This is a genomic window from Roseibium sp. AWQ4_290 (assembly GCF_056160985.1).
The window spans coordinates 115,003-172,033 of record NZ_JBSWYG010000001.1; the positions used below are offsets into that span (position 1 = coordinate 115,003).

The following is a 57,031-nucleotide window of genomic DNA, read 5'->3' on the forward strand; positions in this document are numbered from 1 at the left end:
GCGACAGAGCATAGAGCGCGTCCAGCAGCTCCGGCACCAGACTGCCCGGGCCGCGCGCCCGCTCAGCCGCCACGTCCCCGGCAATGTTGAACACGGACAGAGCGCACGCAGCCGCGAGCGCCCGGTCCTCCTCCACGCTGGCAAAGGCGGCCAGAACCGCCCCGCCCGCGCAGCCGGTCGCCGTCACCCGCGCCAGCAGCGGATGGCCGTTCTGCAGGCGGTAATCTCCGCTCAGGCTCTCCACCTTGTCTTCAGCCCCCGTGACTGCCAGCACTGTGCCAGCGGAAATAACCGCGTCCACATCTTGCCGGTCCGGACACAAAGCTTCCAGTTCGGCCCCGTTCAGGCGCACCAGATCCGGCCCCCGGCCCAGAAGTTCACGGGCAAAGGCGCAGCGGACCGGCGAGCGGTTGACAAAAACAGGATCCATACAGACCGGGCGGCCCGCTGATCTGGCAGCGTCAAAGGCCAGCGGAATGGCCTGCCGCCGGTCCGCATCCAGCGTGCCCAGATTGAGCAACAGCGCATCGGCGCTGGCGGCAAATCCGGCCACTTCCTCCGGCGCAATTGTCATGGATGGCACCGCGCCGATGGCCAAAAGCACATTGGCGGTAAAGGTCTGCGCAACCGCATTGGTCACCGTGTGAACACGGGGACTGCGCGCGCGCACCCGCTCAAGCAAGCGGAAGACGGTATCCGCTGCAAGCGGCTGTGTGGATGCGGCAACGGACAGGCTCATGCACTTGCCTCCAGCAGGCGGATGATCCAATCAGAGAGAAGGGAAGGAAGGCATTTGGCCGGAGGCCGGAACGGTCTTCATCTCAACTCCCTCCGCCGGGATCAACCGGATCAGGTTCAAGGAGTTGGCGGCAGCCTCTCAGCCCGATCAAACCTGCCGGGCACCCCCATGAGAAGACCGCACTGCTAACAAGCCTCCAGGGGGATTGCAAGCCTTGCGGCCGGAAGACCTGCCATGCGGCAATTGACTGCGGCGGCCAGATCGGCCATGTGCTTGCAGGAACAGTTCATGCCAACATCCTGGAGCACCCCATGGTCCCGTTTTTCGTGATGATCAAATGCCAGCTGGGCAAGACCTACCAGGTTGCCAACGCCATTGCCGATGCGGAAATCGCCTCCGAGGTCTATTCAACCAGCGGAGACTATGATCTTCTGGTGAAGTTCTATGTCGAAGAAAGCGCGGATATCGGCCATTTCGTCAATGAAAAGGTTCATCCGATCGACGGAATTCAGGACACCAAGACGATTATCACGTTCAAGGCGTTCTAGGGGGCGCCACGGTCAAACGGGTTCAAACCGTTTTGCGGTCTGCGTCGACATCTCTGAATGTCTGGCAGCGAAACGCAGACAAGATGAGACGCGGTTTGCTCTGGCTGCGTCATTGCGGTGTGCCGGACCTGGAGGATGAGCATGCGCTGTTTTAAATTGCTGGCCTTTGCGGCCACCCTGCCAAACCTTGCCGCCGCCCTGTCCCAGCCCGCCCTCGCCCAGGGCATGCCGCCGGAGCAGATCAAAACTGTTCTGGATATGACCAAGGCGAACTGGGTGTCGTTCCGGGACTGGCAGGGCAAGCAGCTGATCTATTTCACCCATCTGGAATCCTGGACCTGCGGCATCGACTATGTGTTTTATGGAATAAATGGCGGAGCGCTGGATCAGATCTGGGAGCTGGCCCCGTGTGATCCGGACAATCCCAATGCGGTCCTGAAAGACAAACCCTATCTCGAGCTGCCGCCCGGCTCGGTTGAGAGCATCGATGTGCAACTGATCTATCCGGACGGCTCAAAAAGCCCGGTGCAGACTTTTCAGTACACACCGAAATAGCCTGCCGGGCAGAAGTCTTGCGATGCTGCGCACGCTTTGTTGCGGGGCATTGTCCCCGCGCTCTTTGACGGCATCTCAGACCAACCGCAATTCACAGGACCCCGGTTCCAGATCCGGGCAGGCGTTGCGTTCTGCCCCAGGACTTTCCGCAGTCACGAGCGCGACGGGGTCGAGGCCCGGCGGTCCTTGGTCCGGTCGAGGCCGAGCTTGTGTTCCCGGTAAATCACAAAACCACCTGCTGCAATCACGATCAACGCACCGGCAACAACCGCCGGCACCGGCACTTCAGAAAAGACCAGCCAGCCGACCAGGATCGCCCAGAGCATGTTGACATAGTCGAAGGGTGCGACTGTGGAGGCTTCTGCATAACGATAGCTCTGGGTCAGGAGGATTTGCCCGGCACCGCCGCCAAGCCCCATGAGCACAAGCAGCCCGGCGGTTTCAAGATCCGGCACCACCCAGGCCTGACCGGGCAGCACTAGACCGAGCGGCACGGTCAGCAGTGACAGAAGCGTAGAGGCGGCTGCAAACCAGGTCACAATGGTGGAGGTGCGCTCGGTCTCGCACAATTTGCGCACCGTGATCATGGCCAGTGCGGCAAACCCGGCCGCCGTCACACCAAGCACGGCCCCGGCGGTGGAGCCTGCGTCCAGATCGCTTTCCCCCAGATGGGGCGACAGCACCACCACAATGCCCAGAAAGCCGAAGGCAACCGCGCCCCAGCGGTAGATCCGCACCTGTTCGCCAAGAAGAAAGAAGGCCAGCACGACCACAAAAAGCGGCGTTGCAAAGCCGATGGCGGTGGCATCGGGAAGCGGCAACAGATGGAAGGCGGTGAAGGAACAGACCATGGCCGTCAGGCCGATTGCGGCCCGCGACAGGTGCCCCTTGGGATTGGTGGTGCGAAAGGCCAGGCTCAGCTCGCCGCGCAGGCCCACCATCAGCAACACAGGAAACAGGCCAAAGAAGTTCCTGGCAAACACAAGCTGGCCAATAGGCACGGTTTCCGCAGCAATCTTCAGCGCCGTGACCATGATGAAGAAAACGATGGTAGACGACAGCTTGAAGGCGATGCCCAGCAGCGGCGCCTGACGGGTCATGCCAGCCGGCGCGGGCGGGCCGGAAAAACGGGAAGCAAGGCTTTTAAAGGCCATCAAGGACATCCGGGACCGGCGCAGGACGTGCCTTTCCCGACGCGCCGGACCGAAGGATCAGGGAAAGACGCAAGACACAAGCCCCCAAACCAGGGCCCCATGACAAGGGCCCCCTGCTTTCAAACCGGTAAGGGCTGGATCACACAAAGAAACGATCAGGTGGACACTCTTCCGCGTTCTTGACCAATTTGCAATCTTTCCGGACAAATTTTGCCTTTTTTGGGTGCAGGATGAACCGGTCCACGTCCATCTTCCGCGCCACAGCGCAAGGGGCTGCCGGAGGGTCTAAAGTTTGCTCTCCTGCTTTTCGAGCAGTTCAGCCAGTTCTTCCGGCGACATGGACTCACGCTGAGCGATTGCCACTTCAAAGCCTTTCAGACGTTTGTAGATGGACAGCAACTCGATAATCGTGGACCAGGAATTCACCAGATACTGGAAAGAGTTGGAGACCTGACCAAAAGCCGTCAGGATCTGCTGTAATATTCCATAGGTGATCTTTCCCGCAATCATCGTCGGAACGAGAATAAAATATGTGAACATATTGTCTGCCTGAAGGTAAAAACCGCGTGCCAGATTGAAATACACGTAGTGAAAATACAATCTGAAATAGTTTTTGCGGACATTCGCAAAAAGCTCCGTCAACGTCGGTGGGCTGGCACGATGCTCATGATCTTCACCGTAGACAAGTTCCTTCCGGTAGGCCGCTTCCACCCGCTGATTGTGGAACTCAAGACCAGGCAGTTTCATCCCGACGACCGCGAGCAGGAAAGTGCCAAACAGCGACCAGACAATAGCAGCTGTGAACAACGGTGCCGGAATCTCGCCAACGATCGGCAAAACCGTGACATGGCTGGATAGCGTGAACAGGATAGGAAGGAAAGCGATCAACGTCATCACGGAATCAATCATGGACACACCAAGACCTTCCATGATTGAGGCAAAGCGCATCGTATCTTCCTGAATACGTTGCGAGGCCCCTTCAATGTGCCGCACATTGCGCCACTTGGCGACATAGTAATCGTTCATCGCCGTCCGCCATCGGAAAATATAGTGACTGATGAAGAACCTGTTCAAAATGAACAGCGTCATGGACAGCCCGGCAATCTGGGCGAAAATCAGCATTAGCGAATAGAAGTCCGCCGCCCCGATCCCTTTGTCGCCTTCCAGAGCATTTTGCAATGTATCGCCAAAAGGCCTGCGCCAATTGTTGATCGCAACGGAAATCTGCACCGAGAAATAAGTTGTGAAGATAATCAGGGAAGTGCCCCAGACGGACCAGAGCTGCCAACGGTGATTTCGCGAGAACACCCACCAGAACCCGCCAAAAACAGCCGTAAACGCCGCATAGTAGACATAGAACCACAGAAAATCGGGCGTTACAAAAAAGCGCAAATCAATGGGTGGAGGCCCCTCGGACGGCACCCCGAACCCAAGCGGCTCTGCGAGATCCTTCGCGAATCCATACCACAGGAGCACAGCTGTCAAAGACCAGACAACGGCGGAGGAAAAAAACAGCTTCGGATGCGGGAAGAAAGACTTAAACACAGGGGCATTCCTGTTTCTGGTTTCGTATCATCTCAGGGCCTCTTCCGGTCTTAACGCAGGTTTTCAGAATCACCAGCGAAATCAGCCCCATTTCTTGATAAAACCGGGGACATGGCCGAAAGCGCATGTGTCAATCGAACATGGCTTTTCTGCGGCTATGCAGTTTCAGAACTTGGGAACCGCCTTTGGACGTATGAAAAATGGCCATTCTATCAGAGTCTTGAGCAAACCGACGGCAGGCGGAAAGCGGGCACGGCTGACACAAAACGGCCCCGCGGATCATGTTCAACTCAGACAGGGGCTGTCAAAAGCGTGCGAAAGAAAAAACCTCCGCGCCCGATGAAGTCACCCCCGGTTTGCCCCGGGGAGCGTCTTGCCTGCCCAAAGGGCAGTGCCATTTGCAAAAGAAGACGGAGCCCATGACCGGAGAAACGGGGAAGAAGGTCCGCCCCCTTCCCCGCCCGGTTTAGCGCGCGTCTGCAATCGCCTCCCAGACCCTCAGGGGGGTCGCGGGCATGTCCAGAAGCTCGGTCACTCCGGCCCCGTCTTTCAGCGCGTTTTGAACCGCGTTCATAACCGCAGCGCAACCGCCAATGGTGCCTGCCTCCCCGGCGCCCTTGATGCCCATGGCATTGGTGGTGGACGGCACATTGCGGGTCTCGAAATGAATATCAGGCAAATCGGCCGCGCGGATCATCTGATAATCGAGCAGCGAGGCGGTCAGCAGCTGGCCATCCTCATCATAGACCGTGTGTTCGCACATGGCCTGGCTGATAGCCGAAGCCGCCCCGCCGATCACCTGGCCAGCCAGAAGCAGCGGGTTCACGGTCACGCCGAAATCGTCGACAATCACATAGTTTTCCAGCGCCACCTCACCGGTTTCCGGGTCGACGGACACTTCACAGATATGGGTGCCATTCGGATAGGTTGCCTCGTCCTGCTTGACCTCTTCACAGGCCGCCAGGGTTTCCCCCGCCCCGGCTGCGATTTCCGCCATGGTGACCTGCTGGTCGGTGCCGACCACACGCACCATGCCGCTGTCCAGTTCCAGATCCTCAATCCCGGCTTCCAGCCGGTCAGCGGCCAGTTCCTTGACCTTCTTGACCAGGCTGTCGCTGGCATTGCGCACGGAAGGAAGGCCGAGCGGGATCGAGCGGGAGCCGCCCGTGCCACCGCCATTGCGCACCCGGTCGGTATCGCCCTGGATCACCTCAATCTCGTCAATCGACACCCCGAATTTTTCCGCAACCACCTGACTGTAGGCCGTGGCATGGCCCTGGCCATTGGTCTGGGTACCAATCAGAAGGGTCAGACCGCCCTCCTGGTCCAGTTCCAGCGTGGCTTCCTCACCGCCGGGAAAGGCGCAGGCCTCGATATAAGAGCAGATGCCGATGCCGCGGTATTTGCCCGATTGCGCGCTTTCCGCCTGCCGGGCCTTGAAGCCGGCCCAATCGGCCACCTCAATCGCCTTGTCCAGATGGCCCGCAAAGTCGCCCGTGTCATACATCCGGCCGGTCTGGGTGGTGTAGGGCAATTGCTCCTTGGCAATAAAATTCCGCTTGCGGATCTCCACCGGCCCGAGCCCGGTTTCCTCCCCGGCCTTGTCGATCAGCCGCTCGATCAGATAGGCGGCCTCCGGGCGCCCGGCGCCGCGGAAGGCATCCGTCGGCACGGTGTGCATATAGATGCCCTCGACCTTCGCAAACACCGAGGGGATATCGTAGAGGCCGGAGGACATGCTGGTGCCCACCCAGGGAATGAACGGGCCGAACTGGTGCAGATATGCCCCCATAGCCGCTTTCACATGAACCTTCAGACCCGTGATGCGGTGATCCTTGTCCAGGGCCAGTTCCGCATGGGTGAGATTGTCCCGGCCGTGGGCATCCGTGACAAAATGGTCCATACGCTCCCCGGCCCAGCGCACCGGGCGGCCCAGTTTCCTTGCCGCCATCATGGCCAGCGGGTATTCCCGGTAGCAGAACATCTTGGTTCCAAATCCGCCGCCAACCTCGGGCGTAATGATCTGAACCGCGTCCTTTTCCAGCCCCAGAATGGTGCACAAAACGTCCCGCATGCCATGGCCGCCCTGGGTTCCAAGGGTCAGCTTGAAGCGGGCGCTTTCGGTGTCAAACTCCGCCACACAGCCGCGCAGCTCCATGTAATTCGCAACGATGCGGTTGTTCACCACATCAATGGACACGACCTTATCGGCGGCCTGAAACGCCGCTTGCGTTTTTGCCTCATCGCCCTGACCAAGCGTAAAGGCGACGTTGGAGCCATGCTCCGGCCAGACCTGAACCGCCCCCGGCGCCAGGGCACCATCGATCCCGGTCACCACCTCCAGAGGGTCGTAATCCACCTCCAGCGTTTCCGCTGCGCTCCTGGCCGTGTTGAGATCGTCGGCAACGACAAAGGCAATCGCATCGCCCACATAGCGCACCAGATCCTTGCACAGAACCGGCTGCTCCGGTGCCCAGTGCTCCGTGCCGTCCATCTGCTTCATCCTGGCAAGGGTCGGCATGGATTTCCCGGCCAGGTCCTCACCGGTCAGGACCAGATGCACCCCGTCCAGCGCCCTTAACTCGTCGGCATTTTCGACCGAAATCCGGGCATGGGCCATGGCGGAGCGCACGACAAAGCCATGCAGGCAGCCTTCTGGCTGGTAGTCGGCCGTATAGATACCCGTGCCGGTTATCAGCGGCGCATCTTCCTTGCGGCGCAAGGGCGCACCGACACCGAATTTCGGAGTGACCATCTGGTTCATAAAACTGGACCTGTGTTCTGGGAAGAAAATCCCTGGAAAATCAGACAATGAATGGCAATGGGAAGCCCCACTCCATCCAGACCCGAAGCCCGCATTATCCGGCGGATCTGTTCTTGGTGACACTTCGGCGCAGCCGCGCTGCTCCTCAAAATATAGCCCTTTCAGCGCGAGAGGCAAACCATACCGCACCCGCTTTTCTTTCAAGGACAAACGTCTTAGGTTGCACCTATCACGCACCCGCAGGTTCTGGTTTGGCCTTCCGCCCGGCTCCGTCCGGCCTGGCGAGAGGCGCTCACCGGGGATGTTTCAGGAAACAGCATGGATGCTCCAGGAAAAGATCCGGCAGAGGGCCCGGCTCCGGCCGGTGCGCCTGCCCCGCCCCCCAGGGGCCAGGTGGCGCGCGCCACCCGCAAGATCAGCGATCTGACGGCAACCCTGCCCTCCAACACGGTCGGCGCGCTGTGGATCCTGCTGGCGGCCTTCGGCTTTACGATTATGGTCACACTGATCAAATTTGTCGGCCAGGATCTGAGCGTCTTTCAGATCCTGTTTGTCCGGCAATTTGTCATGCTCGCCATTGTCGCCCCGGTCATCGCGCGCGGGTTCCCTGCATCGCTGGCCACCAAGCGCCCCGGCCTTCAGCTGACCCGGGTCCTGTTCGCTGCCACTGCCATGCTGTGCGGGTTTTCTGCCGTCATCAATCTGCCCCTGGCCGATGCCACCGCCATCAGCTTTTCCAAAACCTTCTTCATCACGATCTTCGCCATCTGGTTCCTGGGCGAAACCGTTGGCCTGCACCGCTGGGGCGCCACGATCATCGGGTTTTTGGGTGTTGTGCTGATGCTGCGCCCAAGCGGTGGCGGCGTTGTAGAAGTCTATTCCCTGCTTGCCCTGGCAGGGGCGGCCTGTGCCGGCATGGTCATGATCGTGGTACGTCTTCTTACCCGCACCGACACGCCGGTGACCATCCTGACCTATCAGGCCTTCGGGGTCGGCCTGATCATGACAGTCCCGGCCCTTGTGACCTGGCAAGCACCGACACTGTTCGAATGGGGGATGCTGCTGGTGATCGGCATCATCTCCTGGGCCGCGCAGATGGCCAATATCCAGGCCTTCAAGGCGGGGGAAGCCACCGCCATCGCCTCTCTGGATTATACCCGCCTTCTCTATGCGACCGTCTTCGGCGCCCTGGTCTTTCACCAGTGGCCACGGGCCGAGACGCTTGCCGGTGCGGCCATCATTATCGCCGCCTCCATCTACACCGTCCGCAGGGAAGCCAAGCGCGGGCGGCAGCTGGCCCGCACAGCGGAAGGGCGCAGCGACTCCCACTAGCGCAAATCGCGTTTGATGAGATTTGTCTTTCGCTGCCTGAAATCAGAGATTTCAACGCAAAAGACAAAGCAGTTTGCCCCCGGAAAACGCGGCATGCTTTGGCGCAAATCGCGTTTGATGAGATTTGTCTTTCGCTGCCACCAGATCAGGCGCTTTTCGCCTGAACATCGGCCTCCGCCCGTTTCCGCGCTTCTTCCTCGACCAGCTCTTTTTTGGACAATTTGCCGACCATGGTTTTCGGCAGCGTGTCCCGGAATTCAAATTCCCTCGGCATTTCAATGGTTGAGAGGTGATCCTTTAGAAAGGTCTTCATCTCCGGCCCGCTCAGGGAACAACCGTCCTTCAGCTTGATGAAAGCTTTGGGCGATTGGCCCCGGTATTCATCCGGGATGGCGATCACGATTGTTTCGTCCACCGCCTCATGCTGATAGATCGCCTCCTCGATCACCCGCGGATAGACATTATAGCCTGAACACAGGATCAGATCCTTGATCCGGTCGACAAGATAGATAAAGCCGTCCGCATCCCGATAGCCGACATCCCCGGTGTGCAGATAGCCCTCGCCCGTGATCGTCTCGGCCGTCGCTTCCTCCCGTTTCCAATAGCCTTTCATGATCTGGGGGCCTTTAAGCAGAAGCTCGCCCTTCTCGCCTTCGGGAACCTCCGTTTTCCGGTCCTCGATATCGACAAAACGCGCCGATGTTCCCGGCACCAAGCGGCCAATGGACCCGGCCCGGCGGTTCTCGTCCAGCGGATTGACGGCAGCGACTGGCGAGGATTCGGTCAACCCATAGCCTTCGACCAGGATACATCCGGTCAGCTTTTCGAAACTGTCCTTCACCTCCACCGGCAGGGGCGCACCACCGGACAGGCACAGCGAAATGCTGGAAAGATCATATTTCGCGGTCAAGGGTGAATTGTTGATGGCGGTGTAGATGGTCGGCACCCCGGGGAAGAGGGTCACCTTCTTGCGCTTGATCACCTTCAACAGCGCCGCAAGGTCAAAGCGCGGCTGCAGCACCATCTCCGCCCCGAGAATGACCGCCAGATTCTGCGCCACCGTCATGGCAAAGACGTGAAAGAACGGCAGCACACAGAGCAGCTTTTCCTGCCCCGGCCGGGCCATTTCAAACACACAGCGCATCTGCTCGATATTGGCCGACAGGTTCTTGTGGGTCAGCATGGCCCCCTTGGGCACGCCCGTGGTTCCGCCAGTATATTGCAGCACCGCGATATCCGAGGCCGGATTGACCGCGATCGGGTTGGGTGTGGCCCCTGCGCGCTGCAAATGCTCAAAGGGAATATGGGCGCTGTCCTGCGGGATCTCGGCCAGTTCCTTGCGTTTGAACAGCGAGAACAGAAGTTTCTTGACCGGAGGCAGGCAGAAGCTCATGGGGCAGACGATGATCTTGTCCAGGATCTGCTCCCGGCGCACCTCCTCCACCTTGTCATAGATGATCTTCAGATCCATGGTCACCATGATGCGCACAGCCGCATCACGCGCCTGAAACGCAATTTCCCGCTCCACATAGAGCGGATTGAAATTGGCCACGGTGCCGCCAATCTTCAAAACCGCAAAATAAAAAATCGTGTAAAAAGGCGTGTTGGGCAGGCACAGACCCACATTCACCCCAGGGCCAACGCCCATTTTCTGCAGGCCGGCCGCCGTGCTGTCGACTAGGGCCCCGATCTCCCCATAGGTCCAGACCTTGCCCATGAAATCCGCGGCAGGACGGTCCCCGAATCGCGACACGGTCTCCTCCAGATATTCATGCAGCGGGCGGGGCTCAAACGCCGCGTTCCATTCCTCCACACTCGTCATAACGGTCTCCACCATGGTCTTGCCACCAAAACCGCCGGGCGTCTTTCCAAGCCGTGTTCATCAGTGCACAGTCTGCTCATGAACACGGTCTTGCGATCCGGCGGCCTTTCCTCCTGGCGCTGCCTCTCTTGGGGAAAGCCCCCTGGGCTCTTCTGACATGACGCAACCTTCCGTTTACGTCAACTTGCGACGCTACGGCACCTGCCAACTTTTTTCGGCAGACCCCTTCTCCCCTTAAGATAAGTCCGTGCAAAGGAATGACAATATAAAAACGAAATCAGAAGCTTAACACGCTCTTTATAGAAGCCGGGTATCACCGCTTCGGCCAGACCCATTTGACATCCTCTGCCCCGTCTATAACGGTTTCGCCCAGATCCTTGCGCAGTTCGTAGCGCACACAGCCCGGCAGATCCGCAAGGGTGCTCACAAGTGCTGCGGCATGGGACACAACGATGATCTGGGTGGTGTCCGCCGCTTTGGCCACAAGGCGGGCAAGCGGATCAAGCAGCGCGGGATGAAGGCTGGTCTCCGGTTCGTTGAGGACGACCAGCGGCGCCGGACGCGGCGACAGCAGCGCCGCAGTCAGCAGCAAGTAGCGCAAGGTTCCGTCAGAGAGCTCACTGGCCCGGAGCGGCCGCAACAGTCCCTTCTGGCGCATCAGCAGTTCGAAATAGCCGTCGGCCACACTGATCTCAATGGCGGCCCCGGGAAAGGCATCGTCAATGGCCTCGGCCAGCGCCGCATTTCCCTCGATTTCAAGGATGGTCTGCAGGGCGGCTGCCAGATCACCGCCATCGGCACTCAGCACCGGTGTGCGCGTGCCGATCCTGGGGGCACGGGCCGGGGCGTCCCGGTCGGTGCGCAAATGATCATAAAAGCGCCAGGCACGCATACGCTCGCGCATCACCAGCAGTTCCAGACCGTCTTTGGGATCCGCCGCATGGGTCATCATACTATCGAACCGCGCGAGAGCCTGATAAACGGGCACGCGCTGGCCCTTTGCATTCAAAACTCTGGCGGTGGGGCCATTCCGGCCTGCAATCTCGTTGGAACGCGACAGGGCCTCGCCAGCCCAAAGGGCTTCTGCCTTGATTTCGGGATCCATTGAAAACATCGACATGCCTGCATCTGCGGGCAATCCAAGATCGATCGCGTAGCCGTAATCTTCATCGGCAAAGCCGAGTTTCAGACTGACCACCTCCTTGCGCACCGTTCCTTGAACCGGCACCTGCCCCTGTTTCATGCCCCGCGAATAGGCTTCCGGCCCGGCCCAGAGCGTGGATTGCAGCCCCCCTTCCGCTGCCAGCGAGGCAATAGCACGCCCCTGCGCCACATCCGCCAGCAAGCGGATCGACCGGTAAAGGCTTGATTTTCCACTGCCATTTGCGCCTGTCACCAGGGTGACCCGGTCAAGGGGCAGCACAAGATCGCGGAGCGAGCGATAACCGGAAACGGCAAGGGTCAGGATCATTCGGCCTCCATGTTCTTGAAATGTTCACTTGCAATTTTTATATGTATAGTCTGAACAAGCAACATTAAAGTGAGGGGCAATGTTTCATCCCAAAGAAGCAGCCGAAGACAGTCATGCCCTGTCCCTGGCGATCCTGTTTTTTGCAGCATTTGCCTGTCTTGTATCGATCTATTTCCACTATGACAGCGGCTTGAAATACTGGTTGCTCAAGGAATTTGGCGAAACAACGACAGCCACTCTTCTCGATGTCGAGCAGGCCCCGGTCACAGAGGCCGAACTCAAGCAACTGGCCCGGCAATACCCAAGAGAAGCGTTGAAAAACATAGCGCTCCTGAAGGGAGCGACCATCACCGTGCAATTCACCACTGAGGCTGGCGACACGCTTCAGACGGCATTCAAGACGGGGCAGAATTTTCAGATCGACGAGCTTCAGGACCAGATGCCCGTCACCTATCTGCCGATGAACCCGTCCATCGCCTATCCGGCCAGCTTCCTCCAGAATTTCGCCTTTGATGGGCAGGTTCTCCTCTGGTCCGTGCTGATCGGACTGATCGTGGCCCTCCTTGCCGTCAGAAGCGCGCGCAGATGGTCTAGGTTCCGCACCCGGATGCGCCAGTATTAATCCGTGTCGCGTTCCAATCGTTTCAAACCGGTTTGTGTTTTGCGTTGAAATCTCTGATGTCAGGCTGCGAAAGGCAAATCCGATCAATCGCGATACGCTGCAATGTCGGCCCCGGCACCCGGGGTCCGGCGGCTTAAACCGTTCAGGACCCCTGATCCACCAGTTCAAACCGGTCCACATCAAACAGGCCAAGATCGGTGATCTTCAGATGGGGGATCACCGGCAAAGGCAGGAATGCCACCTGAAGGAACGGTTCCTCAAGCACGCAGCCCAGCGCCCTGGCCGCAGCGCGCAAGGCGACAAGATCCGCGCGCACGGTCTCGAACGGCTCCAGGCTCATAAGCCCGGCCAGAGGCAAAGCCAGTTCGGCCTGCACCCCGTCCTTTCCGGCAACCGCAAAGCCGCCCTGCATGGCAATCACCCGGTTGACCGCTTGGGCCATGGCCGTCTCATCCGCCCCGACCACGCAGATATTGTGACTGTCATGGCCGACCGAGCTTGCAATGGCCCCCTCCTTCATACCGAAGCCATTGACAAAGCCCCGCCCGATATTCCCGGTGCCCTTGTGGCGCTCCACCACAGCGACCTTCAGCGCATCCTGATCAAGATCCGCCAAGGTCTTCCCCCCCGTGACCGGCAGCGTCATCTTCACATGTGCGGTGATGATCTTGCCCGGAATCACCTGGATCACCGGGGTTTCCGCATTGCGGGCCGGGACGTCAAAAACATCCGCAGACACACTGTCCACACGGACACTCTTGAGCCCGACCGGCGCCACGCTGCCGCGCGCTGCAAAGGCGGCCTCAGAGACCGGAACGCCGCCGCAGATCACCTGCTCCACCCGGCAGTCCTCAAAATCCTTCAAAAGCGCGATATCGGCCCGTCTTCCCGGCGCGATCACCCCCCGGTCCTTCAGGCCAAAGGCATTGGCCGCCGACCAGCTGGCAGACCGGTAGGCATCAAGCGGCCGGATGCCCTTGGCAATCAACCGCCGGATCATGCTGTCCAGATGGCCTTCCTCGGCAATATCCAGCGGATTGCGGTCATCGGTGCACAGGGCAATGAAGGCGGAGACGTCCGGCGTCAGAATGGGAGCAAGCGCCTCCAGATCCTTGGACACCGAGCCTTCACGCATCAGCACCGTCATGCCCTTGGCCAGTTTTTCCAGCGCCTCTTCCGCCGTGGTGGCCTCATGGTCGGTGCGGATGCCCGCCGCCAGATAGCCGTTCAGCGGCAGCCCCGACAGCAGCGGCGCGTGGCCGTCAATATGGCCGTCCTGAAAGGCGGCCAGCTTGGCCAGAACCTTGGGATCGCGTGCCAGAACACCGGGAAAATTCATGAACTCGGCCAGACCAATCACCTGGGGATGGTTCCGGAACGGCAGAAGGTCTTCGATTTCCAGACAGGCCCCTGCCGTCTCGAAGGACGTCGCCGGAACGCAGGAGGACAGATTCACCTTCAGATCCATCACTGTTTGCAGTGACGCGTCCAGAAAGTAGCGGATCCCTTCCGCCCCCAGCACATTGGCGATCTCATGGGGATCGCAGATTGCGGTGGTCACCCCGTGGGGCAGGACGCAGCGGTCAAATTCAAACGGTGTGACAAGGGAAGATTCCACATGAAGATGGGTGTCGATGAAACCGGGAACGGCGGTCAGCCCGCTCCCGTCGAGCGTCTCCTTGCCCGAATACCTGCCATAGGTGCCGACAATCCGGTCGCCGGTCATGGCAATATCGGTCTCCACAAGACTGCCATTCATCACATTCAAAAGATGCACATTCCGGATAACCAGATCCGCCGGCTCTTCCCCGCTTCCCGTTCTGATGGCCCGCGCTAGAAACGCCTCGTTCTTCTTGACCCGCATCACCTGACACTCCAATTCCTTCCATTGAAGGCCGACAATACGGCTCCTATGCGATCAGGCAATGGCGCAGCGGGTGGAAACCCGTCTTCAAGAATATGTGAACACTTGAACCACCATGAAGGCTTTGGCTTTCCGTCAGACCGAGCCTCTGGCAAAACAAACAACTGACGCAACGGTATTTTTTCTGTTAGCCTTTTGAATTCGATGCGTTGAAACAGACTAATCATGCTGCAGCACAACATCGAATCCATGCGGCGCAACACAGAATAGAATTGACAGACCGCCTCCTCACGCGAATAGTTTCACCATAATTAATTATTTTGTATCTGCTGAATGGGCGCGGCGGAGAGCTTTGGGAGGAGCTATCACATTGGAGGACAACCGCACATCCGGCCGGGGGTCGAATTCAGCCCAGTTGCGGCGCTATAATGAGCGCATTGTTTTACAAATCCTGCGCCGTGCCGGCGAAGCGTCCAAGGCAGAACTTGCCCGGGCGGTCCAGCTCACGAATGCTGCCATTGGCGCCATCATTCAGGATCTCATCGAAGAAGGCCTTATCTTTGAAGCCGGAAAGCGCCATGACGGCAGCCGGGGCCAGCCCGCCACGATCCTCAAACTTGCTCATGACGGCGCCTATTCTTTCGGGGTCCGGCTGGACCGGACTGCTCTGGAAACGGTGCTGATGGATTTTTCCGGCCAGATCATCGACCGGCGCGTCCACGACATGATCCTGCCTGCACCGGACAAAACCCTGAACCTTCTGGCTCAGGACCTTGAAGACCTGAAAGGCCAGCTGAGCGCGGACAGCCAGTCCCGGATCACCGGGATCGGTGTTGCCCAGCCTTTCAACCTCGGCGCCTGGCTGCATGAGCTTGGCCTGCCGCAAGCCGACTTCGTGCAATGGGAAGACTACGACATTTCCGAAGATCTGGAAGCGGCAACGGGCCTGCCGGTCTTCCGCGAAAATGACGGCACCGCAGCCGCCGTTGCGGAGCTCTTTTACGGACACGGCCGCCAGAACGACAATTTCCTCTACATGTTTCTGGGCCCCGCCATTGGCGGCGGTCTTGTCCTGAAGGGGGATGTGGTCGGCGGCACGCTCGGCAATGCAGGGGACGTGGCCATGATCCCGGTGCCGCCCAGCAGTCTGGCCACCTCCCCGGAACCGAAAAACCCATGGGACCTGTTGATCACGCGGGCGTCGCTCGTGTCGCTTGCACGGCATCTGTCCCCGGAGAATTTCGCCAAGCTAAGCCGCGCCGATCTCCAGCATGCGGCCGACACAAACGACCCGAAATACCACGAATGGCTGCGCGACTGCGTTTCGGCGCTGACCCTTGCCGTGCGCACGGCCTATGCACTGATCGATATTCCGATGATCGTGGTCGACAGCGATCTGCGGGGCACTTTTCCGGAAACCTTCCGCGAAGCCTTGCAGACAGATGTGGAACGCGCGGCGCCGGAAAAAAGGATTTCGCCACGCATTGAAACCGGGAGTTTCGGTCACGATGCGGGCGCCATCGGTGCGGCAAGCCTGCCGCAATTTTTCAACTTCTCACCCAGGGCCGCCATTTTGACCGGCGGCCGCGAAAAAGGACCTGCTGGGGCTGGCACTTCGGAGGACCGAGCCAGCTTTCCGGCAAGAGCAGCACGGTTGGGGTCACATCTGGCCGCACCCGACCGTACCGATTGACATAAGGCCAGGGAGGTAACACACATGATCCGCAAACTACTCGCGACTGGTTCAGTTCTTGCCGCCATGGCGGCATCACCTGCAGCTGCCGCCGACATTTCCGCCTGCCTCATCACGAAAACGGATACCAACCCTTTCTTCGTGAAAATGAAGGAAGGCGCTTCAGCCAAGGCCGCCGAACTCGGCATCGAGCTGAAATCCTATGCCGGCAAGGTCGACGGCGATCATGAAACCCAGGTGGCAGCCATTGAAACCTGCATCGCTGACGGTGCAAAGGGCATCCTGCTGACCGCATCCGACACATCATCGATTGTGCCAGCCGTGCAGCAGGCCCGCGACAACGGTCTTCTGGTGATTGCCCTCGATACGCCACTGAGCCCGATTGACGCGGCCGACGCGACCTTTGCGACCGACAATTTCCTGGCCGGTGAGCTGATCGGCAAATGGGCTGCCGCCACATTGGGCGATGACGCGGCCGACGCCAAGATCGCAATGCTGGATCTTGCCATCAGCCAGCCAACAGTTGGCGTGCTGCGCGACCAGGGCTTCCTGAAGGGCTTCGGCATTGATCTTGGCGACCCGAACAAATGGGGCGATGAGACCGATGCGCGCATCGTCGGCAATGACGTTACGGCCGGCAACGAAGAAGGCGGCCGTAAGGCCATGGAAAACCTTCTGGCCAAGGACCCGTTCATTAATGTGGTCTACACGATCAATGAACCGGCGGCGGCAGGTGCTTATGAAGCGCTCAAGGCGATTGGCCGGGAAAGTGACGTGCTGATCGTCTCGGTCGATGGCGGCTGCCCGGGCATCCAGAACGTCAAGGATGGCGTCATTGGCGCGACCTCCCAGCAATATCCGCTGCTGATGGCCTCCCTCGGCATCGAAGCCATCAAGGCCTGGGCCGACAGCGGCACCAAGCCGGAACCGACCCCGGGCAAGAACTTCTTCGACACGGGCGTATCCCTGGTGACCGACAAGCCGGTCGACGGGGTTGAGTCCATCGACACCGCCAAGGGCACGGATCTTTGCTGGGGCTAAGGCCCGCATCCGGTCAAACACCTGAAGGGGCATGGGCAACCTTGCCCCTTTTTGGAGCCGCTCAAGGGTCCGGAACCGCGCTTTGCCAAAGCAGCGCCTGACGCCGGACCGCTGACGCCTTTGCCAGTCTTCAACTTTGAAAAAACGCATCCAACACCGCACCAACGGGAACACGGGCATGACCTCAGACAGCAGACCCTCCGGCGGGCCGGCGGATTTCGAAGCCGCCGCTGCGTCCAGTCCGCAGGCAGTCGCCTCCTTTGAAGATGACCAACACGGGTTCGGGCACAGGATCCAGCACACGCTACACCTGCACCCGTTTCTGGTGCCGCTGATCGTTCTGGTTCTCTCCATTGCCGTTTTCGGAGCGTTGCTCGGATCGAAATTCTTCTCCCCCTTCGCCATGACGCTGATCCTGCAGCAAGTCCAGATCGTCGGGGTTCTGGCCGCCGCCCAGAGCCTTGTCATCCTGACCGCCGGGATCGACCTGTCCGTCGGGGCGATTGCGGTGCTGACCTCGGTCATCATGGGCCAGTTTACCTTCCGCTATGGCCTGCCTGCTCCGGTTGCCGTTGCCTGTGGCCTGATCGCTGGAACGCTGATCGGGGCCGGATCCGGCTGGCTGGTGGCCAAGGTCAAGCTGCCCCCGTTCATCGTTACTCTCGGCATGTGGCAGATCGTGCTTGCCGCCAACTATATCTATTCGCAAAACGAAACGATCCGCTCTCAAGACATTGAGGCCAACGCCCCCTTCCTGCATCTCTTCGGCACCAAGTTCCAAATTTGGGGCGCCACCTTCACCATGGGGGTTGTCTTCATGTGTGTGCTCGTGGTCGTGCTTGCCTATATCCTGCGCCAGACCGCATGGGGACGGCATGTCTATGCGGTCGGGGATGACCCGGAAGCTGCCAAGCTGGCGGGCGTCAACACCAACCGGACCATCATTCAGGTCTATGCGCTGGTCGGGCTTATCTGCGCCTTTGCCGGCTGGGTCATGATCGGCCGGTTCGGCTCCGTGTCCCCATCTGCGACCACCGGCGTCATTGGCAACATCCAGGCCATCACTGCCGTCGTGATCGGCGGCATCTCTCTCTTTGGCGGCCGCGGTTCCATTCTCGGAGCGTTTTTCGGCGCCCTCATTGTGGGCGTTTTCGAACTGGGCCTCAGAATGGCCGGGGCAGACCCGCAATGGACCTTCATGCTGATTGGCGTCCTTATCATCGCGGCGACAACGGTCGACCAATGGATCAGAAAGGTATCGGTCTGATGGAACCTGTCTTGCAAGCGCGCAAACTGGTCAAGCGCTACGGCCGTGTGGTGGCCATGGACCATGCCGATTTCGAGCTCTATCCCGGTGAAATCCTCGCCGTGATCGGCGACAACGGGGCCGGCAAGTCCACCCTGATCAAGGCCCTGAGCGGTGCGGTCATTCCCGATGAGGGCGAGATTCTGCTGGATGGCAAGCCGGTGCAGTTCGCCTCGCCGATCCAGGCCCGCGATGCAGGAATCGAAACGGTCTACCAGACCCTGGCCATGTCCCCTGCCCTGTCAATCGCCGACAATATGTTCATGGGCCGCGAATTGCGCAAGCCGGGCTTCATGGGCGCCTGGTTCCGCCAGCTGGACCGGCGCAAGATGGAGGAGATTGCCCGGCAGAAGCTGAGCGATCTCGGCCTGCTGACCATCCAGAACATCAACCAGGCGGTGGAAACCCTGTCGGGGGGCCAGCGCCAGGGCGTTGCCGTGGCGCGTGCGGCCGCATTCGGCTCCAAGGTGGTGATCATGGACGAGCCGACGGCCGCCCTGGGTGTCAAGGAAAGCCGCCGGGTGCTCGATCTGATCAACGACGTGAAGGCCCGCGGCCTGCCAATCGTTCTGATCAGTCACAACATGCCTCACGTGTTTGAGGTGGCCGACCGCATTCACATTCACCGGCTCGGCCGCCGCGCCTGCGTGATCAAACCATCCGACTTCACCATGTCCGATGCGGTGGCGATCATGACCGGGGCCATGGAACCGCCGGACAGCCTGGCGGCCTGATCCGCTCCAACCTCCCTCAAGACAGAAAGTCCGGCCTCTCATGTTCCTGATCTGCGGCGAAGCCCTTTATGACCTGTTCGGCGGTGACGGTGCTGAAGACGGCGTCTCCTTTGATGCCCGCATCGGCGGCTCGCCGTTCAACGTGGCTATGGGGCTGGCCCGGCTCGGGGAAGAGGCCGCCTTTTTTGGCGGCATTTCAAGGGACGCACTTGGCGAGCGGCTGGTTGCCAAATTCCGCAAGGAAGGCGTTTCAGATGCGTTCATCCTGCGCACAGACTATCTGACCACGCTCAGCCTGGTGCAAAAGGATGCCAGGGGCCAGCCCGCCTATACGTTCTACGGGGCCAATGCCGCCGACCGGATGGTGACGCCCGCCGACCTGCCGGTTTTCAGCACCCCGCCAGGCTTTCTCCATATCGGTTCCTATACGGCCCTGGTGGAGCCGGTGGCCGGCGCGCTCAAGGCCCTGATCGAACGCGAGCACGCCCAAACACTTATTTCCTTTGATCCGAACATTCGCCCGACCGTTGAACCGGACATGGAATTGTGGCACCGCAACACAGAAGCGCTGATCCCCCTGACCGACATCGTCAAAGTGAGCGATGAAGACCTTCATCTGCTTGCCCCGGACGCCTCGCCCGATACGATTGCCCGCCGCTGGCTGAGCCTCGGAGCGAGCCTTGTCATCGTCACCCGGGGCGGCGACGGCGCCACCGCCTATGCCGCCGGACTTCAGACAACCTGCCCGGGAACAAGAGTCTCGCTGGAAGATACGGTTGGCGCCGGAGACACCTTTCAGGCCGCGCTTTTGGCCGGTTTGAAAAAACTTGGTGCGACAGACAGAAATTCGCTCAGCACTCTTGACGAAACACGCCTCAATCGCCTTCTTGAGTTCGCCGTCGCAGCCGCCGGGATCACCTGTTCGCGCAGAGGAGCCGACCTGCCGCGGCTCGGTGAACTCGAAAAAGAGTGGTCAGCGCTTCAATGAAGGGCTGACAACAGAATTAAATCGATTTAAAACCCCGTCAGAACGGCCGGTCTTCGGCAGTGCGGTAGAACGGCTCATTGTTGGAAGGATGTCTTATGGCGGTACGCGTCATTGAAGTTCAGGAATTTGACCTGGTGGTGTTCGGCGCCTCCGGCGACTTGGCGCACCGCAAACTTCTGCCGGCTCTTTACCACCGCGATGCTGACGGGCAGATGCCCGAAGAGGCCCGCATTATTTGCAGCGCGCGCCGTGATTATTCCGACGATGACTACCGGGACTGGGCCCGAAAGGCGCTTGAGGAACATGTCAATGATCTGGATGACAGCCATCTGACCCGGTTCCTGAAACGCCTGCGCTACGTGAAGATCGATATTGCCACCGGCGAAGGCTTTGAAACCCTCAAGACCGTTCTGGACGAACGCGACGGCGTGATCCGGGCCTTCTATCTGGCTGTCGGCCCAGACCTCTTCGGCACGATCTGCGAGAATCTGGGCAAGATCGGTGTCGTCAATGACTGCGCCCGTGTCGTCATGGAAAAGCCCATCGGCAAGGACGGTGCGTCCGCCAAAGCCCTCAACGACACGGTCGGGGCGGTGTTCAAGGAACATCAGATCTTCCGGATCGACCACTATCTGGGCAAGGAAACCGTTCAGAACCTGATGGCCCTGCGCTTTGCCAATGCACTTTTTGAACCGCTCTGGAATGCGGCCCATATCGACCATGTCCAGATCACGGTGGCCGAGTCTCTCGGGGTCGGCGGCCGCGCCGGCTATTATGATACCGCCGGGGCTCTGCGCGATATGATCCAGAACCACCTGTTGCAGCTGCTCTGCCTGGTGGCCATGGAGCCACCCGAATCCATGAATGCGGACAGTGTGCGCGACGAAAAGCTGAAAGTGCTGAAAGCGCTCGCCCCGATCACTGCGGACAATGCGGACAAGCTGACCGTACGCGGCCAGTACCGGGCCGGAGCGTCGGCCGGGGGCGCCGTGCCCGGATATCTGGATGAGCTGGGCAATTCGGACAGCCGCACGGAAACCTTTGTTGCGCTGAAAGCAGAAATCGCCAACTGGCGCTGGTCCGGCGTGCCGTTTTACCTGCGTACCGGCAAACGTCTGGCGCAGCGAGTGTCGGAAATCGTTGTCCAGTTCCGCCCGATCCCCCATTCCATCTTTGGCACGGAAGCTGGTAAGATCACCGCCAACCGGCTGCTGATCCGCCTTCAGCCAGATGAGGGCGTGCAGATGCAGATCATGATCAAGGACCCAGGCCCCGGCGGCATGCGCCTGCGCCAGGTGCCGCTTGACATGAGCTTTGCCGAGGCCTTCAAGGTGCGCAATCCGGATGCCTATGAGCGTCTGATCATGGATGTCATCCGGGGCAACCAGACCCTGTTCATGCGCCGGGATGAAGTGGATGCGGCCTGGGCCTGGATCGATCCGATCCAGGCGGCCTGGGCCGCCTCCAAGGACACCCCTAAAGGCTATACCGCCGGAACATGGGGCCCGTCCGCCTCCATCGCCCTGGTGGAGCGGGATGGCCGCACCTGGGCGGAAGACGACGGCGATTGAGAACAAGACTCAAGAGCGGGCCACAGGACAATGTCCTGTGCGCTGCCTGTCACCTAAATCGATTAACATAACCCCGGGCCTGAACACCCGAAGAGTTTGGCCTCCCCCACCCAGCCGGAACCGGCCAGGAAAGGACCCGAAGCATGACAATTCAGGATCGCATTGGCGAGGTGACAGACCGGATCGTCAAACGCAGCCATGACAGCCGCTCGCACTATCTTGAGCGCATCGGCAAGGCGGCCGACCAAGGCCCGCAGCGCTCGCGCCTGTCCTGCGGCAATCTCGCCCACGGTTTTGCCGCCTGCGGCCTGTCCGACAAACAGGCCCTGTCCGGAGATGTGGTGGCCAATCTGGGGATCATCACCGCCTATAACGACATGCTGTCGGCCCACCAGCCTTACGAAACCTATCCGGATCTGATCCGCACGGCCGCCCATGAGATCGGTGCGGTCGCCCAGGTGGCCGGGGGCGTCCCGGCCATGTGCGATGGTGTTACCCAGGGACAGGACGGCATGGAACTATCGCTGTTTTCCCGCGACGTGATCGCCATGGCGGCCGCCGTCGGCCTCTCCCATCAGATGTTTGACGCAGCGGTTTTCTTAGGCATTTGCGACAAGATCGTGCCCGGCCTTGCCATTGCCGCCCTGTCCTTCGGCCATCTTCCGGCTGTCTTCGTGCCTGCCGGTCCGATGACCACGGGCATTTCCAATGACGACAAGGCCAAGGTGCGCCAGCTGTATGCGGAAGGCAAAGTCGGCCGGGACGCACTGCTGGAAAGCGAATCCAAGGCCTATCACTCCCCCGGCACCTGCACATTCTACGGCACGGCCAATTCCAACCAGATGCTGATGGAAATCATGGGCCTGCACATGCCCGGCGCCTCCTTCGTCAATCCGGGCACGCCTTTGCGCGATGCCTTGACCAAGGAAGCGGCCAAACGGGCCCTTGCCATTTCGGCCCTGGGCAACAACTACACCCCGGCCGGGGAAGTGATCGACGAAAAGGCCATCGTCAACGGCGTGGTTGGCCTGCATGCCACCGGCGGCTCTACCAACCACACCATGCATCTGGTGGCCATTGCCGCAGCCGCCGGCATCAAGCTGACCTGGACCGACATATCCGACCTGTCAGATGTGGTGCCTTTGCTCGCCCGGGTCTATCCCAACGGCAAGGCGGATGTGAACCACTTCCAGGCGGCCGGCGGGCTGGCCTTCCTGATCCGCGAACTCCTGTCTCACGGCTATCTGCATCAGGACGTCAAGACGGTCTATGGCACGGACTTGTCGGGATACACCGTGGAGGCCAAGCTGGATGACACAGGCAACATCCACCGGGAAGATGCACCGGAAAACTCCGGCGACGAGACCGTACTGGCGCCCTTGTCAAAACCGTTCCAGCCGACCGGCGGCCTGAAAATGCTGACCGGGAATTTCGGCAAGGCGGTCATCAAGATTTCAGCGGTTGCCCCGGAGCGGCACATTCTGGAAGCCCCGGCCCGGGTGTTCCACTCCCAGGATGATTTCCTGGCCGCCTTCAACAACAAGGAACTGAAGGGGGACGTGGCTGCTGTTGTACGCTTTCAGGGTCCCAAGGCCATGGGCATGCCGGAGCTGCACAAGCTTACCCCATGCTTGGGCATTCTTCAGGACCGGGGCTACAAGGTGGCCCTCATCACCGACGGGCGTATGTCGGGCGCCTCCGGCAAGGTGCCGGCCGCAATCCATGTGACCCCGGAAGCCGCCAATGGCGGCCCGATCGCAAAGATCCGGGATGGAGACATAATCCGCATTGATGCGGTCAGCGGAGACTTGAGCGTTCTGGTCGACGAAGCCGAGTTCAACGCCCGTCCCGCCGCCACAGCCGACCTGAGCGCCCATCAGGCCGGGGTTGGCCGGGACCTCTTCGCGGCCTTCCGGGCCAATGTCGGCGCCGCCGATACCGGCGCCCATGTGTTCGGCGCCTGAGACCTTGTGATGGCGGGCAGGCCCGGGCCTTCCTGCTGGCGTGAGAGCCCTTTCCCTTTACGCTGCTTCCAGGAAAGGCTCTGCCCTGTTGATTTCCCGCTCGCCAGGCAAAACCGGTCGTCCGGTTTCCCCGGCTTGCTCTGTTGACTGACCTTTGGAGACTTAGATGGCCCAAGACATAGCCAAGATCGAAACCGTCATGTGCGCCGCACCGGTCATTCCGGTGCTGGTGGTGGAAGACCCCAAAAAAGCGGTTCCGATGGCAAAGGCACTGGTGCGCGGCGGCCTGCCGGCCATTGAGATCACCTTGCGCACCCCGCATGCTCTGGAAGCGATTGATGCCGTCAATGAGCATGTGGAAGGGGCGATCGTCGGGGCTGGCACAGTCTTGAACGGCCAGCAATATGATGCTGCCGTCTCCGCCGGAGCCCGGTTCATTGTCTCTCCCGGGGCAACCGAAACCCTGCTGGATGCCGCCGACGATCACAGTGTGCCGCTGCTGCCGGGCGCAGCAACAGCTTCAGAGGTGATGTATCTTCTGGAACGCGGCTATGAGCGGCTGAAATTCTTTCCGGCGGAGCAGGCAGGGGGCGCGTCCTACCTGAAGTCCCTGTCGTCGCCGCTGGCCGCTGCAAAATTCTGTCCGACCGGCGGCGTCAGCCTCAACAAGGCTCCGGACTATCTGGCCTTGCCGAATGTGCTGTGTGTCGGAGGGTCCTGGATCGCAGATGCCAAAGCCATTGCCGCCGAGGACTGGGGCGGCATTGAAGAGCGCGCCAAGGCAGCGGCCGCCCTGAGCGCTTAAGCCGGACATATACGCGCCCGCCTGCGCGTCAGGCGGCGCCTTGCTTTTCGGTTTCTTCCAGGGTGCGGTCCCACAGGAGGCGCAGGCCAGCGGAAGTGTCGTTACGCCATGCGAATTCGGCAACAACCGGTTTTTCGAATTTCGACATTGCCAGCAGGATCTCATCCGGCAGGCTGGTCAGCCCTTCACCCTTGATCTTGCAACCATTATTGGCGGCATCAACGATCACGACCGACAGTTCCGTCAACCCTTCCAGATCGGTGATCTTGGCGGAAATTTTGACATCATTGCGCTTTTCCCGGCGCTTGTCGCTGAACGACGTTTCTGCCGTTGAAAACACAACGGCTGCCTCATTGCCCTTGACCGAGGTCACGAGGGCCTTGGTCAGGCTTCTGGAAGAGGCCAGCTTGATGCCGATATTCTTGTAGAGATCGCCCACATGGTCCGACGTCAGACAGCAGCCCCATCGATTTACATTCGACAAGACTCCCTCAATGGCGGCGAGTGTGTCGAAGTCCACAACAAGCACATCTTCCCGCGCGTCCGGGTTGTCCAGAAGATGAACCAGATTTTCAGGGGTTTTTGATGGGCTCATGAAAAGGTCCTGTCGAGGTCCTGATTGCGTTTATTGTGGCGTTTGTCTTCATCGGCAAAGGGAAACTGATCATCGCTTGAAACCCCTAATATCTTCTCAATTCAATACTGAAAATGCATCAGAATCTTAGGATAGAACCATATGAGGCCGGACATATGACAGACTGCGGACCGGACTTGGCCCATCGGGAATTTCTTCTCCCTTCTGTCCGGCGGCTGTGGTATCTGAAGCCGAGGCTCAAATGCCTTTGGCACCACCTGCCAATAGACGGAAATTCAAGCGGTTATACATAGATTTCAAGGGGACTTTTCATGGCGCATGAAGCAGCATTTGTGTCGCTCAAGCAGGTGGCCGGGCATTTGACCACCACCACCCTCCGGGACCTGTTTGCCAGCGACCCGAACCGGTTTGACCGCTTTTCCGCCAGCCTGGATGATCTGGTTCTCGACTATTCCAAGACCAAGATCGACGCCAAGGCCCTGGCCGGCCTTCTGGACCTTGCCAGAAGCGCCGATGTGGAAGGCCGCCGGGCTGCGATGTTCGCGGGCGAAAAAATCAACGGAACGGAACAGCGTGCCGTGCTGCACACAGCCCTGCGCAATGTGTCCGGCACGCCCGTTCTCGTCGATGGGCAGGATGTCATGCCCGATGTCCGGGCTGTTCTGGACAACATGGCAGCCTTTGCCGAGGCGGTCCGCTCCGGCGACCTGTCCTCCTCGACCGGGGCCCCTTTTACTGACGTGGTCAATATCGGCATTGGCGGCTCGGATCTCGGCCCGGCCATGACCACCCTGGCCCTTGCCCCCTATCACGACGGGCCGGAACTGCATTACGTCTCCAATGTGGATGGCGCTCATATTGCCGATACGCTGGAAAAGCTCGACCCGGCCACCACGCTGGTGATCGTCGCCTCCAAGACGTTCACCACCATTGAGACCATGACCAACGCGGCCACCGCCCGTGCCTGGATTGCGGGAGCATTGGGGGAAGAGGCGGTCGGTACGCATTTTGCGGCCGTTTCAACCGCCCTCGACAAGGTGGCCGCTTTCGGCATCGAGGAAAGCCGTGTCTTTGGCTTCTGGGACTGGGTCGGCGGACGCTATTCGGTCTGGTCAGCCATCGGCCTGCCCCTGATGATCGCAGTTGGCCCGGATGCCTTTAACGACTTTCTGGAGGGAGCCCACGCCCTCGACACCCATTTCCAGACAGCTCCGCTTGAGGAGAATCTGCCGGTTCTGATGGCCTTGATCGGCATTTGGCACCGGGACGTTCTGGGCTATACCGCCCGCGCCGTCCTGCCCTATGACCAGCGCCTGTCCCGCCTGCCCGCCTATCTGCAGCAGCTGGATATGGAATCCAACGGCAAACGGGTGCGTCTCGACGGCAGCCCGGTGGACCAGGAGACGGGACCTCTGGTCTGGGGCGAGCCCGGCACCAACGGCCAGCATGCGTTCTACCAGCTGCTTCACCAGGGAACGACGGTGATCCCGTGCGAGTTTCTGATCGCTGCCAACGGGCATGAGGACGATCTAGCCCATCATCACGATCTTCTGATGGCAAATTGTCTAGCCCAGTCGGAAGCTCTGATGCTTGGCCGGACGCTGGACGAGGCCAAGGCGCTTTTGAGTGCGTCCGGTCTGTCTCAGGAGGACGTGGAGCGCCTGGCCCCGCACAAAGTGTTTCCCGGCGACCGGCCGTCCCTCACCCTTGCCTATGACAAGCTGACCCCGTTCGCACTCGGCCGCCTGATTGCGCTTTATGAACACCGGGTTTTCGTGGAAGGCGCGATCTGGGGAATCAATTCCTTCGACCAATGGGGTGTTGAACTCGGCAAGGAGTTGGCCACTGCGCTTCTGCCCATGGTCAAGGGAGAGATCTCCACGGATGGTAAGGATGCCTCGACCCGCGGATTGCTGTCTGTTCTCAAGGGATAAACCGGCACTGATGCGGACGACGGCGGCCCCTGCATGCTCCCTGCTCGCACCAACGTCATATTTTTGCCCAACGCACACGATCTCTATCGCGGCTCAGATGTCGCCAGGATGAGCCTTTGCAAGGCTGCACGTCGGACTGCGGAAATTGATAGATTGCCCCCGCATTCAAAGCAGCTTAGTCTCGGGCAGACTTTAAACTATTGATCACGCCACGGAAACGGCGTCAAAGGGAGTTACCATTGATGAAGAAGCTTGTTCTGCTTGCAGCACTGGGAGGCGCCCTTGCCGGCTGCCAGTCCGACAGTCAGACGGACCGTGCTCTTATTGGCGGCGGTCTCGGTGCGGCCACCGGTGCGGCCATCGGCGCAGCTGCCACGGGCGACGTCGGCGGCGCCCTTGTCGGCGGTGCAATCGGGGCAGCCGGTGGTGCGGTGGTCGGTGCGGCCACAACTCCGAAAAACTGCGTCGCCTATGACCGATACGGCAACCCCTACCGGGTCGCCTGCCCGTAAGGCCAAACGATACGTTTGAGATGGGCACTGCATATGCTGTGCCCGCCTCGAAAAAGCTTGATCCGGCAACAGGCCGGCAGGATGGATGAGACGATGAAGAAACTTGTATTTGTTGCCGCACTGGCCGCTTTTCTGGCCGGTTGCCAGTCTGACAGCCAAACGGACCGCGCCCTTGTGGGCGGTGGTCTTGGGGCAGCAACTGGCGCCATCATCGGCGCTGCTGCCGGAAACGGGGCCGGACCGGCTCTGGCCGGCGCTGCCATTGGTGCTGCAGGTGGTGCGATTGTCGGGGCCGCTACGACGCCGAAAAACTGCGTCGCCTATGACCGGTACGGCAACCCCTACCGGGTCGCCTGCCCGTAACGCATCTTAAGGGCGTTCAAAACTCTCTGATACAGATTGAAAAGCAGGCCGGATCAAAAAGACCCGACCTGGGCGTGGCTGAGCTGCGTTTAAAAAATGTGCAAAAGGCAATGCTGTCCACAAGGTCAACAAATGCTTAATCAGATTGAAGTAAGCATTGAAATGTTGGTCTCACTCAGAATGTTAGCGCTTCTTCTGGGCCTCTGCGGAGCACATGGGAAGCCTATCGGGTTTCACAGGCGGATAGCATGAAAAAACTTCTTGTGGTGGCCATGACGGCCACACTTCTTGCCGGATGCAGCACCACCCGGCAAACGGACAGGGCCCTGATTGGCGGCGGCATCGGCGCTGCGACCGGCGCGGTTGTCGGGGCGGCGGTCGGAGCTGGCGCAGCCCCGGTTCTGGCCGGTGCAGCCATCGGCGCGGGCGCAGGTGCCATGATCGGGGCCGCAACCACACCGTGACGGTTCGGCCTGCGGGAAATTCAGCTCCGCGGCGCGTCCGGCCTGCATCAACCGGCGGATCGGGTTTGGATAACCCGGGTTTGGTAAGGTTCTGTTAACCATAGATCCGCACCCTTGGACAACTTACTTGATCCAAGGGTCTGCGGATGAAACCGATTCTCACCTTCCCGGTTCTCGCCCTGCTGCTAGCGGGCTGCGTCAACACGGAAAGCCAGCGCGACCGCATGCTGATCGGCGCAGGCCTTGGCGCTGCAACCGGCGCGACTATTGGCGCTGTCGCCGGTTCAACGGTCAACGCGACCCTCGCGGGTGCAGCTCTGGGCGCCGTTGGCGGTGGCCTGGTCGGCGTTGTCACAACACCGCGCAACTGCATTGCCCACGACCAGAACGGCACCCCTTACAAGGTCCGCTGCCCTTAAGGTTTCTTGAGAATCGGACTGTGTTCTTTCCCTGTGAGCGCGGCAGAAGATGTCTGTCTTCCGCTTCCGGGAACAAACCAGTAGAGACGCCGGAGCAACTCCGGCAGATTTGACGCCAGTTTAGAACCTCGTGCGATAAGTCTGCACGAGGTTCTAAACTGGCACTGAAAGGGCTATCCCTGGACCATCTGCTGATCCAAATGACAGCCCTTCCGATATTCGGAATTCACACCATTGCCATTCCCTTGGCCTCAGGCCGCCTGGCTGGTGTCCTTTTGCGACAGCGCCACGGCGGGATCGACATAGTCATATCCGAGCGCCTCGGCGACGGCCTGGCAGGTTACCTGACCGCCAATGACATTGAGGCCCGGAAGGAAATGCGGGTCGTCCAGAAGCGCTTGGCTTGCGCCCTTGTCGGCCAGAGCCAGGGCGAAGGGCAGCGTTGCGTTGTTCAGCGCATAAGTGGAAGTCTTCGGCACGGCGCCCGGCATGTTGGCCACGCAATAATGCACCACCTCGTCGATGATGTAGGTCGGGTCGGAATGGGTGGTCGCCCTGGAGGTTTCAAAGCAGCCGCCTTGGTCAATGGCCACATCCACCAGAACCGACCCTGCTTTCATCCGATTGACCAGATCTCTTGACACCAGCTTGGGCGCTGCTGCCCCGGCCACCAGCACGGCTCCAACCACCATGTCAGCATCCAGAACGTGCTTTTCCAGCGCGGATTTGGTGGAGTAGACGGTTTTCAGCGCCGGACCGAAGGTCTGGGACAGCTGGCCGAGAACAGAGGTGTTCCGATCCAGAACCGTCACATCAGCACCGAGGCCCAGGGCCATGGTGATGGCATGGGAGCCGACAACCCCGCCGCCGATCACGACCACCTTGGCCGGCGCCACACCGGGCACGCCGCCCACAAGCGTTCCGGAACCTCCTTGCGCCTTTTCCAGCGCTTTGGCACCGGCAATCACGGACAGGCGTCCGGCAACCTGGGACATGGGCACCAGCAGCGGCAGGCCGCCCTTGGCGTCGACGACCGTTTCATAGGCAATGCAGGTTGCTCCGGATTTGACCAGATCGGCGGTCTGATCCGCGTCGGGCGCCAGATGCAGATAGGTGAACAGAATGTGGTCCGGGCGCAGCATGGCGCGCTCCACCGCCTGCGGTTCCTTGACCTTCACTATCATCTGCGCTGCATCAAAGACATCCTTCGCAGTTGCGAGAATCTTCGCTCCGGCCGTTTCATAGTCCGCATCGCTTGCGCCAATACCGGCACCGGCATTGGTTTCCACAACCACCTCGTGGCCGTGTGCAATCATCTCATGGACACTGTCCGGCGTCAGGCCGACCCGGTATTCGTGGTTCTTGATTTCCTTCGGCACACCAATGCGCATAACCGTAACTCCTCTGGAAGCGGTTTTGATTGCCCAACAGTCTACCCCCTCGCTGATCGAATGTGCTTGCGTTCCAGGGCTGCGCAGCGCCAACAGGCACAATTTTATTGCGTTGCCTTGATACTTTCTCGCATATATCACCAGAATATAAGGAAACCAGAGCAATATGTGCGGTGCATCATGATGAAACTCGACAGGATCGACCGGAAGATCCTCGACACATTGCAAAAGGACGGGCGCATCGCCAATGCGGATCTGGCCGACAGGGTCGGCCTGTCCGCCTCCGCCTGCCTGCGCCGGGTGCGGGCCTTGGAAGATGCCGGGGTCATCGAGAATTACGTTGCGCTTCTGGACCAGCGCAAACTCGGACGCCGCATGGACGTCTTTGTCGAAATTTCCCTGACCGGGCAGTCCAAGGAAACCCTGGAGAGTTTTGAACGGGCCGTTGCCCGCTCCGGCGAGATCATGGAGTGCTTTCTGATGGCGGGTGATGCGGATTACATCCTGCGCCTGACCGCCGCCGACCCGATTGATTTTGAACGCATCCACCGGGACCACCTGTCCCAGTTGCCCGGGGTCTTGAGAATGAAGTCCTCCTTCGCCATCCGGCCGATCGTCAAACGCACGGCCATCCCGCTGGAAGAGACGCCGTAAGAAGCGGGCCGCCGGCGTTTTCCGGTCCCGCCAACCCGCCCGCGCTGAAGTCTCGACGCCGCAAGCCCGCGCCTATATAGTCCGCTTCCACCCCTGCCGGCGAAAAACGTTTCCGGCACAAATTGCTTGGCCCTTCAAGGAACCTGCCACGGTGTCCCACACGATTACCCGTTTTCTCGACACGACCTATCAGCTGGGCGAAAGCCTGACCTGGGACGACAGACACAACCGGCTGCTCTGGGCAGACATTCAGGGCAGGTCCATCCAGTCCCTCGACTGGGCCAGCCGGACACTCACCAGCTGGTCCTTCGACAATGAGGTCGGCTCATTTGGCCTGACAGAGGATGACCGGCTGATCGTGTGTGTCTGGGACCAGGTGCTCCTGTTCGATCCGGCCAGCGGCGCCAGCGAACCTCTGGCCAGCGTCCAGACGGACCAGCCGCGCACGCGCCTCAATGACGGCAAGGTCGGCCCGGATGGGGCCTTCTGGGTCGGCACCATGGACATCCAGTCCCCGCGCGAGCCGATTGCCGGACTGTACCGGATCGATGGCAGCGGCCGGGTCGAGGAAATCCGGGACGAGCTGTCCTGCTCCAACGGTCTCTCCTGGAGCCCGGATTGCAACTACATGTATCATTCAGATTCCTCCCCCGGCTGGATCGAATGTTACGCCTTTGATGCGGCCACGGGGGCCCTTGGCTCAAAAATGCTGTTTGCCCAGCAGACCAACGAAACCGGCCGTCCGGACGGGGCGACGGTCGATGCGGACGGCAATTACTGGAGTGCGGGCGTATCGGCCGGACTTTTGAACTGTTTCGCCCCGGACGGCAATCTGCTGGCGGCGATCAAAATGCCGGTCGACAAACCGACCATGCCCTGTTTCTGCGGCCCGAAGCTGGATCAGCTTGTCGTCACCAGCATCAAACAGCCCTCGGACCCGACCGCTCTTGAACCGGACACGCTCTCCGGCGGCCTGTTCCTCGTAGAAGGCCATGGCCGGACCGGACTAAAGACGCATAGATTCAAGGTTTAGACCCCGATTTATGCACCCCGGTACAGGCAGAGCGGATGCAGCGACACAGCGGATGCAGCACAGCTCCGCTTGCATGCCTTTGCGTCCGTGACCCTGCCAGACCGCAAATGGTTTGAGCCGACACCGCCATGCCACTTGCAGCAGGCCGCCTTCCAAAAGTAACCTGCCTGGCGGATGATTTTTCAACACGAGACTGAAGCGAGGGGAGCCCCCCTGTGTTCAACACGGTTGCCGATGATTGGGAAGTCCGGTTCAAAACGGCCTCAGCCACCGTCTTGCCGGTTTGGTCACAGACAGCAGAGTTTGAATTCCGCAGCAAAAGCGCCGACTGGACAGGACGGTTCACGTTCTCCGGATTGACGCTTTCCAGAGGATTGAAGCTCAGCAAATACAAGGTTGCGCAAAAGGCAGCGGAAGTATCTGACCGAATCGCTTCGATGAGCACGGACACCGAACAGCTTTACTGGAAATTGCAGGTCAAACAGCCCTTTTGCCTCAACGACATCGACTGGGCACGGGGCATGGTCGCATTCTATTGTGTTGGACTGTTTGAACACGCTTCCCGGGATTCAGGAGGAGAAGACACAGTGCTGCGTTTTCATGCGGCCAGCTTTGAAAAAGGCGACTTGTTTTCCCACCCGGGGTTTGGACTGCCGTTCGATTCCGGGGCGTTCATTCCAAACATAACAAGCACCGCCGGCATATGGCGCATTGCAGAAGCCTGACCCCAAGACACCATTTATACATAGCGTAATTGATGATGACCGGGGCCGTCAGGCCCTACCGGCAACCCCGAAGCTTCACCGGCTGCCAGACGGTGCGGGCCGGTTGCACAAGGACCTTGCGGCTAACGGTCCGGTAGACCGCCGGTTCGCGCACCACATAGCTGGAGGCAGGTTCCACCAGAACCCGTTCTTTCACCAGGCTGTAGACTGCAGGATGGCGGATCTTGATCCGGCCGGCGGGCTGCACCTGAACCTGTTCGCTCACGGTTTGATAGACGGCAGGGTGCTTGACCTTGCACAGGGTCTTGCGCCCCCTGATGATCCGGTATTCCCAGCCAACACTGGCCCGCTGCACCATGACCTGCCGGTGGCGGGTCCGATAGACGGCCGGTGTTGCCCGGTAGCTCACCCGCTCCCGCTTTACCAGAACCTTGCGGGTCTGATATCCATAGACCGCCGGTTTGCGCACCGTGTGGCTGCTTTCAGCCCTGAGCAGCACGCGCTCCTGCACGGTCTTGTAGACCGCAGGCACCGTGGCCTGCTGGTAGCAGGCCAGCGGCTGGCCCCCGGCCCAAACGGAAAATGACGAAAACGGTGTAATTAACAGCGCGCCAAGCGCGCTCCAGAACCTGCGACGCATGACCTTTCCCCCAGTCTGGCGCGGAAAAACTCCGCTACGTCAGCTTAGGGGCAGTGACCCGCACCTGAAAAGCAAAAAGTTAACGCCCGTTAAGACGCAATCTTTTGGGGAGGACACGCGTGTGCGGCCGAAGCACCGGTGCTGTCGCCGCGCGCACCCAGCTCATAATCCGTGTCTTCATTGATAATGTGCCGGGCTTCTTCGGGAACCCATTCGCCCCAGCACGCTTTCAGCTGGTGGTCCACCGACACCCGATCATCGAAGACAAAACACTCGCCTTTCCAAAGGCTCTCCTCTTCGGGCACCTTTTCCAGATAGTTCAAAATGCCGCCTTCCAGATGATAGACATCCTCAAAGCCGTTTTTGAGCATCCAGGCAGTCGCCTTTTCGCAGCGGATGCCGCCTGTGCAGAACATGGCGACCTTCGGCTTTGCCTTCAATGTCTCCTGCCCCTCCACCCAGCCGGGAAACTCCCGGAAAGACTGGGTTTGCGGGTTCAGCGCCTTGTCAAAGGTCCCGAAGGCGAATTCGTAGTCGTTGCGGGTGTCAATCACGACGACATCCGGATCGGAAATCAGGGCGTTCCAGTCTTCCGGTTTGACATATTCCCCGACGGTCTCGTTCGGGTTGATGCCGTCTACCGCCAGCCGGACGATTTCCTGTTTCAGGCGTACTTTCATACGCTTGAACACATGCCGATGGGTCCAAGATTCCTTGTGGGTCAGATCCTTGAGGCGCGGATCGGCGCGCAAATGCGCCAGCACGGTCCGCACACCCTTTTCCGGGCCGCAGATCGTGCCGTTGATGCCCTCCCGGGCCAACAGCAGGCTGCCGCGCACATCCTGCTCGACGCAAAAAGCCTTGAGCGCGCCGCGCATCTCTTCATAGTCGTCCAGCGGCGTGAACAGATATAGGGCCGCGACCAGAAAATCACTCATTGGTTTCGTTCTTTTTCCCGGGCTGTTGGGCTGCCGCTGCATCGAACCAGCCCCGCCCCTTCGGCCTCCTGATCGGCAGGAGAACAAAGACTGTTGATCAAAGGGTCTCTATACAGCCTGTTTCTCCGCTCTGAAAGTCCGCAGTTTCTCGCATGTCAAAGAGAAGGACCGGACGCTGGTCTGAACCGGCTGGCTCCCCGCGCGGGAAATTATTTGATCAAATTAATAGATTTTGGGTTTGATTATTTCTTTCCCTTCAATTTCATATATTGCAATAATTATCAGATGTCCCAACGGGACCTCGCCACAAAGAACGATCAAAGGCAGCCACCTGCAAAAAATCGATACACCTAGAATGACTTCAAAACCGCTGTCAGCTTCCGCTCATGAAGCCTCTGCCACCCAGAGGGCCTATCTCACGTTGCGCCGCATGATCCTGGTTGGAGAATTGCAACCGGGAAAAAAGCTGAAGATTGAAGACTTGCGGGCCCTATTGGATATGGGGGGGTCTCCGGTCCGCGAAGCGCTGTCCCTGCTGGTCTCCGACCAGCTTGTCGAGCGGCTGGACCAGCGCGGCTTCCGCACCGCAGAGATTAGCAATGCCAACTTCACCGAAGTCATGACCCTTCGTTACCTGCTGGAAGAGCGGGCGCTTAGGGAAAGCATCGCCCATGCGGATGCAGAATGGGAACACCGGCTGGTGATAGCCCATCACCAATTGACACGCCAGCAGCGCGCCAAGATGGAGTATTTCGAGGATCTGCACAAAGACTTTCACATCGCCCTGCTCGCCGCCTGTCCGTCTCCGGTGCTGCTGAAATTCTGCAACCAGCTCTACGACTTGATGCTCCGCTACCGGTATCTGGCCGGGGAAACCTTCGACTATTCCGGCCGTGACATTGGCCGGGAACATTCCGATATCATGAACGCGGCCATTGACCGGGACGCGGATACCACCTGGAAACTGCTGCTCAGCCACTATCGCAGCACCGGAAGCCTTCTGGAACAACACTACCCGGCGGAAGCTGCGCAATAGCCGGACGGGCAAAATTCTTGCTTGTGCCATGATTTTGACGCAACCATCGCCCAGGGGATGACGCCCTTTGGAGAGGACAAGAGAAGGTCCTCACTCAGCTTGAGCAGGACACGTCCTGGCTGTGCACCCTTAAGATCCGGCCGGACAGAGGCCCGAAGCCCGCGACACAAGACAAAACCAATGACAATCGACTTTTCGCAGATTTTCCGGCAAGATTCAGTGCTTGTGATATTCACGATCATCGCAGTCGGCTATCTTGTCGGCAACATCCGTTTCGCCCGCTTCGAGATCGGCGTGACCGGCGGCGTGCTGCTCTGTGCCCTTGTCTTCGGTCACTACGGCTACACAATTGACCCGGTTGTGCAATCCATCGGCTTTACCCTGTTCATCTATTCAGTCGGCTGGCAGGCCGGACCGCAGATCCTCAACGTTCTGCGCCAGGACGGGCCCAGATATCTGGTCCTGACCGTGTTCATGGGTGCTGGCTCCTTCCTTCTGGTGCTCGCGCTGGCCTGGATGACCGGCCTGGACAATGCCTTTGCCGCCGGGCTAATGGCAGGCAGCCTGACCAGCACCCCCACCCTCGTGGGCGCGCAAAACGCGGTTGCCTCCGGCCTTGTGGACCTGCCCGCAGGCGAGACCACCAACGGTTTGATCGAAAGCATCAGCGTTGCCTATGCGATCACCTATATTTTCGGCACGGTCGGGCTGCTGCTCGTGGTCAAGCTGCTGCCCAGCCTGCTGCGCGTTGACCTGGCCAGTGCTGCAGAGACCTTTGCCAAAGAGCGTGGCTTCAGGGCAGACGCTGCAGAAGACAAGATCGAACGGCCAATCCTGCGCGCCTATCTGATCGACGCCCCGGACCTGAACGGGCTCACCATCGCCCAGGCGCTGGCGGCCCGGGCCGCTAAAACCGTCAGCTTCCGCTCGCTCTACCGGCTGAAGCGGGGCGCGGAGCTGATCAAACCGACGCCGGAGACCGTCATTGAAAGCGGCGACAAGATCGCTGTCTTTGCCACCCCGGACGAGCACGCCAGGGCGCGCGAACTGTATCACCTGGGCGCCGAAGTCCTGGATGCCGACCTGATTAACGCTGTGGCAGATGTCGCTGAAGTGGTCGTGACCAACCCAAGTGCAGTCGGCAAAACCCTGGAAGAGCTGGCAATCTATGAAAAACACGGCTGTTATCTGGTCCGGACAACCCGCTCTCAGATCCAGCTGCCGCTTTCCCCTGGCACCGTGGTGCAGCGGGGCGATGTGATGATCCTGACCGGGGAGCGCCGGGCGCTGGACCGGGCCATTGCCGAAATCGGTGCCGAGGACCGCAAGGCAGTTGAAACGGACCTGCTCACCTTTGCCGCGGGGATAGTCTTCGGCCTGCTGCTCGGCCAGATCACCGTCAAGGTCGGCACCATTGATGTGGGCATCGGCACGGCGGGCGGTCTTCTGGTGGCCGGGATCTGCGTCGGCTTTCTGCGTGCCAACCGCCCGACCTTCGGCCGCATGCCTGCTGCGGCCCGCTTCATCCTGATGGAACTTGGCCTCTTGCTGTTCATGGTCGGTGTCGGCCTCAATGCGGGCGGCGGCATAGCAGACGCACTGGGCTCCGTCGGACCGGTGCTGTTCCTGTCCGGCATCGTTGTCACCTGCCTGCCCCTCCTGTGCGGCTATGCTTTCGGCAGGCTGTTTCTGGGCATGAACCCTGCTCTTTTGCTCGGCGCGCTGACCGGTGCCATGACCAGCACGCCCGCCCTTGGCATTGTCCAGCAGGCCGCAAACAGCACGGTTCCGGCCCTCGGCTATGCGGGCACCTACGCGCTGGCCAATGTGCTGCTGACCCTTGCCGGCACCCTGATCATGCTCTTGGGCGGCGGCTGACCAGCCCCTTGAGAGGACCAGGGCGTTCAAAGGCCAAACAGGCCGGAGCCGGGGTGAGTGTGCAGATGTCACGCCTCGCCGGTGACAACCTTTGCAAACGCGTCAAGACTGGCTAGGGTCGACAGCGCCGTGCGCCCGAATTTGGACGGAGTCGCCAGTAGCATGGAGCAATTGGCAGCGGCCATTGCCGCCTTTTTGACCGCGATTTTCGACAGGTCAAAATCCATCACCCGGTCCCGTGCATCAATCGCAGAACAGGCGATCAGCGCATAGTCTAGCGTCAGTCCGTTCAACAGAAGAACAATATCCTCTCCCACGAGAGAACCATCCTTCCCGGCCATACGCCCGCCCAGAACCGTCACATCATGCCGCTTGGGGTCAAAGCTCAGGGCCGCCCGGATGCTGTTGGTGAAGACCTTCAGGCCGCTGCGGCCATTCAGCTGACGGGCCGTATATTCAATGGTCGTGCCCACATCGAGATAAAGACTGGCTCCATCCGGGATCAAGCCGCTGGCCTGGCGGGCCACCGCCAGCTTTGCCTCCACCCCCATCCGTTCCTTGTGGCCATGATCCAGCCGGATCGTCTCTAGGTCCCCGATCGCCCCTGCCCCACCATGGAAGCGTTGCAAACGGCCGGCCTCGGCCAAAGCGATAATGTCCCGCCGCACGGTTTGGGCGGACATCCCGAACTCCTCGGCCAGTTTCTCGATGGTGACAAAGCCCTGCTGCTCTGTCAGGGCAATGATCCGGTTCTGCCGTTCACTGAAGGCCGGGGTCGGTAGCAGTCGGTTCATGAAACTGTCAGCTTCCTATGCAAGGTTTGTAAACTATCTTACAGAATTTTGCGAAAGTCGCCAATGGGCCAGAAACAGTATTTTTTCCACCAGGGCACACTTTACGACGCTCACGCCAGGCTGGACCCCTGGTCGTGGACCTGGAAGGCCGCCCCCCGGCCGGCTGAAGCCAGTGAGGTGACAGCCCTTGAGGCCCTCACCTGTTTAAACGGGGCTGGCGGGGCCAGACGCCTGCCCGTCGGCCTGATCGGCCCCCGCGAGGCAACGGACGGCCAGCTGGCGGCGGCAGAGACCATTGGCGCCAAGCTCGGGACGCTCGGCCTGACCATGATGTGCGGTGGAAAAACTGGAGTCATGCAGGCTGCAGCCAAAGGATGTCTGGAGGCTGGCGGCCTGACAGTTGGGATGGTCCCCGACCATGACTGGCGCATGGCCAATCCCTATATCAGCCTGCCGATTGCCACCGGTCTCAATGAAGCCCGCAACATGATCATTGCCAAATCCTGCGAAGTTCTGATTGCCGTCGGCGGGTCCTACGGCACCTTGAGCGAGATAGCCTACGGTCTGCACTTTTCCAAACCCGTAATCGGTTTACTCGGAGCCCCCCATGCGGACGGACTGGAGTTGGCACAGTCACCTGAAGATGCTGTCAACAGGTTGGCCACACATCTTCTGGCGCGCGCCAAACTGTCATCATAACTACATGCCACGCGTATTAATGTAAGATATCTTACATTAACTGGCGCCCATGAACATGACCTTACAGACCGTACTGGAATTGCAGGACGTCACCAGACGCTTCGGCCCTGCAACGGTTCTCAACGGCATTCATGTGTGCATTGCCGAGGGCAGCTTTACAGCGCTTTTAGGCGCATCCGGGTGCGGCAAGTCCACCACATTGCGGATCATGGCGGGCCTTGACCGGCCCACACATGGTCAGGTGCTGCTGAACGGAACCGATGTCGGTCACCGTACGGCCTATGAGCGTAACATTGCCATGGTGTTCCAGTCTTACGCGCTCTATCCGCATCTAACGGTGTTTCAGAACATTGCCCTGCCGCTCACCATGCGCCATCTGGGACCTTTCAGCCGTCTGCCCGGCTTGGGCCGTCTGGTCCCGGGCAGCGGTTCAGCCCGGGAACTGATCCGGAAGAAGGTTCTGGAAACGGCAGAGAGCCTGGACCTGACCCCCTTTCTGACCAGAAAACCTGGTAGTCTTTCCGGCGGTCAGAAACAGCGCGTCGCCCTTGGACGTGCCCTTGTGCGCGATCCGGCCCTTTTTCTTCTGGACGAACCTCTCTCAAACCTTGATGCCAGACTGCGGGTGCGTATGCGCGCCGAACTCTCCAGTCTGCACCGGCGCACCGGCCGTCCCTTCGTTTACGTCACCCATGATCAGGCCGAAGCAATGGCCATGGCCGACCGGATCATCGTTATGATCAAGGGAGAGGTAGCCCAGTCCGGCACCCCAAGAGAGCTTTACAACCGCCCGGCCAGCCGGGAGGTTGCGGCCTTTATCGGCACCAACTCCATCAATTTTCTCGAACCCGGAGACGGTCTGCCGCCGGACGTTGCAAAGACGGCTCCGGCGCTGTTCGGCATTCGCCCGGAACATCTCGCCCCGGCTGCAGATGGTGCGTTGACAGCCCGCCTCCACGGGGCGGAGTTTTTGGGGTCCGAAACCATCCTTGCCCTGCGCACAGTCAAAGGCACAGCACTTCAGGCAATCGCTCCAGGAGATTTTCAGGTCCCTGCACCGGGCAGCGAGATCCGCCTTGGCGTTGCCGCACACCGGCTGCACCTGTTCGACCCGCACTCAGGCAAGCGCCTGGAAGAGCAGGCCGCGCCATGACCAGCCGGTTTCCTGCTCCGTCCTCTTCTCTGTCCATCCGCCTGCGTGAGGCCCTGACAACTGCCTGGCTGGTCGGTCCGGCGGCCTTTGCCTTGCTGGTCTTCATCTTCGTACCCGTTGCGATTGTCGCACTCCTGTCCTTTACAGACTACCAGTTCGGCGCCTCGCATTTTGCCTGGATCGGGCTGGACAATTACCAGAACCTGTTCGGGTCACCCCTCGGACGGCGCGCGATCGTCAACACACTGATTTATGCAGCCATCGTTATTCCCGGAGCTCTGGCACTCGGCCTTCTGGTGGCCCTTGGCTTGCACCGGATGACGGACTGGGCTCCTTCACTCTCCACGGTGCTGCGCTCCGTCTATTTCCTGCCCGTAGCAGCAACCCTGGTGGCCATGTCGGTCGCCTGGCAAATGGTCTTGCACCCTTCGCTCGGCGTGGTCAATCAGACCCTTGCCGCTCTGGGCGAGGCGCCGCAGAACTGGCTCAGCGACCGGGGGCTCGTGATCTACACCCTTGCCGTGATCGGCATCTGGCAGACCGTCGGCTACAATATGGTCCTGTTTCTGGCAGGCCTCGCCGCCATCCCGCCAGAGCTGTATGACGCGGCTGAAGTCGACGGAGCCGGCAGTGGCTGGCCGCGCTTTTGGACCATCACATGGCCAATGCTCGGTCCAACGACGCTGTTTGTTCTGGTTGTCACGGCCACAAATGCCTTCCGTGTGTTTGAAACCGTGGCCACCCTGACAAAGGGCGGCCCGGCCTTTGCCTCTGACACACTGGTCTATGCGCTCTACCGGGAAGGATTTGTTTATTTCAAAGCGGGCTACGCAAGCGCCATCACCGTGGTGTTCTTTGCCCTTTTGCTGACCTTGACGCTGATACAGCTCCGTCTCGTGGAACGGAGGGTCCATTACCGTTGACCCTCCAACTCGTGTTTGCAAGAGCCCTGTCGCTCGCCCTTTTGCTCATCGGCGCGGCTTTTATCCTGCTGCCGTTTTTCTGGATGCTGTCTCTGGCCCTCAAACCCCCGGATGAGATTTTCACGACCTCCTTTCAGCTCCTCCCCAGCCATATTGAATGGGGCAATTTCACCAAGGCGCTGACCGAAACCAATGTGCCGCGCTATCTCCTGAACGGGGTCATCGTTGTGTGCGGCATTCTGGTGTTCCAAATCCTGTTTGCTGTCCCTTGCGCCTATGCCCTTGCCCAGCGCAGCTTTACGGGCCGGACCGTGCTCTTTTCCCTGGTCCTCACAGCCTTGCTGGTGCCGTTTCATGTCACCGCCATTCCCGTTTTTCTGGGCTTTGCCAAACTCGGCCTTCTAAACTCCTATTGGGCTCTGATCCTGCCTTTCGTGCCAACGGCCTTCGGCATTTTCCTGTTCCGCCAGTTTCTTGCCCAGGTGCCAGCGGAGCTGTTCGATGCAGCCCGGGTCGACGGGCTGAGCGAAACCGCGATTGTCTGGCGGATCGCCTTTCCCCTTGCCCTGCCCGCTGCAACCGCCTTCGCGATCTTTTCCGTCACCGCCCACTGGAATGATCTATTCTGGCCGCTGATCGCCACCACCGATCCGGATCTGGCGACACCGCCGCGCGGCATTCTTTATTTTCGCGACGAGGAGTCGGGAAACGACGTCGGCCCGCTCATGGCTGCCGCCACCTTGATTACTGCACCGCTGGTGCTCGCGTTCCTCGCCGCCCAGCGTCAATTCACCCGGGGCCTCGCAACTGGAGGCCTGAAGGGATGAGCCGAATAATGCATGCCGACAAGTCCGGAGCCAACCGGGCCCTCTCTCATCCACCCAGGAGGCTTTCCTCATGAAGACCTTGTTTATTGCAGCAGCGTTCAGCCTGGCCGCAACAGCCGCCAGCGCCGAACAGACAGAACTCCGTGTCCACTACGCCATCCCGACCATCTGGGCCGAAACCCAGGACAAGCTGGCCGCCGCTTTCATGGAAAAGCATCCGGACATCAAGATCACTTTGGACGGACCGGCGGAAAGCTATGCTGACGGCGTGCAGCGTCTGCTGCGTGAAGCCGTTGCCGGCAACACTCCCGACGTAGCTTATGTTGGCCTCAATCGCTGGCGCATTCTGGAAGACCGGGGCCTGATCCATCCGCTCGACAGCTTCATCGGTGGCAAGGCCAACGAGATGGGCTACACACCGGCTCTTTTGTCCCTCGGCTCTTATAAAGGCGCTCAATACGCTCTTGGCACTTCCGCCTCCACCATGGTCATGTATGTCAATCCGTCCCTGGTTGAACAGGCTGGCGGTTCCATGGACAATTTCCCGACCACCTTTGACGGTGTGATCGAGCTGGCGGCCAAAATCGATGCCCTGAGCGACACGATCGATGGTATCTGGATCGGCCGTCACGACTGGCGCTACCAGTCTCTGCTCGGCTCCTATGGCGGCCGGCCGATGAATGCGGACGAAACCGACATTACCTTCGACAGCAAGGAAGGCATCGCCGCAGCCAATCTCTACCAGCGCTTCGCAAAGAAAGCGGGCATGAAGTCCTATGGCCAGAACGAGGCCCGCCAGGCGCTTCCAGCCGGTACACTTGGCATCATGTTCGAAAGCTCTTCCCTGCAGAAGCGGTTTGAAGATGGCGCCGGTGATGCCTTTGACCTCACCGTCAAGCCTACGCCGGTTGCTGCTGCCGACAAGGAGAAGGTCTATTTCCCGACCGGCGGTTCGGCCATCGTGCTTCTGACTGATGATGCCACCAAACAGAAAGCGGCCTGGGACTACATCTCCTTTGTCACCGGTCCGGAAGGCCAGAAGATCATCGTGGAAAACACCGGCTATGCTCCGGCCAATGCCAAGGTCATTGAGGACAAGGCTTATCTCGGCGCATTTTATCAAAACAACCCGAACGCCCTCATCGCCCATACCCAGGTCGCCAACTATGCGGGCCCCTGGTACGCTTATCCAGGCGCCGAAGGGGTTGCCGTGACAGACCTGATCGCAGCTGCTCTGGTGGAAATCACCGAAGGTGCGGATACGCAGACAACCGTCAAAAATCTTGCCGAAACCTTGCGTCTTCAACTTGGCATGAAATAAGGGGCCCGTCCTCTGACAGAAAATCGGAACACCCCCGGCAACCGGGGGTGTTTGTTTCTCTCGCCGCAGCGCGGTCATTCTTGCGGAAGGCATGTTTAATCCAGAGCGGAATACCAACCTCAACAAACAGGAACTTATTCGATGAGTTTTTCAGTTTCTCCGGCAAGGAAAGGCATGCAGGTCGGCCTGGTTGGCCGGGCCAGAGGCGTGACACAGCCCGGCGGGTCTGAAAAAGCCACCGAAGGCCGCGACATGAGAGCGTTCCGCCGTGTCGCGCGACTTGGACGATGCCCCACATCGCCCTGTGGCAGGCTCCTTGCTGAACGCTCTCATGTCACGGTCGAATAGGCTCATATTTATTGCGGGTGGTATAATTCCGGCCTGCACCTGGACCAATTCATCTGCCGTAACGGTTGCAATGACCTGCCAGGAAGCGTAAATTTCGTTAGCAGATTGGCAAGAGATCCTTACGGGACATGCAACATGCAGGCAAACGTGGGCGAGCCCCGATTCAACGTTACCAGCTGGGCCAATGACGCCATCGAAGCCAGTGGCCTGAAAAACAGGGAGATCGCCGATCTCCTGAGCCTGACGCCTGCGTCCGTGTCCCGGATCCGGAAGGGCAAACAGGCCCTCAGCGCCGAGCATATGCTGCTTCTGTCACAGGAACTGAGAGCGCCCCTGCCCGGCGGCGGCTCCCCTGAAGCCCCCGGCCACCGACAAAGCCTGGACAAGGAGCTTTATCTGAAAGCCCTTGAAAGCGTTGTGGAACAAAACAGCCGCTGGCCCATAGACAAGCAGATGAACCAGTTCGAACTCCTGGACAGCGTCTTCTTTGTTTACGAAGCGCTGGTGAAATTACAGAAGTAATCCCGAGGCCGCGTGTTGTAGGCACTGCACCGGTTCCCTGGAGAAAAAGCGAGACCCAAGACGCATGAGCGAACAGGACTTTACCAAAGAACAGCTGGCATTTCTGGAGCTGTTTGAAATCGCGGCGCGATATGACTGCCTCTATCTGCTCGATTTTCATTGTTTCAACATGTTCAACCATGAACAGACCAGCTTGTTGAGCGACGCGGAACGGGCTGAGCTTGCCGTTGCGGCACGAACAGATATATTTGCCGAAGCAATCCAGCGTGGCTTCCAGCCGAACCCGGAACCGTTTGGACAGATTGATGAGCAAACCTACCTTTGTTGAGCCGCTCCCCCTTTCCAATGTGGAAAACGGGCTGGCTGGGGAACGGGCCCAGTTCCTGCTTGACACCTGGAAGGAAAACAGCGGGATCATGATCCGCGACAGCCGCATGACCAAGCTCAGCCCGTGGCTGCTTCTGACTCTGCCCACGGCCGAGCCGGGGGAAGTTCCGAAAATCACCTTTGCCGGTAACCGCACCACCTTTCGGCGGTTCTTCCCCGAGGCCCTGGACCCGGAGACCCCGAAACCGGCCACCAGCTTTCTGCCCAAAGCCTATCGTGCGGGCGTTGCGACAGCCTATCACACCGCCTTTTCCGGCACGCCCTGGCTGGATATACAACGCACGGGCCACCGGCTGGGACCGGCCGTCCCCGACATGACGCTGCAGCGCCTTCTGGTCAAGTTTGAGACTCGGGCCGGGATCGCCCGGATTTTCTGCCTGATGGAGCTATTGGAAGTCCACGAGCAACGCGATCTATCAGATCGCACACGTCATCCACGCTATTGCCTGCAAAAATCAAGTTGGCATCCAGCGTATCAGGCATTGGCTCGGCCCATGTCAGCGCATGGTGGCAGCATCTTGTAAAGCCGCATTCGCGCCAGAAGCCATCCAGGAAGTTGTGACCCTGGATCCAGCCGTAGTAATAGCCCGCCCCCCATTCATCGAGCGCCTCAATCTGGGCCAGCTGGTTCAACAGTCCGCCCAGACCGTGCCTCCGCCAATAGGGCGCGACAAAGGTTCCGCCCAGATAGACCACATCTCCGGTGATCCGCCGTCCGACCCGGGGCTGTTCGGGCGTTAGATGAACCTGTCCGCCCTCCACATTCGGATAACAGCGGTGGAAATATTTGCGCCAGAAATCCGTTAAGGTCATGGGATATTGCATCTGGTCAAACCTGGCACAGACCCGGCCAACCATCTGCCCTTCCCGGTCACTCAAGATCAGCCAGAAGGCTTGTGAAGGTGTGTAGGTGTTGAGGGTTGGCGTGAAATGCCCCTCAAGAGGCGGTGCCTCACTGGCTTCGGCCAAAGCCTCGACCACATCAAAGTCGGAGCCCCGCTGCAGCGTAAGCCCCAGATCCTGAAACTGCCGGTCAATGACGCCCCAGGCCCGCTTGACCTGTGCCTTATCCAGCTCGAAATCCAGTCTCTGCATGGACCACCCTGTTTATTGACGTCTGATTGCACCAGCCGCAACATCTCGTTACGCATCACTCAACAACTTATAGGAGTGGATAAGTTGTACGATCCGTTGGAAACTCTACCAGAGTCAGCCCTGCAAAAGGGGCCGTGCAACCGACGTTAAACAGGATTTTTTTGCTGCGTCTCAAGCCGCCCGACCCAATTCCCCCGAGATGAGGCACTGCGTATTCCCGCTGCGAAGGGTCAACAGCGTGCAAACCAGTGATGTTCGAGTGCGCTCCGAATTTTTTTAGCCAGACTAAAATAGATTGACGCCGCCTGATCAGTATGATTGTTTTTTAGCCATGCTAAAAAAAACACCTGACAGCTCCATTTCAGACGCGGAACAGCTTGGCAGTGCCCTGCGCAAGCAGCGCAAGGCGCTCAAGCTGACCATGCAGAGCGTTGCCGAGCGCGCAGGGCTCTCCGTCGGCTTTATCAGTCAGGTGGAGCGCGGCCTGTCCGCTCCCTCCCTGTCCTCGCTTGTTTCGATCGCCGAGGTGCTGGACCTGCCGCTTGGACGCTTCCTGAGCGCGCCGGACCAGTCCATGAACGAGGCCCATCTCACCCGCCAGGATACCCGGAAGCGATTCGCGGTGCCCGGCGCCGTCCAAAAATATGAACGCCTGTCCTCCGCCTTTGCAGGAAGTGTTCTGCATTCGGTGATCGTGCATGAGGAGCCCGGCTACAGATCCGAGCCGATCAGCCATGCGGGGGAAGAGATGTTCTACATTCTGGAAGGCGAACTGACGGTGGAGATCGATGGCATCCGTGACGTTCTCAAAGCAGGAGACTCCGTACATTTCGATTCCCGCAAGACCCATTCAAGCTGGAATCACACCGCCGCCTTCACCCGCATGCTGTGGTGCGGAACCATGGACGTCTTTGGCGGCGACCATCCGTCACCAACCCATAAAACAAGCAACAAAAACGTCAGTAAAAATACAATCCCAGAGGGGTAAGTCATGAAAGCTGGAATGAAAACAGTGGCTGCCGCGCTGCTCGCGATGTCGGCCTTTAATACGCAGACCTTTGCCGAAACCGTATTGCGGCTCGACGAAGTGGCTGTGGGCGAACTCGACCCCGCCAAAGCCTCCGACTATGCCGACAGCATTTTGATGTTCAACGTTTATGATACGCTGGTTTTGCCCAGACAGGGCGGACCGGGCCAGGTGCCCCATCTGGCGAAAAGCTGGGAGACCGACGGGACGACCTACACCTTCTCCCTGCGCGATGACGTTGTCTTCCAGAGTGGCAACAAACTGACCGCTGAAGACGTTGTCTATTCCCTCAAGCGCATGCAGGCACTTGGTCAGGGCCTTTCCTATCTCTTTCAGGATGTGAGCGCAGAGGCGGCCGATCCCCTGACCGTGAAATTCACCCTGGCCAAACCATATGCGCCGTTCCTGGCGTCGCTGGTGCGCCTGCCTATCATCGACAAGGCGCTGGTAGAAGCGAACAAGGGCGATGACGAATGGGGCGAAAGCTACCTGTCTGCCCACGGAGCAGGATCCGGCGCCTACAGCGTGACGGCGCACAATCCGCAGGAAGAAACCGTCATGGCAAAGAATGGCGGCTATTTCCTTGGCATTCAGGAGGCTGCCCCTGATACGGTGCGCCTGCGCTATGGTTTGGAAGCAGCCACGGTCCGCACCCTGATGTCCCGGGGTGAACATGACATTGCCTCCCAATGGCTGCCGCCGGAAGTGATCAAGTCCCTGGCCAAGGAAGGGGCCCAGCTTCTGACTGAAAGCGGCTCCGGCGGGTTCTACATCAAGATGAACACCACCAAGGCGCCACTTGATGACGTGAATTGCCGCCGCGCAATTTCCAGCGCGTTCGATTATGCCACCGCCATCAAGATGATCGCCATCACCGACAAGGTCTCCGCCGGATCGCCTGCGACCGGGGCCATTCCTGTCGGCATGTATGGCGCAAACCCGAAAGACGCGATCCTCAAGCAGGACATGGCCAAGGCCAAGGACTACCTGGCCGCCTGCCAATACGATCCCTCCGGCATCGATATCGAGGTGAGCTGGATTGCTGAAGTTCCGCTGGAAGAGCGTTTTGCCCTGTTGCTCCAGTCCAATCTGCAGCAGCTTGGGGTGAAATCCCATATCAAGAAGCTGCCTTGGGCCCTGTTTGCCGCACAGGTCTCGAAGCCGGAAAACACGCCCCATATCAGCCAGTTGTTTGTCAATGCCGTCACCGGCGATCCGGACACGCTGCTCTACGGTATGTATTATTCAGCCAATGCGGGCACCTGGCAGTCCCCGGAATATCTGAAGGACAAAGAGGTCGACACCGACCTTGATGAAGGCCGGACAGTAACGTCCGACGCGGCCCGCAGCGAAGCCTATTCCAAGCTGAATACGCGGCTTTTGGACCTTGCCCCGACCATCTACGGCTTTGACCGGCAGTCGGTCTTTGCCGCCTCCAACCGGGTGAAAGTTCCGGCTCTGTCCGACCCCTCCAAGGCGTTCGGTCTGGATGGCATGGGCTTTTCCTTCCGCCTGATGGAAATGACCGGCGAATAAACCTGTCTCACGCAGCACCGGCACCGGGTGGAGACGCCCGGTGCCCTGTCCAGCATCACCCCGGATCCGGCAAGACCATCCATGTCTCCCATTCTCAGCCTTCTGCTCAAGCGGCTCGGCATCTCCCTGATCGTTCTGCTGGGGGTTTCCGTACTGATTTTCTGCATTGCCCGGGTCATCCCCGGCGATCCGGCCCGCATTGCCCTTGGACCGAACGCAACAGATGAGCAGATCGGCAAATTGCGCGCAGAGCTTCATCTTGATGAACCGCTTGTGGTGCAATATGGCTATTTCCTGCGCGATTTAAGCCAGGGCGACCTGGGCATCTCGCTTTATACCAACCGGCCCGTAACCCGAGACATTGCCGAGTTCCTGCCCGCAACCCTGGAACTGGTGATCGTTGCCGGCATCGTGATGGTGGCCTGCGGTCTGCCGCTCGGCATCCTGTCGGCCCGGTTCCGCGACCGCTGGCCCGATCACGCTATCAGGCTTCTGGCGCTGCTCACCGTCTCGGCTCCCAGCTTCGTCTGGGCCGTGATCCTCATGCTGCTCTTTGCCTATTATCTACCGCTCTTCCCGATTGCCGGACAGATGTCCGACAGCATCACCATTGAACCGGTCACCGGGTTTCTTCTGGTGGATACGCTGTTGCGCGGCGACCTGACTGCCTTTGCCGATGCGCTCTGGCACATTGTCCTGCCTGCGATTGCACTGGCCCTGTCCGGCATCGGTCAGGCCGCCCGGCTGACACGGGCCAACATGGTGGAAACCTACCACAAACCCTATATCGAGATGGCTCAGGCCTATGGGTTTTTCCCTTCCCGGATCGCCAATCACTACGCCTTCAAACCCTCACTGATCCCTTCTCTGACCATTATCGGCCTGGATCTGGCAGCGATGCTGGGGAATGCCTTCCTGGTGGAAGCGGTCTTCGCCTGGCCAGGCCTGTCGCGCTATGGCGTTGCCGTCATCCTGCGCAAGGACCTGAATGCCATTATGGGCACGGTCCTGATCATCGCTCTCACCTTCCTGATTGTGAACATCATTGTGGACCTGTTGATCGCCTTTTTGAACCCGCGTATCCGCCACTCCACGAGGGCCGGCTCATGACGCGCAGCCTCCGTATTCTGGCCGCCAGTCCCCTGTCCCTGTTCGGGTTGGGCGTGGTGACCGCCATTGTTGTGGCCGCCCTGTTCGCGCCGCTTCTGGCCCCATTTCCGGACCATAACGGCGCCGTGGTGGATTTTGCCTATGCCAATCAGGCTCCGACCGCCCGCAACTGGATGGGCACGGACCTGGTCGGCCGGGATCTCTTCAGCCGCATTCTGTATGCCTACCGGATCTCTCTGGGCCTCGGCCTTGTGGTTCTGGCCATCGCAACCCCCATCGGCACCATCATTGGCCTGACCGCTGGGTATTTCGGCGGGCTCACCGGAGCTGTCCTGATGCGGCTAACCGATGTTTTCCTGTCGATCCCCCCGCTCGTTCTGGCCATTGCCATGATGGGCGTTCTTGAGCCGACCCTCACCAATGCCATGCTGGCAGTCACGGTCATGTGGTGGCCCTGGTATGCGCGGCTCGTCTACAACATCGCCCGCTCAGAGCGCGAAGAAGGCTATGTTCTGGCCGCCGAAGTGATCGGCGCCTCACCGGTGCACATCACCTTCCGTGAAATCCTGCCCAATTGTCTGCCGGCAGTCATCACCAAGATGACCCTCGACATGGGCTTCGTGATCATCATTGCCTCCTCCCTGTCCTTCCTGGGCCTGGGCGTCCAGCCGCCAACCCCGGATCTGGGCTCCATGGTGGCCGAAGGCGCCCGCTACCTGCCCGACAGCTGGTGGCTGACCGTCTTTCCAGGCCTGGCCATCCTGCTGGCCGTTTTCGGCTTCAACCTTTTGGGCGATGGACTGCGCTCGGTGCTGGGAGTGGATGAGCAGTGACCCCTCTTTTGAACATCGACAACCTCAAGCTCTCTTTCAAATCCCATCGCGGTCTGACCGAGGTGCTGCACGGTATTGACCTTGCGATCCACAAGGGCGAACGGGTGGCCCTTGTCGGCGAGAGCGGCTCGGGCAAATCGGTCACCGCCCGTATCATTCTCGGCCTGATTCAGGAACTGCGCAGCGCCCGGCTCAGCGGAACGGTACAGTTCGACGGCCGCGACAGCCTGCACATGCCGCGCAAGGAGCGGCAGGCCCTGCGCGGCACCGACATCTCCATGATCTTTCAGGACCCGACCTCGTCCCTCAATCCGGTGTTCCCGATAGGCAGCCAGTTCACCGACGTCCTGAGACGGCGCACGCCGAACCTGCCAAAACGGGAGGCGCTGGACACCGCCTCCCAGTGGCTGGACCTCGTGGCCATCAGCGATCCGGCCCGGGTTCTGAACAGCTATTCCTTTCAGCTGTCGGGCGGCATGAACCAGCGGGTGATGATTGCCATGGCGCTGGCCAACCGCCCCAAGCTGCTGCTGGCCGATGAACCAGGCACCGCGCTCGACGTGACGGTTCAGGCCCAAACCCTGAAACTCATGAAAACCCTTGTCGACGACGCCGGAACATCGGTCCTGTTCATTTCCCACAATCTGGGCGTAGTACGGGAATTTGCCGACCGGATCTATGTGATCTATCGCGGCCGGATCGTGGAGGACGGCCCTGCCGCCGCCCTGTTCGAAGACCCGCGCCATCCCTACACAAAGGCGCTGCTGGCAGCCGTGCCGCGCATCACCGGCGGAGGCCTGCCCGTCATTGCCGAGGTTGACCGCGCCTTTCTGGATGCGCCGGTGCATCACGGAGGCTCTGACGCATGACAGCGCTCTTGTCCCTCAAGGCCCTTTCCAAGGTCTTTCACGGCCCCGCTGGCAACGTTCACGCGGTCCGGGGCCTGAACCTGGATGTGCAGCCCGGCGAATGCCTGGCGGTGGTCGGGGAAAGCGGCTCCGGCAAAACAACCCTGGCCAATATGATCCTGGGCATTCTTGCCCCGACCAGCGGTGAAATCACCCTGTCCGGCGCCCCGCTCCACTCCCGGCGGAGCAAGGCGGAGCGCCGGGCCATCCAGCTGGTCCAGCAGAACCCGCTGTCGGCGCTTAATCCCAAACGCAGTGTCGGCGCGTCGATCCGCCTGGGGCTGGATGTCTATGGCATCGGTGCACCGTCCGAGCGCTGGTCCCTTGTCGAAACCGCCCTTCGGGAGGTCGGTCTGGAGCCGGAAATGCGTCACCGGCCCCCATCGGCCCTGTCCGGTGGACAGCGCCAGCGGGTCGGCATTGCCCGCGCCCTGGCTTGCCAGTCGCAACTGATCGTCCTGGATGAGCCGACCTCGGCGCTGGATGTGCTGGTCCAGGCCCGTGTCCTGCATCTGTTGAACGATCTACGCCAAAGCAAAGGGCTGACCTACATCTTCATCACCCATGATCTGGCGGTCGTGCGCAACGTTGCCGACCGCGTGGCGGTTTTCAAGGCCGGAGAGCTGGTGGAACTGGCCCCGGTCCGGCAGATCTTCGAACACCCTGAACATTCCTATACCCGCACCCTGATCGGGGCCGTGCCTGTGGTTGATCCAGAGGAACTGGCGTTGCGGGACAAACTCACGGAGACCGCATGAGCCCTTTGCTGGAGGCCGTTGCCGCAGGCACAGGCCAGCCTGAAACCGCCTATAATGCGCTCGCGCAGCTGGTCGCAGAGACCCTGGATACCCGGCTGATCACCTTCATGGAGATCAACTGGCCCCGTCAGGTGGCCCGCCGCAGCTTCACCAACATGCCCGAGGCCTACCCTGTCAGCGGTGAGAAACCCCTCCATCAGGACAGCTGGAGCAAAACGGTGCTGGAGCGGCGGGAATTCTTCGTCGCCAACACAATCAATGAGATCACCGAGGTCTTTTCCGACCACGCGCTGATCCAGTCCCTTGGCTGCGAAAGCTGCCTGAACATCCCGGTCACCATCGGTGGCAAGGTGCGTGCAACGCTCAACTGCCTCGACAAGGCAGGCCATTTTGACCCGCCACGGATCGAAAGGGCCCGCTCTCTCATTGCCCCCGGCACACTAGTCTTTGCCGCCGCCGGCTATCTTCAAGCGGAGCATTGCTCATGACACACACAACACGCCGTGTTGCGACCGACGTCGGCGGCACCTTCACGGATCTCGTTGCCTTTGAGAAAAACGCGGAAACCGGGGCAATCCGGATCGTGACCGCGAAATCCGATACCACGCCGCCAGATTTTGAAAACGGCGTGCTGAACGTCCTGGAAAAGGGCGGCATTCCGCCTGCAGAAGTGGACTTCATGGCCCATGGCACCACAGTTGTCATCAACGCCCTGACCGAGCGCAAGGGCGTAAAGGTCGGTCTGATCACCACGGAAGGCTTCCGGGACACTTTGGAGATCGCCCGCGGCAACCGGCCTGACTTCTTCAATCTGCACTACACCAAACCAGCGCCTTTTGTGCCGCGCCATTTGCGCGCCGAGCTTCCCGGCCGGATGAGTTACAAGGGTGAGGAGCTCAAACCGCTCGATCTGAGCGGCCTTGCCGGAATTCTGGAGACGTTCAAGGCCGAAGGCGTAGCCGCAGTGGCGGTCAGCCTGCTGCATGCCTATGCCAACACGGCCCATGAAGCAGCTCTTCTGGCTGCAATCCGCTCTCTCTGGCCGGAGGTGTCTGCCGTGGCCTCCCACCAGATCACCCGGGAATGGCGGGAATACGAGCGCTCCAACACCGCTGTCCTGTCCGCCTATGTCCAGCCAGTGGCCGCCCGCTATCTCGGCAAGCTGGATGCAGGATTGAAAAGCAAAGGCCTCCGGCAGAGCCCCTATATCATGCAGTCCAATTGCGGGGTCGACAGCCTGGAGGCGACATCTGCCGTCCCGATCAACATGGTGGAAAGCGGCCCGGCCTCCGGCTTCTGGGGCGCAGCGGAACTTGGCAAGCTGATCGGGGAACCCAACATCCTGGCCCTTGATATCGGCGGGACCACGGCCAAATGCTCGCTGATTGAAAAGGGCGAAGTCCGGATCATGACCGATTACTGGATCGAGCGCAGCCGGAGCTCAGCCGGCTACCCGATCATGGTGCCCGTGGTCGATCTGGTGGAGATCGGCAATGGCGGCGGGTCCATTGCCTGGGTGGATGATTTCGGCAAATTGCATGTGGGGCCCCAGTCTGCAGGCGCCCTGCCCGGCCCGGCCGCCTATGGAAAGGGCGGCGAGAAAGCCACCACCACGGACGCCAATCTCTGGCTTGGACGCATCAACAAGGACTATTTCTGCGGCGGTACGGTCACGGCCGATATGGCCGCCGCGGGAGAAGCCCTCAAGGAGGTTGGCGACGGGCTTGGTATCAGTGCCGATGAGGCGGCCAAGGGCATTATCCGCATCGCCAACAACAATATGGTCAATGCGCTGAAGCTGGTCAGCCTCAACCGGGGGCATGATACGCGCGACTTCACGCTGCTGGCGTTTGGCGGCGGCGGGGCCATGCATGCGGTTGCCCTTGGGCAGGAACTCCAGGTGCGCAAGGTGGTCGTCCCGGCCGCCGCCTCCGTCTTTTCCGCCTGGGGCATGATGATGTCTGACCTGCGGCGGGACTATTTTGTCACCCAGCTTGCGGATCTGGCCGATGGCAGCGCCAGCCTGATTGAAGCGGTTTTCGCAGAGGCAGAAAACACCGCCCGCAGCACCTTTGAAGCCGAAGGGATCGAGCCTGAAAAACTATCCTTCCTGCGCTATGGCAAATTCCGCTACCAGAACCAGGAACACACAACGGAAGTGCCCTTGACCGGGCAGGTCACCGATGCCGCACTGGCCAGAATCGCGGAGGATTTCCACGTCTTTTACGAAAAGGAATACACCTACCGGCTGGACGCCCCGGTCGAAATGGTCGGTATTCATCTGGTCGCCCGGGCGGAAATCGGCAAGCTGGAAATGGAACCGGCGGAGCTCGGGCCGGAAGACGCTTCCGCTGCACTCAAAGGCGAGCGCATGGTCGACTACGCTTTGGAAGGCCGCCACGAAGCGCAGATCTATGACGGGGACAAACTCCTGCCCGGCATGGCGTTTCAGGGGCCGGCCATCATTGAAGATCCCGGAACAACCATCGTCATTCACCCGGGCAACCGGGTCACTCTGGACGCTTACCGCAACATTCACATCGTGCTGGGAGACCCGTCATGAGCGCGCAGGACCCCATCACACTGGAAATCATCCAGAATTCCCTTCAGGCCGCAGCGGACGAAATGTTCGCCGCCATGCGCAAGACGGCCATGAGCTCGATCATCTACGAAGTGCTTGATATGGGCACGGGTGTCTGTGACGCAGAAGGCCGGATCGTGGCCTCCGGCGCAGGCATTCCCCATTTCGTCGGGGTTCTGGACAAGGCGGTAACCTATCTGATCGGCAAGTTTGGTGACGATGTCGCCCCGGGCGACGTCTTTGTAACCAACGATCCCTATCATGGCGGTGTCACTCACCTGAACGATCTGGTTCTGGCCATGCCCATCTTTGTGGATGGCCGCCTGATCGCCTGGACCGCGAATATCGCCCATAATTCCGATGTGGGCGGCATGGCCCCCGGGTCGCTGACCGGAAAGGCGACGGAGATCTTTCAGGAAGGCCTGCGCCTTCCGGCCATCAAGCTGATCAAGGCAGGGGAAACCGATCAGTCGGTGATGGATATCCTTTTATGCAACAGCCGGATGCCCGACTTTCTGAATGGAGATGTCTGGGCAGCCATTGCCTCTGTCCGGGTCGGCGCCCGCCGTCTGGAGGCGCTGGCCGAAAAATATGGCGCGGATGTCTTTTGCGATGCGGTCGGAAACTTTCTGGACCTTGGTGAAAAAACGACCCTTGCCGAATTGAAACGGCTGCCCAAAGGCACGTTTGAATTGACGGAGGAACAGGATGACGGGCGGTTTTTCAACGTCAAGATCACCATTTCCGACACGGCCTTCATTGTCGACCTGCGCGACAATCCCGACCAGGCCGACAATCCCACCAATACCAGCCGCGATGAAGCGGTGACCTCGGTCCAGACCGTGTTCAAATCGATGATCTCGTCCGAGACCCCGGCCAATGACGGTTGCTACCGGCCCTTGCAAGTGCTGACCCGGCCGGGTTCCGCGTTCCATGCCGAGGCGCCCGCCCCGGTCGGCTTCTATTACGAGATCGGCATCCGTGTGTCCGATCTCGTCTGGCGCTGCCTTGCCCCGCATATGCCGGACCGGCTGCCAGCCGGGCACTTTTCCTCCATTTGCGGCACATTCATCGGCGGCATTCACCCGGACACTGGCCGACAATATACCATTATTGAACCCCAGATTGGCGGCTGGGGCGGCAGTCCGGAAAAAGACGGCAATACCTGTGTTTTTTCCTCCTCCCATGGGGAGACGTTCAACACCCCGGCGGAAATCTCAGAGGCCCGCAACGGGCTTCTGATCGACCGGATGGAGCTGAACACCGCCCCCGGCGGTGAAGGCGCCTTCACCGGCGGCCGGGGCCTGCTGCTGGAATACCGCATCCGTACCCACAAAGGTTTTGTCACGGCCGGATACACCCGCTCGAAGATCAAGCCCTGGGGCCTTGCGGGCGGCCAGGAAGGATCCGGCAATTATGTGGAGGTGATCAAGGGCGGGGAAACCACGCGTTATGCCTTCGTCTCTGAGCTGCCTCTGACAACCGATGACGTGGTCCGGGTCGTCACTTCCAGCGGCGCGGGCTATGGCGACCCAAAGACCCGTGATCCTGAAAAAGTGCGCCTGGATGTGAAAAACGGCTTGCTTGACGGAGCGGCCGCTGAAGCGGTCTACGGCGTCACGGCCGCTGAAAAGACCTGAGGCCGCCAAGCGCGGCGCTTGAACCGATTGCCCCCGCCTTTTGCGGCGGGGACTTTTTTACCCCTCCCGTTTCGAAACGGCAGGGACAGTACGCAGCCAAAGAGGCTTCAAGATCCAGATGATGGGCGGAGCCCGCTCGACCCGCTCCCGCAAATTCGTCTTCCGGCAGGTCTTTCCAGGTTGCAAATGGACTTGCTGCCCTTCCCCTGTCTAGCTTAGGGCTGATGCCCAGGGAGAAAAACAGGGAGGAGCATCCAGGATGCATTTACTCGTGACCGGCGCCGCCGGGATGATAGGCCGCAAGCTCGTGGAGCGGCTGGCACAGGACCAGGACCTTTTCGGCACCCCGCTGACCCGGCTCACACTGGCCGATGTGATCGCCCCGCAGATTCCGCCGCCACTGAAAGACATCACATCCGCCCTCACCCTAGATCTGGCCCGTGCGGAAGATATTGAAACGCTTTTGGCAGAGCGGCCCGGCATGATTTTCCACCTGGCCGCTATCGTGTCGGGGGAAGCAGAAGCAGATTTCGACAAGGGCTATGCCATCAATCTGGCCGGCACCCACCAGCTGTTCGAGACGATCCGCCGCCACGGCCAGAGCGCGCCCTATTGCCCGCGCGTGGTCTTCGCCTCCTCGATTGCCGTATTTGGCGAGCCATTCCCGGACAAGATTGACGATGAGTTCTTCACCACCCCGCTGACCAGCTACGGCACGCAAAAGGCAATTTGTGAACTGCTTCTGGCCGATTACAGCCGCAAGGGTTTCCTGGATGGGATCGGCCTCCGCCTGCCGACCATCTGCGTCCGCCCGGGCAAGCCCAACAAGGCCGCGTCAGGCTTTTTCTCCAACATCCTGCGCGAACCGCTGGCCGGACAGGAAGCGGTCCTGCCGGTGGACGAGGATGTGCGCCACTGGTTTGCCAGCCCGCGCGCAGCCGTCGGCTTTTGTGTGCATGCCGCCACGCTGGCAACGGACACGCTTGGCGCCCGCCGCACCCTGTCCATGCCCGGACTGTCCGCCACAGTGGGCGAGCAAATCGACGCTTTGCGGCGAACCGCCGGAGAGAAAGCTGTGAAGCTGATCCGCCGGGAGCCTGATGCGCAGATCCGCCAGATTGTTGCCGGATGGCCCCGGGATTTTGACGCCAGCCGGGCGCTTTCCCTTGGATTTCAGGCCGAACAGAGCTTTGACGACATAATCCGCATTCATATCGAGGACGAATTGGGAGGAACCATCGCATGAGCACACAAACACAGAGCGGAACAGGCAAGATCGCCCTGGTGACCGGCGGCGGCACGGGAGTTGGCAAGGCCGTCTCCAAGGCGCTGAGTTCTGCCGGCTGGAGTGTTGTCATCACCGGACGCCGGGAAGCGGTACTGAAACAGGCAGCCGAGGCGCTTTCGGGCGAAACCGGCAATGCGGTCAGCTGGCTGACCTGCGATGTCGGCGATGCCGGTTCGGTGAA

General features: G+C 60.0%; 53 protein-coding genes and 1 riboswitch (2 of these 54 running past the window's edge). Of the genes, 40 read left to right on the forward strand and 13 right to left on the reverse strand.

Features of this window, described 5'->3' with window-relative positions:
• Nucleotides 1–739: the 5' portion of a hydroxyethylthiazole kinase gene (thiM, locus tag ACXAH0_RS00490; protein WP_475188281.1), read on the reverse strand. Its footprint begins 35 nt before the window's first position; only the first 739 of its 774 coding nucleotides appear in the window; it begins with the start codon at nt 737–739; the stop codon falls past the left edge of the window.
• 69 nt (nt 740–808) lie between these two features.
• A riboswitch (TPP riboswitch) is annotated at nt 809–917 on the reverse strand.
• A 133-nt stretch (nt 918–1,050) separates the two neighbouring features.
• Between thiM and ACXAH0_RS00495 the strand changes: the two genes are divergently transcribed.
• The gene (locus ACXAH0_RS00495) at nt 1,051–1,287 is read left to right on the forward strand and encodes an Lrp/AsnC ligand binding domain-containing protein (protein ID WP_475172741.1); all 237 of its coding nucleotides are present in this window, start codon (nt 1,051–1,053) and stop codon (nt 1,285–1,287) included.
• A gap of 141 nt (nt 1,288–1,428) precedes the next feature.
• Complete coding sequence (locus ACXAH0_RS00500) at nt 1,429–1,842, forward strand: hypothetical protein (protein WP_475188283.1); 414 nt, start codon at nt 1,429–1,431, stop codon at nt 1,840–1,842.
• 152 nt (nt 1,843–1,994) lie between these two features.
• Here ACXAH0_RS00500 and ACXAH0_RS00505 read toward each other — a convergent pair whose 3' ends face one another.
• From ACXAH0_RS00505 to ACXAH0_RS00515, 3 genes are all read right to left on the reverse strand, one after another.
• A complete protein-coding gene (locus tag ACXAH0_RS00505; RefSeq protein ID WP_475172739.1) occupies nt 1,995–2,996 on the reverse strand; it encodes a DMT family transporter in 1,002 nt (333 codons plus the stop codon).
• Between the two features lie 285 nt (nt 2,997–3,281).
• Nucleotides 3,282–4,541 (reverse strand): peptide antibiotic transporter SbmA, encoded by a 1,260-nt coding sequence (gene sbmA / locus ACXAH0_RS00510; RefSeq protein WP_475188285.1) that lies wholly within the window; start codon nt 4,539–4,541, stop codon nt 3,282–3,284.
• Nucleotides 4,542–5,007: 466 nt separating this feature from the next.
• Entirely contained in the window at nt 5,008–7,305 is a 2,298-nt protein-coding gene (locus tag ACXAH0_RS00515) for a xanthine dehydrogenase family protein molybdopterin-binding subunit (RefSeq protein ID WP_475188287.1), read from the reverse strand.
• Nucleotides 7,306–7,623: 318 nt separating this feature from the next.
• Between ACXAH0_RS00515 and ACXAH0_RS00520 the strand changes: the two genes are divergently transcribed.
• A complete protein-coding gene (locus tag ACXAH0_RS00520; protein ID WP_475172735.1) occupies nt 7,624–8,637 on the forward strand; it encodes a DMT family transporter in 1,014 nt (337 codons plus the stop codon).
• Nucleotides 8,638–8,782: 145 nt separating this feature from the next.
• Here ACXAH0_RS00520 and ACXAH0_RS00525 read toward each other — a convergent pair whose 3' ends face one another.
• The gene (locus tag ACXAH0_RS00525) at nt 8,783–10,474 is read right to left on the reverse strand and encodes a long-chain-fatty-acid--CoA ligase (RefSeq protein WP_475188289.1); all 1,692 of its coding nucleotides are present in this window, start codon (nt 10,472–10,474) and stop codon (nt 8,783–8,785) included.
• Nucleotides 10,475–10,772: 298 nt separating this feature from the next.
• A complete protein-coding gene (locus ACXAH0_RS00530) occupies nt 10,773–11,930 on the reverse strand; it encodes an AAA family ATPase (RefSeq protein ID WP_475188291.1) in 1,158 nt (385 codons plus the stop codon).
• 79 nt (nt 11,931–12,009) lie between these two features.
• Between ACXAH0_RS00530 and ACXAH0_RS00535 the strand changes: the two genes are divergently transcribed.
• Nucleotides 12,010–12,552 carry a hypothetical protein gene (locus tag ACXAH0_RS00535; RefSeq protein WP_475172727.1) on the forward strand — a complete coding sequence of 181 codons (543 nt, stop codon included), beginning with the start codon at nt 12,010–12,012 and terminating at the stop codon, nt 12,550–12,552.
• A gap of 142 nt (nt 12,553–12,694) precedes the next feature.
• On the opposite strand, the gene ade is transcribed toward ACXAH0_RS00535, so the two are convergent.
• Nucleotides 12,695–14,416, reverse strand: a complete 1,722-nt coding sequence (gene ade, locus ACXAH0_RS00540) for an adenine deaminase (protein WP_475188729.1) — start codon at nt 14,414–14,416, stop codon at nt 12,695–12,697.
• A 370-nt stretch (nt 14,417–14,786) separates the two neighbouring features.
• Between ade and ACXAH0_RS00545 the strand changes: the two genes are divergently transcribed.
• The 8 genes from ACXAH0_RS00545 to eda all read left to right on the forward strand — a co-directional run bounded on the left by ACXAH0_RS00545 (nt 14,787) and on the right by eda (nt 24,518).
• Entirely contained in the window at nt 14,787–16,109 is a 1,323-nt protein-coding gene (locus ACXAH0_RS00545) for an ROK family transcriptional regulator (protein WP_475188293.1), read from the forward strand.
• A 24-nt stretch (nt 16,110–16,133) separates the two neighbouring features.
• Nucleotides 16,134–17,150, forward strand: coding sequence for a substrate-binding domain-containing protein (locus ACXAH0_RS00550; RefSeq protein ID WP_475172724.1), 1,017 nt, complete (start codon nt 16,134–16,136; stop codon nt 17,148–17,150).
• Nucleotides 17,151–17,328: 178 nt separating this feature from the next.
• Nucleotides 17,329–18,417, forward strand: a complete 1,089-nt coding sequence (locus ACXAH0_RS00555) for an ABC transporter permease (protein WP_475188294.1) — start codon at nt 17,329–17,331, stop codon at nt 18,415–18,417.
• On the forward strand, nt 18,393–19,190 hold the full coding sequence (locus ACXAH0_RS00560; protein WP_475172720.1) for an ATP-binding cassette domain-containing protein: 798 nt from the start codon (nt 18,393–18,395) through the stop codon (nt 19,188–19,190). The genes ACXAH0_RS00555 and ACXAH0_RS00560 overlap by 25 nt, the downstream gene beginning before the upstream one ends.
• Before the next feature lie 40 nt (nt 19,191–19,230).
• A complete protein-coding gene (locus tag ACXAH0_RS00565; protein WP_475188297.1) occupies nt 19,231–20,178 on the forward strand; it encodes a carbohydrate kinase family protein in 948 nt (315 codons plus the stop codon).
• Nucleotides 20,179–20,273: 95 nt separating this feature from the next.
• Nucleotides 20,274–21,749: a glucose-6-phosphate dehydrogenase gene (gene zwf, locus ACXAH0_RS00570; protein ID WP_475188299.1), complete on the forward strand. Its 1,476-nt coding sequence runs from the start codon at nt 20,274–20,276 to the stop codon at nt 21,747–21,749.
• Nucleotides 21,750–21,892: 143 nt separating this feature from the next.
• On the forward strand, nt 21,893–23,713 hold the full coding sequence (edd, locus tag ACXAH0_RS00575) for a phosphogluconate dehydratase (protein WP_475188300.1): 1,821 nt from the start codon (nt 21,893–21,895) through the stop codon (nt 23,711–23,713).
• 166 nt (nt 23,714–23,879) lie between these two features.
• Nucleotides 23,880–24,518 (forward strand): bifunctional 4-hydroxy-2-oxoglutarate aldolase/2-dehydro-3-deoxy-phosphogluconate aldolase, encoded by a 639-nt coding sequence (eda, locus tag ACXAH0_RS00580; RefSeq protein WP_475172714.1) that lies wholly within the window; start codon nt 23,880–23,882, stop codon nt 24,516–24,518.
• Between the two features lie 28 nt (nt 24,519–24,546).
• Here the strand turns inward: eda and ACXAH0_RS00585 are convergent, their stop codons facing one another.
• The gene (locus tag ACXAH0_RS00585) at nt 24,547–25,113 is read right to left on the reverse strand and encodes a PilZ domain-containing protein (RefSeq protein WP_475172712.1); all 567 of its coding nucleotides are present in this window, start codon (nt 25,111–25,113) and stop codon (nt 24,547–24,549) included.
• A gap of 311 nt (nt 25,114–25,424) precedes the next feature.
• Between ACXAH0_RS00585 and pgi the strand changes: the two genes are divergently transcribed.
• From pgi to ACXAH0_RS00610, 5 genes are all read left to right on the forward strand, one after another.
• Nucleotides 25,425–27,047, forward strand: coding sequence for a glucose-6-phosphate isomerase (pgi, locus tag ACXAH0_RS00590; protein WP_475172709.1), 1,623 nt, complete (start codon nt 25,425–25,427; stop codon nt 27,045–27,047).
• 242 nt (nt 27,048–27,289) lie between these two features.
• The gene (locus ACXAH0_RS00595; RefSeq protein WP_475172708.1) at nt 27,290–27,559 is read left to right on the forward strand and encodes a glycine zipper domain-containing protein; all 270 of its coding nucleotides are present in this window, start codon (nt 27,290–27,292) and stop codon (nt 27,557–27,559) included.
• A gap of 93 nt (nt 27,560–27,652) precedes the next feature.
• The gene (locus tag ACXAH0_RS00600) at nt 27,653–27,922 is read left to right on the forward strand and encodes a lipoprotein (RefSeq protein ID WP_475172706.1); all 270 of its coding nucleotides are present in this window, start codon (nt 27,653–27,655) and stop codon (nt 27,920–27,922) included.
• 248 nt (nt 27,923–28,170) lie between these two features.
• Nucleotides 28,171–28,386 carry a bacteriocin gene (locus ACXAH0_RS00605; RefSeq protein ID WP_475172705.1) on the forward strand — a complete coding sequence of 72 codons (216 nt, stop codon included), beginning with the start codon at nt 28,171–28,173 and terminating at the stop codon, nt 28,384–28,386.
• Nucleotides 28,387–28,532: 146 nt separating this feature from the next.
• Nucleotides 28,533–28,805 (forward strand): hypothetical protein, encoded by a 273-nt coding sequence (locus ACXAH0_RS00610; protein WP_475172703.1) that lies wholly within the window; start codon nt 28,533–28,535, stop codon nt 28,803–28,805.
• Nucleotides 28,806–29,056: 251 nt separating this feature from the next.
• Here the strand turns inward: ACXAH0_RS00610 and ald are convergent, their stop codons facing one another.
• The gene (gene ald, locus ACXAH0_RS00615; protein WP_475188302.1) at nt 29,057–30,196 is read right to left on the reverse strand and encodes an alanine dehydrogenase; all 1,140 of its coding nucleotides are present in this window, start codon (nt 30,194–30,196) and stop codon (nt 29,057–29,059) included.
• Between the two features lie 183 nt (nt 30,197–30,379).
• Here ald and ACXAH0_RS00620 point away from each other — a divergent pair, with 183 nt between their 5' ends.
• From ACXAH0_RS00620 to ACXAH0_RS00630, 3 genes are all read left to right on the forward strand, one after another.
• Nucleotides 30,380–30,850 (forward strand): Lrp/AsnC family transcriptional regulator, encoded by a 471-nt coding sequence (locus tag ACXAH0_RS00620; protein WP_475173007.1) that lies wholly within the window; start codon nt 30,380–30,382, stop codon nt 30,848–30,850.
• Nucleotides 30,851–31,001: 151 nt separating this feature from the next.
• Nucleotides 31,002–31,883 carry an SMP-30/gluconolactonase/LRE family protein gene (locus ACXAH0_RS00625; RefSeq protein WP_475188305.1) on the forward strand — a complete coding sequence of 294 codons (882 nt, stop codon included), beginning with the start codon at nt 31,002–31,004 and terminating at the stop codon, nt 31,881–31,883.
• A gap of 215 nt (nt 31,884–32,098) precedes the next feature.
• Complete coding sequence (locus tag ACXAH0_RS00630; RefSeq protein ID WP_475188307.1) at nt 32,099–32,608, forward strand: hypothetical protein; 510 nt, start codon at nt 32,099–32,101, stop codon at nt 32,606–32,608.
• Nucleotides 32,609–32,663: 55 nt separating this feature from the next.
• Here ACXAH0_RS00630 and ACXAH0_RS00635 read toward each other — a convergent pair whose 3' ends face one another.
• Both ACXAH0_RS00635 and trhO read right to left on the reverse strand, forming a co-directional pair.
• Nucleotides 32,664–33,248, reverse strand: coding sequence for a hypothetical protein (locus ACXAH0_RS00635; RefSeq protein WP_475188310.1), 585 nt, complete (start codon nt 33,246–33,248; stop codon nt 32,664–32,666).
• A gap of 89 nt (nt 33,249–33,337) precedes the next feature.
• Nucleotides 33,338–34,186, reverse strand: coding sequence for an oxygen-dependent tRNA uridine(34) hydroxylase TrhO (gene trhO / locus ACXAH0_RS00640; protein WP_475188311.1), 849 nt, complete (start codon nt 34,184–34,186; stop codon nt 33,338–33,340).
• Nucleotides 34,187–34,541: 355 nt separating this feature from the next.
• On the opposite strand from trhO, the gene ACXAH0_RS00645 reads away from it, so the two are divergent.
• Both ACXAH0_RS00645 and ACXAH0_RS00650 read left to right on the forward strand, forming a co-directional pair.
• Nucleotides 34,542–35,222 carry a GntR family transcriptional regulator gene (locus tag ACXAH0_RS00645; RefSeq protein WP_475172691.1) on the forward strand — a complete coding sequence of 227 codons (681 nt, stop codon included), beginning with the start codon at nt 34,542–34,544 and terminating at the stop codon, nt 35,220–35,222.
• Nucleotides 35,223–35,402: 180 nt separating this feature from the next.
• Entirely contained in the window at nt 35,403–37,100 is a 1,698-nt protein-coding gene (locus ACXAH0_RS00650) for an aspartate:alanine exchanger family transporter (protein WP_475188312.1), read from the forward strand.
• Between the two features lie 68 nt (nt 37,101–37,168).
• Here the strand turns inward: ACXAH0_RS00650 and ACXAH0_RS00655 are convergent, their stop codons facing one another.
• Entirely contained in the window at nt 37,169–37,894 is a 726-nt protein-coding gene (locus ACXAH0_RS00655) for a DeoR/GlpR family DNA-binding transcription regulator (RefSeq protein ID WP_475188315.1), read from the reverse strand.
• 63 nt (nt 37,895–37,957) lie between these two features.
• On the opposite strand from ACXAH0_RS00655, the gene ACXAH0_RS00660 reads away from it, so the two are divergent.
• The 7 genes from ACXAH0_RS00660 (at nt 37,958) to ACXAH0_RS00690 (ending at nt 44,015) form a co-directional block, all read left to right on the forward strand.
• The gene (locus tag ACXAH0_RS00660) at nt 37,958–38,593 is read left to right on the forward strand and encodes a TIGR00725 family protein (protein ID WP_475188318.1); all 636 of its coding nucleotides are present in this window, start codon (nt 37,958–37,960) and stop codon (nt 38,591–38,593) included.
• Between the two features lie 55 nt (nt 38,594–38,648).
• Nucleotides 38,649–39,746 (forward strand): ABC transporter ATP-binding protein, encoded by a 1,098-nt coding sequence (locus tag ACXAH0_RS00665; RefSeq protein WP_475188320.1) that lies wholly within the window; start codon nt 38,649–38,651, stop codon nt 39,744–39,746.
• The gene (locus tag ACXAH0_RS00670; RefSeq protein ID WP_475172681.1) at nt 39,743–40,669 is read left to right on the forward strand and encodes a carbohydrate ABC transporter permease; all 927 of its coding nucleotides are present in this window, start codon (nt 39,743–39,745) and stop codon (nt 40,667–40,669) included. Before ACXAH0_RS00665 ends, ACXAH0_RS00670 begins: the two co-directional genes overlap by 4 nt.
• The gene (locus ACXAH0_RS00675; protein WP_475188323.1) at nt 40,666–41,496 is read left to right on the forward strand and encodes a carbohydrate ABC transporter permease; all 831 of its coding nucleotides are present in this window, start codon (nt 40,666–40,668) and stop codon (nt 41,494–41,496) included. The genes ACXAH0_RS00670 and ACXAH0_RS00675 overlap by 4 nt, the downstream gene beginning before the upstream one ends.
• 70 nt (nt 41,497–41,566) lie before the next feature.
• On the forward strand, nt 41,567–42,817 hold the full coding sequence (locus ACXAH0_RS00680) for an extracellular solute-binding protein (RefSeq protein ID WP_475188325.1): 1,251 nt from the start codon (nt 41,567–41,569) through the stop codon (nt 42,815–42,817).
• Nucleotides 42,818–43,300: 483 nt separating this feature from the next.
• The gene (locus tag ACXAH0_RS00685; protein WP_475188326.1) at nt 43,301–43,687 is read left to right on the forward strand and encodes a helix-turn-helix domain-containing protein; all 387 of its coding nucleotides are present in this window, start codon (nt 43,301–43,303) and stop codon (nt 43,685–43,687) included.
• A gap of 64 nt (nt 43,688–43,751) precedes the next feature.
• Nucleotides 43,752–44,015, forward strand: coding sequence for a hypothetical protein (locus tag ACXAH0_RS00690; RefSeq protein ID WP_475172672.1), 264 nt, complete (start codon nt 43,752–43,754; stop codon nt 44,013–44,015).
• A gap of 395 nt (nt 44,016–44,410) precedes the next feature.
• On the opposite strand, the gene ACXAH0_RS00695 is transcribed toward ACXAH0_RS00690, so the two are convergent.
• Nucleotides 44,411–45,169, reverse strand: a complete 759-nt coding sequence (locus ACXAH0_RS00695; protein ID WP_475172670.1) for a hypothetical protein — start codon at nt 45,167–45,169, stop codon at nt 44,411–44,413.
• A 331-nt stretch (nt 45,170–45,500) separates the two neighbouring features.
• On the opposite strand from ACXAH0_RS00695, the gene ACXAH0_RS00700 reads away from it, so the two are divergent.
• The 11 genes from ACXAH0_RS00700 to ACXAH0_RS00750 form a co-directional block, all read left to right on the forward strand.
• Nucleotides 45,501–46,157 carry a helix-turn-helix domain-containing protein gene (locus tag ACXAH0_RS00700; protein WP_475188329.1) on the forward strand — a complete coding sequence of 219 codons (657 nt, stop codon included), beginning with the start codon at nt 45,501–45,503 and terminating at the stop codon, nt 46,155–46,157.
• A gap of 15 nt (nt 46,158–46,172) precedes the next feature.
• Complete coding sequence (locus ACXAH0_RS00705) at nt 46,173–47,732, forward strand: ABC transporter substrate-binding protein (protein ID WP_475188331.1); 1,560 nt, start codon at nt 46,173–46,175, stop codon at nt 47,730–47,732.
• A gap of 81 nt (nt 47,733–47,813) precedes the next feature.
• Nucleotides 47,814–48,842, forward strand: a complete 1,029-nt coding sequence (locus tag ACXAH0_RS00710; RefSeq protein ID WP_475188333.1) for an ABC transporter permease — start codon at nt 47,814–47,816, stop codon at nt 48,840–48,842.
• Nucleotides 48,839–49,675: an ABC transporter permease gene (locus tag ACXAH0_RS00715; RefSeq protein ID WP_475172664.1), complete on the forward strand. Its 837-nt coding sequence runs from the start codon at nt 48,839–48,841 to the stop codon at nt 49,673–49,675. The genes ACXAH0_RS00710 and ACXAH0_RS00715 overlap by 4 nt, the downstream gene beginning before the upstream one ends.
• Nucleotides 49,672–50,544 carry an ABC transporter ATP-binding protein gene (locus ACXAH0_RS00720; RefSeq protein WP_475188336.1) on the forward strand — a complete coding sequence of 291 codons (873 nt, stop codon included), beginning with the start codon at nt 49,672–49,674 and terminating at the stop codon, nt 50,542–50,544. Before ACXAH0_RS00715 ends, ACXAH0_RS00720 begins: the two co-directional genes overlap by 4 nt.
• Complete coding sequence (locus tag ACXAH0_RS00725) at nt 50,541–51,341, forward strand: ABC transporter ATP-binding protein (RefSeq protein WP_475172661.1); 801 nt, start codon at nt 50,541–50,543, stop codon at nt 51,339–51,341. The genes ACXAH0_RS00720 and ACXAH0_RS00725 overlap by 4 nt, the downstream gene beginning before the upstream one ends.
• Nucleotides 51,338–51,829, forward strand: a complete 492-nt coding sequence (locus ACXAH0_RS00730; protein ID WP_475172660.1) for a GAF domain-containing protein — start codon at nt 51,338–51,340, stop codon at nt 51,827–51,829. The genes ACXAH0_RS00725 and ACXAH0_RS00730 overlap by 4 nt, the downstream gene beginning before the upstream one ends.
• Entirely contained in the window at nt 51,826–53,904 is a 2,079-nt protein-coding gene (locus ACXAH0_RS00735) for a hydantoinase/oxoprolinase family protein (RefSeq protein WP_475188338.1), read from the forward strand. The genes ACXAH0_RS00730 and ACXAH0_RS00735 overlap by 4 nt, the downstream gene beginning before the upstream one ends.
• Complete coding sequence (locus tag ACXAH0_RS00740) at nt 53,901–55,562, forward strand: hydantoinase B/oxoprolinase family protein (protein ID WP_475188341.1); 1,662 nt, start codon at nt 53,901–53,903, stop codon at nt 55,560–55,562. Before ACXAH0_RS00735 ends, ACXAH0_RS00740 begins: the two co-directional genes overlap by 4 nt.
• Before the next feature lie 259 nt (nt 55,563–55,821).
• Nucleotides 55,822–56,808: a D-erythronate dehydrogenase gene (denD, locus tag ACXAH0_RS00745; protein ID WP_475188343.1), complete on the forward strand. Its 987-nt coding sequence runs from the start codon at nt 55,822–55,824 to the stop codon at nt 56,806–56,808.
• On the forward strand, nt 56,805–57,031 hold the beginning of the coding sequence (locus tag ACXAH0_RS00750) for an SDR family oxidoreductase (protein ID WP_475188345.1). It continues 550 nt past the right edge of the window; 227 of the gene's 777 nt are visible here — the first part of the coding sequence; the start codon lies at nt 56,805–56,807; its stop codon lies beyond the right edge, outside the window. The genes denD and ACXAH0_RS00750 overlap by 4 nt, the downstream gene beginning before the upstream one ends.

Bases quoted from the DNA above. Each gene is read 5' to 3' on its own strand.
- trhO (WP_475188311.1), bottom strand. From the start codon at position 34,186: ATGAGTGATTTTCTGGTCGCGGCCCTATATCTGTTCACGCCGCTGGAC.
- ACXAH0_RS00680 (WP_475188325.1), top strand. From the start codon at position 41,567: ATGAAGACCTTGTTTATTGCAGCAGCGTTCAGCCTGGCCGCAACAGCC.
- ACXAH0_RS00650 (WP_475188312.1), top strand. From the start codon at position 35,403: ATGACAATCGACTTTTCGCAGATTTTCCGGCAAGATTCAGTGCTTGTG.
- ACXAH0_RS00610 (WP_475172703.1), top strand. From the start codon at position 28,533: ATGAAACCGATTCTCACCTTCCCGGTTCTCGCCCTGCTGCTAGCGGGC.
- ACXAH0_RS00660 (WP_475188318.1), top strand. From the start codon at position 37,958: ATGGGCCAGAAACAGTATTTTTTCCACCAGGGCACACTTTACGACGCT.
- ACXAH0_RS00655 (WP_475188315.1), bottom strand. From the start codon at position 37,894: ATGAACCGACTGCTACCGACCCCGGCCTTCAGTGAACGGCAGAACCGG.
- ACXAH0_RS00555 (WP_475188294.1), top strand. From the start codon at position 17,329: ATGACCTCAGACAGCAGACCCTCCGGCGGGCCGGCGGATTTCGAAGCC.
- ald (WP_475188302.1), bottom strand. From the start codon at position 30,196: ATGCGCATTGGTGTGCCGAAGGAAATCAAGAACCACGAATACCGGGTC.
- zwf (WP_475188299.1), top strand. From the start codon at position 20,274: ATGGCGGTACGCGTCATTGAAGTTCAGGAATTTGACCTGGTGGTGTTC.
- ACXAH0_RS00715 (WP_475172664.1), top strand. From the start codon at position 48,839: ATGACGCGCAGCCTCCGTATTCTGGCCGCCAGTCCCCTGTCCCTGTTC.
- ade (WP_475188729.1), bottom strand. From the start codon at position 14,416: ATGCGGGTCAAGAAGAACGAGGCGTTTCTAGCGCGGGCCATCAGAACG.
- ACXAH0_RS00700 (WP_475188329.1), top strand. From the start codon at position 45,501: ATGCTAAAAAAAACACCTGACAGCTCCATTTCAGACGCGGAACAGCTT.
- ACXAH0_RS00620 (WP_475173007.1), top strand. From the start codon at position 30,380: ATGAAACTCGACAGGATCGACCGGAAGATCCTCGACACATTGCAAAAG.
- ACXAH0_RS00730 (WP_475172660.1), top strand. From the start codon at position 51,338: ATGAGCCCTTTGCTGGAGGCCGTTGCCGCAGGCACAGGCCAGCCTGAA.
- ACXAH0_RS00525 (WP_475188289.1), bottom strand. From the start codon at position 10,474: ATGGTGGAGACCGTTATGACGAGTGTGGAGGAATGGAACGCGGCGTTT.
- eda (WP_475172714.1), top strand. From the start codon at position 23,880: ATGGCCCAAGACATAGCCAAGATCGAAACCGTCATGTGCGCCGCACCG.
- ACXAH0_RS00495 (WP_475172741.1), top strand. From the start codon at position 1,051: ATGGTCCCGTTTTTCGTGATGATCAAATGCCAGCTGGGCAAGACCTAC.
- ACXAH0_RS00605 (WP_475172705.1), top strand. From the start codon at position 28,171: ATGAAAAAACTTCTTGTGGTGGCCATGACGGCCACACTTCTTGCCGGA.
- ACXAH0_RS00710 (WP_475188333.1), top strand. From the start codon at position 47,814: ATGTCTCCCATTCTCAGCCTTCTGCTCAAGCGGCTCGGCATCTCCCTG.
- ACXAH0_RS00585 (WP_475172712.1), bottom strand. From the start codon at position 25,113: ATGAGCCCATCAAAAACCCCTGAAAATCTGGTTCATCTTCTGGACAAC.
- ACXAH0_RS00565 (WP_475188297.1), top strand. From the start codon at position 19,231: ATGTTCCTGATCTGCGGCGAAGCCCTTTATGACCTGTTCGGCGGTGAC.
- pgi (WP_475172709.1), top strand. From the start codon at position 25,425: ATGGCGCATGAAGCAGCATTTGTGTCGCTCAAGCAGGTGGCCGGGCAT.
- denD (WP_475188343.1), top strand. From the start codon at position 55,822: ATGCATTTACTCGTGACCGGCGCCGCCGGGATGATAGGCCGCAAGCTC.
- ACXAH0_RS00530 (WP_475188291.1), bottom strand. From the start codon at position 11,930: ATGATCCTGACCCTTGCCGTTTCCGGTTATCGCTCGCTCCGCGATCTT.
- ACXAH0_RS00520 (WP_475172735.1), top strand. From the start codon at position 7,624: ATGGATGCTCCAGGAAAAGATCCGGCAGAGGGCCCGGCTCCGGCCGGT.
- ACXAH0_RS00670 (WP_475172681.1), top strand. From the start codon at position 39,743: ATGACCAGCCGGTTTCCTGCTCCGTCCTCTTCTCTGTCCATCCGCCTG.
- ACXAH0_RS00550 (WP_475172724.1), top strand. From the start codon at position 16,134: ATGATCCGCAAACTACTCGCGACTGGTTCAGTTCTTGCCGCCATGGCG.
- ACXAH0_RS00690 (WP_475172672.1), top strand. From the start codon at position 43,752: ATGAGCGAACAGGACTTTACCAAAGAACAGCTGGCATTTCTGGAGCTG.
- ACXAH0_RS00600 (WP_475172706.1), top strand. From the start codon at position 27,653: ATGAAGAAACTTGTATTTGTTGCCGCACTGGCCGCTTTTCTGGCCGGT.
- ACXAH0_RS00735 (WP_475188338.1), top strand. From the start codon at position 51,826: ATGACACACACAACACGCCGTGTTGCGACCGACGTCGGCGGCACCTTC.
- ACXAH0_RS00685 (WP_475188326.1), top strand. From the start codon at position 43,301: ATGCAGGCAAACGTGGGCGAGCCCCGATTCAACGTTACCAGCTGGGCC.
- ACXAH0_RS00595 (WP_475172708.1), top strand. From the start codon at position 27,290: ATGAAGAAGCTTGTTCTGCTTGCAGCACTGGGAGGCGCCCTTGCCGGC.
- ACXAH0_RS00740 (WP_475188341.1), top strand. From the start codon at position 53,901: ATGAGCGCGCAGGACCCCATCACACTGGAAATCATCCAGAATTCCCTT.
- ACXAH0_RS00535 (WP_475172727.1), top strand. From the start codon at position 12,010: ATGTTTCATCCCAAAGAAGCAGCCGAAGACAGTCATGCCCTGTCCCTG.
- ACXAH0_RS00705 (WP_475188331.1), top strand. From the start codon at position 46,173: ATGAAAACAGTGGCTGCCGCGCTGCTCGCGATGTCGGCCTTTAATACG.
- ACXAH0_RS00635 (WP_475188310.1), bottom strand. From the start codon at position 33,248: ATGCGTCGCAGGTTCTGGAGCGCGCTTGGCGCGCTGTTAATTACACCG.
- ACXAH0_RS00645 (WP_475172691.1), top strand. From the start codon at position 34,542: ATGACTTCAAAACCGCTGTCAGCTTCCGCTCATGAAGCCTCTGCCACC.
- ACXAH0_RS00560 (WP_475172720.1), top strand. From the start codon at position 18,393: ATGGATCAGAAAGGTATCGGTCTGATGGAACCTGTCTTGCAAGCGCGC.
- ACXAH0_RS00665 (WP_475188320.1), top strand. From the start codon at position 38,649: ATGACCTTACAGACCGTACTGGAATTGCAGGACGTCACCAGACGCTTC.
- ACXAH0_RS00515 (WP_475188287.1), bottom strand. From the start codon at position 7,305: ATGAACCAGATGGTCACTCCGAAATTCGGTGTCGGTGCGCCCTTGCGC.
- edd (WP_475188300.1), top strand. From the start codon at position 21,893: ATGACAATTCAGGATCGCATTGGCGAGGTGACAGACCGGATCGTCAAA.
- ACXAH0_RS00505 (WP_475172739.1), bottom strand. From the start codon at position 2,996: ATGGCCTTTAAAAGCCTTGCTTCCCGTTTTTCCGGCCCGCCCGCGCCG.
- ACXAH0_RS00725 (WP_475172661.1), top strand. From the start codon at position 50,541: ATGACAGCGCTCTTGTCCCTCAAGGCCCTTTCCAAGGTCTTTCACGGC.
- ACXAH0_RS00500 (WP_475188283.1), top strand. From the start codon at position 1,429: ATGCGCTGTTTTAAATTGCTGGCCTTTGCGGCCACCCTGCCAAACCTT.
- ACXAH0_RS00695 (WP_475172670.1), bottom strand. From the start codon at position 45,169: ATGCAGAGACTGGATTTCGAGCTGGATAAGGCACAGGTCAAGCGGGCC.